This window comes from Stenotrophomonas sp. Steno-C15 (assembly GCF_056393265.1).
In genome coordinates this window covers 57,672-114,034 of sequence record NZ_JBWJPF010000001.1, presented here as the reverse complement: position 1 = coordinate 114,034, position 56,363 = coordinate 57,672, and the positions used below count along the sequence as shown (strand labels likewise).

Sequence of the window (56,363 nt, the reverse complement as noted above, 5' to 3'; positions counted from 1 at the left end):
GTGACACGCTGCACCCGGGGCGATTCCAGGCAGGCCAGGACAACGCCCTGCCCCACCAGCCCTGTTGCACCGGCAACGAGCAGCTTCATGCGGCCAGGGGCGGCGTGACTGTCCACGGGGCTCAGAGTTTCACGAAACGCTGGATGCGGCGCGCCAGCCAACCACTGAACACCAGCGGGGCATCCAGCGCGGACACACAGATGCAGGGCACGCCCGGCGCCGTCACCGGCTGGTGCTCAACGTCCTCGTCAAGATCCGCGACATCGCCAGGCGCGAACAGGCCCAACGCATCGTTGTAGGAACCGCGCAGGATCTGCGTCAGTTCGCTCTGTCCGTGGCTGTGCATCGGCAGGCACTTTCCGGGGGCGATCTTCAGCATGATCAACGATGGCATCTGTTCGGCCCGGATGCAGTGCACGCCAGGCGCGATCCAGCGCCAACGCAGCGCTGCCAGTGACCTGCCGAAATACGGGTGCAGCGATGCCGGCAGGTAGTCCGGATCAGCCTCAGGCCGTTCATGCGGCACCTCCCGCGGCGATGATGGCTCGGCCGCTGCTGAGACCGCCTGCGAGGACAAATGGGCCAGCATGGCCTCGCGCAGGGCGTCCCGGCGGTCTTCGGCAAGCGCAGGCTGGGTGTGTTCCAGCAGCGCCGAACCGATCGCCTCAGCCTCCCGCAGGCGCTGCCGGCACACCGCGCAGCGCTCCAGATGCGTGCCGGCGACGATACTCAGTGGCGCCGGCAGTGCGCCGGCCGCATAACTCATCAACGTCGATTCGTGCAGATGGTGGTGCGGGCTCATTGCGCACCTCCGATCCGCGACTGCAGGCGCAGGAATGCGCGGCGGAGATGCGACTTCACGGTCCCCAGCGGCATGCCCAGAATGGAGGCGATCTCACCGTGGCTCTTGGCCTCGAAGTACGACATCCGGACCATGCGCGCCTGCACGGCCGGCAGTTCGTTGATGCGCTGGCGCAGCCGTGCATGGTCGGCAAACTGCTCGGCGCTGCTGCGCTCGACCAGGTCCGCGGCAGCGGCCTCTTCGACGGCCGCCTGGACCTGCATCCAGCTGCGCTCGCGCCGGACCCGGTCGATATGCAGGTTGCGGGCGATCCGGTAGAGCCATGTACTCAGTGCCGCCTGCGCCGGATCGTAGTCTCCAGCGCGCAGCCACACCTTCAACAGGCATTCCTGCGCAAGCTCTTCAGCCACGGCATCCGGCACGCCGAGTCCGCGCAGATAGACGCACAACCTGGGCATGAAGTGGTCATAGATGCGCATGAAGCAGTCGCGGTCGCGCAACCGCGCCACCGCGTCCATGTCACCGGTCCAGTTCAGTGCGTCAGTGCTGGGCTGCTGGGAACTGGACACGAGGCGGGCGGTGTCGAAGGGAACGGGAGGGCTGGCGGCGTCAGGGTACATCTGCGGTCGCGGCGGGCTGGTGAAGGTCTGTCCTGAGTACGGGCCACGGGCCCGTTTGGATGCAGCACCGACCTGCATCCAGCAACGGCCCTGCCGCGTATGCCAGGACGTCCCCCCGCCGGAGCGCCTTCGATGCGCATCACTCTCCTGCTGCTGTGCCTGCCCTGCCCCGCCCTCGCGGCCACCCTGCTGCACAACGAGGGCATCGCCACCCTGCCGGATGGCCGGGTGGCCTACCGCGAGATGCATTGGCAGCGGGGCGCCACGGAAGGCGCCGAGCGCTGGGTCCAGTACCTGTGCCCGGACGGCCAGCCCTTTGCAAGAAAACACATGGCGGCCACGGATCGACCGCTGGCGCGCGGCTACCGGCTGCTCGACCAGCGCTCGGGTCAGCAGGCTGACGTGGAGATGTCCAGCGATACAGTCCGCATCTCGTGGAAGGAGAGTGCCTCGTCCACATCGCGGCAGGCACGCCTGCCAGCGCCTGCCGGTGCAGTCGTCGATGCCGGCTTCGATGCGGCCGTGCGCCAGCACTGGACACCGCTGCTGCAGGGAGCCGAGGTGACCCTGCCCTTTCTCGTCCCCGGGCGTCAGCGCTTCTATCCGGTCAAGGTCAGCTGGCGTGGTGCGAACCGCTGGCGCGGGCTGGCTGCACAGTCATTCGAGGTCCAGCTGGACACCTGGTATGGCGGCGTGGCCCCACGCCTGTCACTGGTCTACGCCGAGGCCGATCGTCGCCTGCTGGAGTTCCGCGGCACCAGCAACCTGCGCGATGCACGTGGCACTTACCCCGCCGTGGTGGTGCGCTTCGACAGCCCGCCTGCGCCCCAGCCGGACAGCCAGTGGCAGCAGGCGTGGGCGCGGCCTCTGGTCGCCGGGTGCGCCGTTACGGCGAAGTGAAGACAAACAGGAAGACGAAGAATCTGCAACGAGGCGCATCCATTTCCCGCCCTGCTGCGTAGAGAAACACACGCCTCCCTCGAGATCCGCCCCATGGCTTCCGCAGCGCCCCTCCGCAGCCGACGCGAACGCCTTCTGAGCACCCTCCGGCGCTGGTTCGACGCCGGCACTGCAATGGACACCGACAGTGGGCGTGCGGATCGGATCGACTGGCTGCGCGCGGTGCCATTCGCACTGATGCACCTGGCCTGCCTCGGCGTGATCTGGGTGGGGGTGTCCTGGATCGCCGTGGCCGTGGCAGCTGCGCTCTACGCGATCAGGATGTTTGCGATCACCGCGTTCTATCACCGCTACTTCTCGCATCGAACCTTCCAGGCGCCGCGCTGGGTGCAGTTCGTATTCGCGGTGATCGGCGCTTCCAGCGTGCAGCGCGGCCCGCTGTGGTGGGCCGCGCACCATCGGCATCACCACCGTCACGCCGACCAGCCGCAGGACCCCCATTCCCCACACCAGCGCGGATTCTGGCGCAGTCACATGGGCTGGTTCCTGACCCGCGAGGCGTTCACCACCGACCTTGCCCGGGTGCCTGATCTGGCCCGGTTTCCGGAACTGCGCTGGCTGGACCGCTTCGACATCGCGGTGCCGGCACTGCTGGCGGCAGGCCTTTATGCACTGGGCGAACTGCTCGAACGGGCAGCGCCCGGCCTGCACACGTCCGGGCCGCAGCTTCTGGTCTGGGGCTTCTTCGTTTCCACCGTCGTCCTGTTCCATGCCACGGTCACCATCAACTCGCTGGCGCATCGCTTCGGCCGGCGCCGCTTCGATACCCGTGACGACAGCCGCAACAATCTGTGGCTGGCACTGCTGACCTTCGGCGAGGGTTGGCACAACAATCATCACTTCTTTCCCGGCTCGGTCAGGCAGGGCTTCCGCTGGTGGGAGGTGGACATGACCTGGTACGGGCTGCGCGCAATGGCCGCCCTGCGGCTGGTCAGCGGACTCAAACCCATCCCAGCGTGGGTCCTGGACAAGGCGAGATACTGACATGCGCATCGCAGTCATCGGCTCGGGAATCTCTGGTCTGGCCAGTGCATGGTGGCTGGACGGCGAACATGACGTCACGTTGTTCGAGGCCAACGACTATCTCGGCGGACACACCCACACCCACGACATCGAGCTGGGCGGGACGCGGATGGCTGTGGACACCGGGTTCATCGTGTTCAATCCGCTGCACTATCCGCTGCTGAGCGCGCTGTTCGACGAGCTGGGCGTCACCTCGCAGCCCACCACCATGAGTTTCTCCATGCACAGCGAGCGTTCGGGCGTGGAGTACAACGCCACCTCGCTGGACGGCCTGTTCTGCCAGCGACGCAACCTCGTTTCGCCGCGCTTCTGGGGAATGCTCTCCGACCTGCGGCGCTTCTATCGCGATGCGCCGCTGCTGCTGGCCGAGCGGGAAGGCCCAACGCTGGGCGACTATCTGCGCAGCCAGCGCTATGGCAAGGCCTTCGTCGACGAGCATCTGCTGCCGATGGCGTCGGCGTTGTGGTCGTCGCCGACGGCGACCGTCCTGGACTTCCCCGCACGCTACCTGGCCCAGTTCATGGCCAACCACCAGATGCTGCAGATGACCGGCCGCGCGCCGTGGCGCGTGGTGGAAGGTGGTTCGGCGCGCTACGTGGACGCCCTGCGCCGCCGCTGGCGGGTGCACGAGCGCCTGGAGTGTCCCGTCCTCGCCGTCGAGCGGATGCCCTGGGGCGCGCGCGTGCACAGCGCTGCGGGCGTGGAAGGATTCGATGAAGTGATCCTCGCCTGCCACAGCAACCAGGCGCTGGCACTGCTGGCCGATGCCGATCCGATCGAGCGTGACGTACTCGGTGCCATCCGCTACCAGCCCAACGACGTCGTACTGCACACCGATGCATCCCTGCTGCCCCGCAACCGCAAGGCATGGGCTGCATGGAACGCGCATGTGCCGCGCGATCCCGCCGCTCCCTGCACCGTGAGCTACTGCATGAACCTGCTGCAGGGACTGCCCGGCGACATCCCGCTGGTCGTGACGCTCAACCGCACCGAGGCGATCGACCCACGCCGCATACTGCGTCGTATGAGCTATGCACACCCGGTGCACGATCATGCTGCGGTCCGAGCCCAGCAGCGCTGGGCCGACGTACAGGGCCGCCGCCACACCTGGTTCGCCGGAGCCTATTGGGGGTGGGGTTTCCACGAAGATGGCATCCGCAGTGCCCGTCGCGTCGTCGACGCGATGCGGACCTGTTCGCCGCAGCCACGTCTCATGACGCAGGACGAGGCCGCCGCATGAGCGCCAGCGCCCTCTACTTCGGCCACGTGATACACCGCAGGCACCAGCCGCACGCGCACGCCTTCCGCTACCCGGTCGCGCAGCTGCTGCTTGATCTCGACGAGCTGGACACGATCTTTGCCGGACGATGGCTGTGGTCCTTGAACCGCCGCAATCTGGCGGAGTTCCGGCGCAGCGACTACTTCGGCGACCCCTCGATGCCGCTTCCCGAGGCGGTCCGCCGCCATGTCGCAGGCGTGCGGGGTCATCGCCCGGCGGGCCCCATCCGCCTGCTGACCCATCTGCGCTTCGGCGGGCACGTCTTCAACCCGGTCAGTTTCTATTACTGCTACCAGCCTGACGGCAGCACACTGGACTGCATCGTGGCCGACATCACCAATACGCCCTGGAAAGAGCGCCACGCCTACGTCCTGTCAGTGGCAGAAGCGGCCAGCGAGCCGGGCTCACTGCGCTGGCAGTTCCAGAAACGCTTCCATGTGTCGCCTTTCATGGCGATGGACTGCACCTACGACTGGCGGTTCAGCACGCCCGGCGAGGACCTCAGGGTCCACATGCAGGTTCTGCAGGAGGGCGTGCGCCAGTTCGACGCCACGCAGCACATGCAGCGACGACCGCTGGACGGGCGCGGCCTGGCGAAGGTGCTCACCCTGTATCCCTTGATGACCGTGCAGGTCGTTGCGGCGATTCACTGGCATGCGCTGCAGTTGTGGCTCAAGCGCAACCCGGTCCATGACCACCCCTCACTTGCCGGAAAACCGCGATGAACGAGATGACTCCATCGGCAGCCATGCCCCGGGCCGGCGCGCTCGACGCATACCTGCGCCAACGCCTGCTGTCCCAGCTTGCGCCGCTGCGCGAAGGCCAGCTGCGGGTACGGGATGCCCTCGGCGAAACACTGCTGGGTGACGCAGCGGGGGAACTGCATGTCACTGTGACCATCGATGACCCGGCGTTCTACCGCAAAGTCGCCGCACAAGGCAGCGTAGGCGCAGGCGAGAGCTACATCCATGGCGACTGGCAATGCGACGACCTGGTTGCGCTGGTACGCCTGCTGGTGCGCAACCGCGATCTGCTGGACGGCATGGAACGTGGCCCGGCACGCATCGGCGGCTGGCTGCTGCGCGGCTGGAACCGGCTGCGCCGCAACAGCCGCGAAGGCAGCCGGCGCAACATCGCGGCTCACTACGATCTCGGCAACGACTTCTTCGCCCTGTTCCTGTCAACGGACCTGATGTATTCATCGGCACTGTTCGCCAGCGAGCAGGACACGCTCGAGGACGCCTCGCGGCGCAAGCTCGATCGCATCTGCCAGCAGCTGCGCCTGGCACCCGGAGACCGGGTGGTCGAGATCGGCACGGGCTGGGGCGGATTCGCACTGCATGCCGCGCAGCATTACGGCTGCCATGTCACTACCACCACGATCTCCGCCGAGCAGCATGCGCTGGCCACGGCACGGGTGCGCGCCGCGGGTCTGGAGGATCGCATCACCCTGCTGATGAAGGACTATCGCGACCTCGACGGGCAGTACGACAAGCTGGTCTCGATCGAGATGATCGAAGCGATCGGCGCCCAGTATCTGGACACCTACATGGCCACCCTGCAACGGCTGCTCAAGCCGGACGGGCTGGCCCTGCTGCAGGCGATCACCATTGAAGACCACCGCTATGAGCAGGCGCGCCGAAGCGTGGACTACATCAAACGCCACGTGTTCCCCGGCAGCTTCATCCCTTCCATCAACGCGATCATGGCCGCCAAGACCCGTGCCAGCGATCTGCAGCTGCTGGCGCAGCAGGACTTCGGCCATTCCTATGCCCTCACGCTGCGGGCGTGGCGCCAGCGATTCCTCGCACAGCTTCCCGCAGTGCATGCGCAGGGGTTCGACGCGCGGTTCTGCCGTCTGTGGGAGTTCTACCTGGCCTACTGCGAGGGCGGCTTCCTGGAACGTTCGATCGGCGTTTCACACCTGCTGCTGGCACGCCCCGGCCATCGGGGCAGCGCGCACGCCACGGGCGCACACTGACATGCGCCGCACCTGGCTCAATCTGCTCGGCAACCAGGCGGTCTGGCTGTGCGCGGTCGCTGGCGCCGGGCGCGGGCTGCAATGGCCAGCACTGCTGGCCGCCACACTGTTCGTGGCCAGCCAGCTCAGCACCAGTCCCCTGCCCCGGGTCGAGCTCCGCCTGCTGGTCCTGGCCCTGGCCTGTGCGTGGTTGGTCGATGGCGCCGCTGCCGCCGCGGGCGTGGTGCGTTATGCCGCTGCGCCCCTGGGCTGGGTGCCACCGCCCTGGATCCTCGCACTCTGGGCGTCCTTCGCGATGACGATCAATGCATCGATGGCCTTCCTGCAGCGGAACACGGCGCTCCCCGTGTGCTTTGGCCTGCTGCTTGCCCCGCTGGCGTACCTGTCCGCCAGCCGCGGCTTCGACGCCGTGCAGCTTTCGCCCCCGGCCTGGAAAGGCCTGCTGACGCTGGGTATCGGCTGGAGCATCGCCCTGCCACTGCTGTGTATCGCTGCGCGTCGCTGGTCGAGCCCCCCCATCCGCCCACCGTTTGCCGGAGCCCAACCATGAACGCCCTGCTCTGGGTTGCCCTGTATGCCCTGCTCATCATGGCCTGGGGATGGGCATGGCAACGCCGTCACCGCAACATCGGCATCGTCGATGTGCTGTGGGCGAAGGGCGTCGCTGCGTCAGCGCTGATACTGGCCCTGCTCGGTGACGGCGCCGCGCTGCCGCGTGTGGCCCTTGCGGTGCTGGGCGGCCTGTGGGGCGGCCGACTCGCGCTGCACCTGTGGGGCCGCGTGCGGCGCGAGGCCGAGGACGGGCGTTACCGATACCTGCGAGATCACTGGCAGAGCCACCAGGGCAAGATCTTCGGCTTCTTCATCGCCCAGGCGCTGCTGATCGTGCTGTTCTCCCTGCCATTCGTGGCCGTCGCCAGCAACGACTCGCCCGCCGCGGCGGGCTGGGTTGCCGCCGCTGCCGCAGTCTGGCTGTTGAGCGTCGGCGTCGAGACGCTGGCCGACCATCAGCTCGCACGGTTCCGCGCCGACCCGGCCAACAAGGGGCGCACCTGCCGCACCGGCCTCTGGCGGTACTCGCGGCACCCCAACTACTTCTTCGAATGGCTGCACTGGTTCACCTACGTCCTGCTCGCGGTCGGCTCGCCATTGGGCTGGCTTGCCTGGACAGGACCGGTGCTGATGTACCTGTTCCTGCGCTATCTCAGCGGCATTCCCTTCACCGAGAAGCAGGCGTTGCGCAGCCGTGGTGAGGACTACCGCGACTACCAGCGCAGCACGCCGATGTTCTTCCCGTGGTTCCCGCGTTCGTCCAAGGAGCACCTGCCATGACAGTCGCCACATCGCTCGCAACGCCTGCCGATCCGGAAACCGGGCTGATCGCCTGGGCCGAGCGCGGCCTCATTCCGGATGTGGCCCTGCGCTCCGGTATCCGCCGGCTGTGCGCCCAACGCCTCCAGGAAGAGAGTGCCGGGGGCATCGAGGCGCAGTCCGCGCGCTTCAACCAGTGCCTTGAGCAGTTGGCCGGCAGCCCGGTCGCGCTTCATGTCGATGCCGCCAACCGGCAACACTATGAAGTCCCCGCCGCATTCTTCCAGGCCTGCCTGGGCAAGCGCCTGAAATACAGCAGCTGCTACTACCCGAGCGGTCGCGAGACCCTGGACGAAGCCGAAGTCGCCATGCTCGAGCTCTACGGCGAGCGTGCCAGCCTGGCTGACGGGCAGCACATCCTTGAACTGGGGTGTGGCTGGGGCTCGCTGACCCTGTGGATGGCCGAGCGCTTCCCGGGCGCGCGCATCACGGCGGTGTCCAATTCGCACAGCCAGCGCCAGCACATCCTTGAACAGTGCAGGCTGCGCGGGCTGGGCAATGTCGAGGTGATCACCTGCGATGTCAACCGGCTGGAGCTGCCCGCCGGCCGTTTCGACCGCTGCGTTTCGGTGGAGATGTTCGAGCACGTCCGCAACCATGCGCAGCTGATGTCACGCATCGCGCAGTGGCTGAAGCCAGACGGCGCGCTGTTCGTGCACATCTTCGCCCACCGCACCCTGATGTACCCCTTTGAAACCGAAGGCGGCGACAACTGGATGGGGCGGCACTTCTTCACGGGTGGGCTGATGCCCGCTGCCGACACTCTGCTGCACTTCCAGCAGGACCTGCGCCTGCAGCGGCGCTGGCTGCTGGATGGCACGCATTACCAGCGTACGGCTGACCACTGGCTGGCGAACCAGGATGCCGCGCGTGAACGCATCATGCCGATCCTGGAGGCAACCTATGGCAGGCCGGCGGCAAGGCAATGGTGGAACCGCTGGCGCATGTTCTGGATGGCCTGCGCCGAGTTGTTCGGCTACGACAACGGCCAGCAGTGGCTGGTTGCCCATTACCTGTTCCGGCCACGTTGAGGTCACCATGCGCCCCCTTCCGCTGCTCTCGTTCCTGGCGATCGCCCTGTTCGGCACCGGCTGCAGTTCAAGTGACCTGCGCCCTCTGCCGCGACCGCAGGCGGTCGACGTTCCCCGCTTCATGGGCGACTGGTACGTCATCGCCCATATCCCTTCCTGGCCGGAACGCGAAGCGTTTGACGCCATTGAAAGCTACGCGCCGCGGCCGGACGGCCGCATCCAGACCACCTTCACGTATCGCAAGGGCAGTTTCGACGCACCACAGCGATCGATGCACCCGATCGGCAGGGTCGAGAAGGAAGGCAACGGCGCCATCTGGGGCATGCAGTTCGTATGGCCCATTCAGGCCGAGTACGTCATTGCCTGGATCGATAGCGACTACCAGCAGACCATCGTGGCGCGTAGCAAGCGCGACTACGTGTGGTACATGGCGCGCACCCCGCAGGTCTCTGCGGAGGACTATGCGCAGGCGGTAAAACGCATCGCCGCGATGGGATATGACACCCGCGAGCTGCGGCGCGTTCCGCAGTCACTGCGCTGACGTCCCGCACGGACCGGGCCCCGCTGCGCGGGAGCCCGGCCCTTCAGCCCGCTCAGGCTGCCAGGCGTTCGACCTGGCGACGGGTCAGGTCGTTGAAGCGGCCCAGCGACATCAGGTGCTGGTGGATCAGGGCCAGCCAGCCGCTGCGGTGCCATTCGATCACGGTTTCCTCGGGCAGCGCGACGAACTTCTCGACGTCGACCACCTGGAAGCCGTTGAGGTTGAACTCCTGACCGTTCGGAGCGCGTACGGTCGCATTGCGCTCGACCAGCAGCCCCTTTTCGATGAGCGCCTTGGAGAAGGCCTGGGTCTGTTCGTGCTCGCGGGTGTACTGCCCGCAGAACTCCAGCGCCTGCTGCACCATGTCGGTGGCCTTGCCGTCGGCGAACAGCGCCTGGCCTTCCTCGCCTCCCTTGACCACGCGCGGGCTCGCTTCATCGATGCCGAGCAGGAAATCATTGTCCGCGCCCGTGTCGATGAAGATGAAGGGGTGGCGACGCAGATAGGCCGGAATGTAGGCCTCGTCTTCCCACAGCCCGTCCTTGATGAACAGGTTCTCGTTGGTCACGCCGACGGCGGCCATCGGAACGGCGCCCGGGCCGGCGAACAGGATCGGGAAATGATGCAGTGCCAGCGAGAACTCGCCGAGCACCAGCGGAATGGCGTTGTTGCCGGCGGCGAAATCAAGCTTGCCCGGCAGGATGCGCAGGTCGGCGTGCACATCAGCCTGCAGCGGCACCGGACGGGTGTAGAACAGGGGGGTGCCGGCCTGCGCCGCTTCGGTGGTGGTGTCGCTGGTGGTCATCGTAGGAACCGTTTCATCATGCGCGCCTGCCATCCCGGGCGCGCCAGCGGGAACAACCTGAATCCCGCATTATCAACAAGCCGGGTGACGACCACCACCCCGGCACTGACTTATTTCAGCTGCAGCGGATAGCGCTGCCACAGGACGTGGACAAGGAAGCCCGCCAGTTCGGTGTCGCGCGCACTGACCGCGGCGCGGATCTTGTCCAGCAGGACCATGTCACTGCAGGAGCGCACATCGGCGTGGTTGGCCTGGCCCGACCTGCGTGCGCGGTAACGCGCGGCGCGCTGCGCATCGCTCATCGCGTACCCGAATTTGGGCGGACGACCGCGCTTGCGCGGCAGGGTCAGCTCCAGGGTTCCGGGGTCTTTGTCATCACGCATGAGTGGGGGCAGACAGCGGCAAGCAACGACGGGTGCGCAATTTATCGTGAGGCATCACTTTAATCCAGCCTTTTCTACACTTTTGTTGCACTGCAATGCGCCCTGCTGCCGCTCGCCGGCAGCAAGAGGGGCCCGCGAACGGGCCCCTTGCACACTTCAGGCAGCGCGTACCGGCTCGTAACCGTGCAGGTGCGCTTCACTGCTGGCGCGCCCCTGGCTGAGCGAGCGCAACGCAGTGGTGTAGCCCACCAGTTGCGCCAGCGGTGCAAAGCCGCTCACTTCGGCACGGCCCTCCTGGTCCTCGATGCGCGCGACGCGACCGTGGCGACGGTTGAGGTCGCCGACCACGTCGCCCACCGACGCCGAGGGCGAATGCACCGTTACCGCCATCACCGGCTCCAGCACCTGCGTGCCGGCACTGGCCAGCGCGGCCCTGACGGCCTCACTGCCGGCCCGGTGGAACGCCATGTCCGAGGAATCCTTGGCATGGGTCTGGCCGTCCACCAGGGTCACTTCGATGCCCACGACCGGATGCCCATGCGGTCCTTCCGACAGCGCCGCACGCACACCCTTCTCCACCGCTGCGATGAAACCACGGGGGATCACGCCTCCCACGATGCGATCGTTGAACACCACCTGGTCGTCCTCACGCGGCGCCACGTCCAGCACCACATGGGCGAACTGGCCCTGGCCACCGCTCTGCTTGACGACCCTGCCGACCACGCCGGAGACCGCGCGCAACGGCGTTTCCTGGTAGGCAACGCGCGGCGAACCGATGCCGACATCGACCTTCCATTCGCTGCGCAGGCGCTCGACCATCACCTCCAGGTGCAGTTCGCCCATGCCCCATACCAGCGTTTCGCCGCTCTCGCGATCAGTCTCCACGCGGAATGACGGATCCTCCTGGGCGAGGCTGGCCAGCCCCTGCGCCATGCGGATCAGGTCCGCTGCACGCGCAGGTTCCAGGCGCCACGCCAGCACCGGCGCCTGTGCCTGGATGCTCTCCAGGCGCAACGGCTGATCGCGTGCGCTCAGCGTTTCACCGCTGACTGCATCCTTCCAGCCCAGCACCGCGACGATGTCACCGGCCACGGCCTGCTCGATGTCATGGGTCTGGTCTGCCTGCACCCGCACCAGGCGGCTCACGCGCCGACCCTGCGGATGCTGCGAGCTGGCCACAGCGTCGCCTGCCTTCAGCGTTCCCGAATACAGCCTCACGAAGCTCAGCGCACCGTGCTGCTGATGGGTGATCTTGAACAGCAGGCCCGCCAGCGGACCCTCCGGATCCGGCGGCAGCAGCACGTCGCCGGCCTCGCCTTCGGCAGTGACGGCAGGCCGATCCAACGGCGAAGGCAGGTAATCGACCACCGCATCCAGCAGCGCCTCGATGCCTTTGTCCTTGAACGCCGCACCCGCAAGCACCGGCACGCCCGCACCGGCCAGCGTCGCCCGCCGGAGTGCCGCGCGCAGCAGTTCCGCATCGATCACCCGGCCTTCCAGCCACGCATCGGCCAGACCCTCGTCATGGTCGGCCACGGCCTCCACCAGCGCGTCGCGCCGCGGTTGCCACTGGCTGCGTGCAGCGTCATCCCACGGCGTGATGGTCACCACGCCGCCGTCGCGCCACTGCAGCACGCGCTCATCCACCAGATCGACCCAGCCGCTGAAGTCGCTTTCGCTGCCCAGCGGCACACCCAGCGCCCACGGCCGCGCCTGCAGCTTGTCCCGCAGCTGCTCCAGCACGCGCTCGAACGAGGCGCCGACACGATCCATCTTGTTGACGAAGGCGATCAACGGCACCCGGTGCCGGCGCGCCTGGCGCCACACCGTTTCCGACTGCGGCTGCACGCCATCCACGGCAGAGAACACCGCGACGGCACCGTCGAGCACCCGCAGCGAACGCTCGACTTCAATGGCGAAATCGATGTGGCCCGGTGTGTCGATCAGGGTCAGCCGATGCGGCGGCAGATCGCGCGGCGCCCACTGCGCCTGCACGGCTGCTGCGCCGATGGTGATGCCACGCTCGCGCTCGATCGCCGAGAAATCGGTGGTGGCGTTGCCGTCATGGACCTCACCGACGCGGTGGATCTCGCCGCTCTTCCACAGCAGTCGTTCGGTGAGCGTGGTCTTGCCGGCGTCGATGTGGGCAATGATGCCGAGGTTGCGACGACGGGAAAGGATCTGGGTGTTCATGTGATGGGTTCCTGCAAGCCAACTTCGGGGGCCGCGCACCCCCGTTGGCGACAGGGTGCGCGGCTAGCGTTCGGTCTCGGCGATCTGGTGCATGGCACGTTCTCCTTGCGGTGCAGCGGGTGGATGAAAGGGACTGCGGAAACGAAAAGAGCGCCCCGGAGGGCGCTCTGTGGATGGTCCAACGGTGGCCGATTCAGCGGCCCCGTCGAGCTCCAGGCAGACACGCCCGTTCCGCGCTTGCGCGGGTCAGGGTGAAAAACTTCAGGAGCGGCATCCGGTTCATGGGGCGCATTCTAGACCTGCCAATCTGGCGCGCAAGTGCTGATTGCGCGCACCAGTGGAACGATGAGGATTCCTTTCGCCGCCCGGATCAGGTGACCACCACCAGCGGCACGCCCCGCTTCGGATGCTCCAGTACGACCACGTCCTGCTGATAGACGCGTTGCAGCGTCTCCACGGTCAACACCTGCGCGGGTGAGCCGTCGGCGGCCACCCTGCCCTGTTCCAGCAGCACGATGCGGTCGGCATGGCCGGCGGCCAGATTCAGGTCGTGCAGCACCACGATCACGCAGGCCCCGGCCTCGGCACAGGCACGCACGCTGCGCAGCGTACGCTCCTGGTGGCGCAGATCCAGCGCAGCGGTCGGCTCGTCGAGAAGCAGCAGCGGCGTATCCTGCGCCAGCACGCGCGCGAACGTGGTCCGGGCCGACTCGCCACCGGACAACTGCTGCACCTCGCGCAGGCGCAGCGCCTGCAGTTCGGTCGCGTCGATCGCGGCCTCCACCTGCGTGTCATCGCGTACGGGATCGGGCGGGTGTGGCAGGCGCCCCATCGCCACCACCTCCTCCACGCTGAAGGCGAAGCGCACGCCGTGCTCCTGCGGCATCACCGCGCGCTCGCGCGCCAATGGACCGGCCTTGTAGCCGGCCAGCGGCCTGCCAAGCAGGCTCACCTCACCCGCATCGGCATGCAGATCGCCTGCAGCGACTGCCAGCAGCGTCGATTTGCCAGCGCCGTTGGGCCCCACCAAGGCAGTGACCGTCGCCGGCTCGAACGCCAGGTTGATGCCGTGCAGGATCTCGCGCTGCCCGCGTCGCACCACGACGTCGCGCAGATGAAGCAGGGCCGTCATGGGGCTGCCTTGCGGCGCTGCTGCAGCACCAGCCAGAGGAAGAACGGTGCACCCAGTGCAGCCGAGAACAGACCGAGTGGAATCTCCGCCGGCGGGTCGAGCGTGCGCGCGGCCGTATCGGCCACCACGATCAGCAGCGCCCCCAGCAGGCCGGAAAGGGGCAGCAACCAGCGGTGCCCCGGCCCCACCAGCATGCGCGCCACGTGTGGCACCACCAGGCCGACAAAGCTGATCGAACCGGCAAACGCGACGGCCGCACCCACCAGCAGGGCACTGAACGCCACCAGCCGGCGGCGGGTCCGTGCCACGTCCAGGCCCAGATGCTGGGCCTGGCGTTCCCCCAGCGCCAGCATGTCCAGTGGCGTTGCCAGGCGCTGCAGCGCGAACACGCCGATGGCGAACAACGGCACCACGGCGGCGACATCACTCCAGCTGGCGCGGGCCAGCGAACCCATCTGCCAGAACACCAGCGACTGCAGTTCGCTCTCGCTGGCGATGTAGGTCAGGAAACCGATCAGCGCCGAGCAGAACGCCGCCATGGCGATGCCGACCAGCAACAGCGTGGCATTGCCACTGCCCTTGCCCGGCCGGGCAAGCGCGTAGGTCAGGCCGATCGCCAGCGCACCGCCGGCAAACGCGGCCACCGGCACCAACCAGCCGGCCGCACCTGCAGCACCGAGCACGATGGCGGCGACCGCGCCCAGCGCGGCGCCCTGGCTGACGCCGACAATGCCCGGGTCCGCCAACGGATTGCCGAACAGGCCCTGCAGGCTGGCACCGGCCATCGCCAGCGATGCCCCCACCACCGCGCCCAACAGGGCGCGCGGGATGCGCAGCTGCCAGACCACCGCCAGGTCGCGGCTGCTCACCGCCTGCGGATCGAGCAGCCCCATCTTCACCGCCAGCGCCTGCAGCACCTCCAGCGGTGGCAAGCGCAGTGGCCCGACCGCAAACGAGGCCAGAATGGCGGCCAGCAGTGCCAGCATCGCCACCATCAACGTCGTCCGCCCGCGACGACGGCGCCGGTCCGCCGGACTCATGCCTTCGGCAGCGCCGCCAGCGCCCGCGCCAGCGCCAGTGCGCCAGCCCCGGAACCTACGCTGGTGTACTTGAGCTGCACATCCGGCATCACCCAGACCCGGTTGGCCTGCCCGGCCGGTGTCTGCTTCAGCGTCGGGTACGACTTCCACAGGCCCTCGGCACCGCCGAACAGCTGCAGATCGTGCTCGGTCACCAGAATCACCTCCGGTGCCGCGGCGACCACGCCCTCATTGCTCAGCTGCGAGTAGTTCTTCACTCCCGCTTCGGTGCCGATGTTGACGCCGCCGGCCAGCGCGATCAGTTGCGCCGATGCGCTGTCGGCGCCCGCAACGGTCGGTGCGCCACCGGCACCGGTGGCCGACACATGGATCACACGCGGCGCATGGCCCAGGCCCCGGCCGATCGCTGCGGCCTCATCCAGCTGACGCTGCACCTGCGTGGCAAGCGTCTGCCCTGCTTCGGCCAGCCCGAGTGCGGCGGCGACCTTGCGCACCTTGTCCGGCGCCGGCTGCAGATCGTCGATGACCACCGCCGGCTCCCCCACCTCGCGCAGCTTCTTCGCCAGCTCGGTGTGGCGGCGCAGGCTGTTGCCCAGGAACAGCGAACCCCGCAGGCTCAGCACACCCTCCACACCCGTGGTGCGGTTGAACAGGAACTGGTGCGGCGCAGCCCGGCCAGCCTCGGTGGTGGTGTTGGTCGGGGCGGCAAATACCTGCTTGCCCAGCCCCAGCGCCTCGATCACCGCGATGACGTCGTCGCCACCGGCGATGATCCGGCGGGTGTCGGTCACCGCGATATCGGCGCCGTCATCGGAATGCACCTTGGCCGGCAGCACGGCCTTCTGGTCATGCACGGCCGGCATCTCGGCACCGGCCACGCGTTTCCAGCCTGCCGGCAACGCGGTGTCCGCGGCGGCCGCCATTGCCGCCGGCGGCGGTTCGGAAGGCTTCTTGGCATCGGAGGGAGCCGACGAGCCGCCACAGGCAGCCAGTGCCAGCGAAACAGCCAACGGAAGTGCGCACAGGCGCAGACGGGGCACGATGTTCATGGACGTTCTCCTTGCTGGCAGGGCGACGCGCGCGCCGCCCTGCCGTCTGACTTACTGCTTCGGGGTGATGCGGGTGATGCGGTCACCCTTCGGGTCTTCAGCGCCGCGCGACTTGTTCACCGCGAACACGTTGCCCTTGCCATCGGCACGGACGTGGTTCGGCAAAGTGCCGCCGTCGAGGTTGGCGACCACCTTGCCCTCGCGGTCGACCACGGTCACGGTGCCGGCGCCACGGTTGCTGACATAGGCCAGGCCGGATGCATCATCGAAGGCGACGTTCAGCGCACCCGCGCCCACCGGCACATCGTGCAGCACCTTGCCGGCTGCGACGTCGACGATCAGCAGGTTGTCGGTGCCCTGCGACGCCACGTACAACCGGTTGCGCGCCGCGTCGAACGCCACGCCCGACGCGCTGATCGAGTTGCCCAGATCGATCACCTTCTCGACCTCACCGCTGGCCACGTCGATCACCGCCGCCTCCGGCGTGCCGATGCTGACGGTGAACAGCTTGCCGCCCTTCTCGTCCAGCACCAGGCTCATCGGCGTGAACTTGCCGTCATCCACGCCCGATTCAAGCGTCACCGCGGGCAGCTCCTTGAACGTCTTCGCATCGAATACCGACAGGTGATCCTCACCGGTGGCCGAGGCAAACACCTTGCCGCGGGTACCATCGATCACCACGTCGCGCGCATGCGGCACCGCATCGACCGGGAACTGGTGCACCAGCGACAGATCCTTCTGGCGATAGACGGCCACGCTGTTCTGACGGGTATTGGTCACCCACACGTTGCCGTTGGCATCATCCACGCCCACGCCGTACACCGCATAGACCGCGCCGTTGGTACTGCCCGGCACCTGCGCCGGCGTGATCGCCTTGCTGACCTTCAGCGACGCCGGGTCGATCTTCAGCAGCTGCGACTGGGTCACCGGCGGCCGGCCGACCGCGGAGGTCACGAACAGCGCATTGCTGGCGGCGCTGTAGGCGGACTGGTACAGGCCCGGCACCAGCTTGTTGGACTGGGTGGTGAACTGCGCCTGGCCCGACAGCGGCAGCTGCGGCGAGACGCGCAGCTTCAGCACCGTCGCGGCGGCCGGCTGGCTCGCCCGCACCACGACCGGATGGGTGCCCGGCACGGCATCGGCGGGAATGGCCAGCTGGGTCTTGAAGTTGCCATCGGCATCAACCACCACCGGCTGGGCGTTCAACACGCTGTCGCCGCGCAGCAGGCTGACCTTCTGGCCCGGCACGAAGCCGCGACCGACCACATCGGCGGTGCTGCCCGGCACCACATTGTCGCCGCGCGAGACCACCTGGCCCTTGAACGTGGCGTTGGCCGGTTGATCGAATACCGGCTGCGCGGTGGCCGCGACGGCCAGCAGCAGGCCGGTGGCCAGAGTGGTGAAGCGAAGCGAAGGACGAAGGGAGGAACGGAACGACATGACAGGCTCCTTGCACACGTAGGCCGCGCCACGTGGCGCGGGATTCATCGGTTGCCTGGGCCGCTGCACGCGGGCAGCCTCGCCTGGGTAGTGGGGTCGCACGGCACGCCGCGCGAAGGGATTCATTCGCTGGACGGCCCATCCGTTGCACTGGCGCCATCGCCTGCACTGCGATCGGTCACCCCGTACAGCTCATGCAGCGCCGCGTGGAAGGACGCCGGCAGCATCGGGCCATGGCCCAGGCCAGGAAACTCGCGGTACTGCACGCTCAGCCCCGGCACCCGGCGCAGCCGCTCGGACAACTGCATCGCCGCGTCAGGCGTGGCGCCGCCGATGCGGCGCAGGTGCGCGACCACCCGCGGGTTGTTCAGGTCACGCTTGCCGCGGTCGCCGACGCGCTCGGCGCCTCCCAGCATCAACCAGACCCTGGCCGGCTGCCCGTGCACGTTCTGCACGAACTGCTGTTCGGGATCGCCCAGCGCCGCGCCCTGCGCCCACCACAGTGACGGACTGGCGGCGAGATAGGCCTGGAACGCGGCCGGCCGGGTGTACAGCGCGTTGAGCACGAACAGGCCACCGAGCGAGTGCCCCCACAGCGCCTGCTGCCCGGTGTCGACGCGGGCGCGACGCTCCACCTCGGGCTTGATGCGGCGTTCGATCACATCAAGGAACGCCGCAGCGCCCCCGCCGACCGCCTGGGTTGCGCCGCTCTCATCGTCGGCGCGGTCGATCCATGCCGTGTAGTCACGGGTCCGCGCCTTCGAGTCGATGCGCAGATCATTGTCGTAGCCGATCAGCACCAGCACCGGAGGCGCCTTGAGTGCTGCAAGTTCAGCCAGCAGCGGCTGGTCGAGCACCATCGCCACCGCATTGCCGTCCAGCGCGTACAGCACCGGCGAAGGTGCACTGGAGGCGCGGACCGGAATCGCCAGATTCACCCGCCAGCGGCGCTGCGTGTCGGCACTGTCGATCACGAAATGCTCGAAGCGATAGCTGGCGGCCGGCTCATCCAGCACGGTGTGGCCGATCTTCTGCAGCGGATTGCGCTGCTGCGCGTACGCATACGGGGTAGCCAGGAGCAGACCCATCATCAGGACGGCAAGGCCGCGGGCCAGCGGACCACGGTGCGGAGGCAGGACGAAATGCTTCATCGGCGGGCGACGTCAGCGGCCTGGGCCGCTGTTTCACAAGGGACCGCAGTCTACCTTAAACGCGAATGATTATCACAACGATCAAACGTCACACTGTGTATCACGCGCGCGATACCGCGGCGTCATGGGACGCACCATCATTGTTCCCGCCAAGGCGGGAAGGCCGATCCAGGACCGGGCGCTGCCCGGCGGGTGCCGCGTCAAGGGCCCGCAGGCACGGGGCCGTACGGGTTTTCCTGCGGCGTGCCGGGCAGCAGAGCGAACACCAGGATCACCAGGCCGCCCATCGGCACCAATGCCAGAAGATAGAGCCAGCCGGACTGGTTGCAGTCATGCAGACGGCGCACGGTGACGGCGATCAGCGGCACGATCGTCGCCAGCCACATCAGGCCCAGCAGCACCATCGTGCCGATCAGGATGGCGCTCAGTGCATCCGGACTGGAGCGCATGAGGATCGCCAGCACGCCGGCCAGCAGCGACACCGCCGTGGCCACCAGAAACAGGAACAGCTGGAACATCCAGTATTCGCGGCGATTGGCCCGACCCTCGAACTGGGCGTAGCGCTTCAACGCCAGAGTCATGTCCTGCATGAACGTCATCCTTGAGAAGTGAACCGGGGATTCTCTCGAATCAGCGTGGACCCGACAATCGGATTGGTTGCATAACGGCGATCAACGCCGCTTCGCCGCCCGCGCCGCCTCGCGCTCGGCGCGCAACCGGTCGAGCTTTTCCTTCAGCTTGATCTCCAGTCCGCGCGGCACCGGGTTGTAGTACACGCGCTCGCCCATCGCATCGGGGAAGCCGGTCTGATCCAGGGCGATCCCGCCTTCCGCATCGTGGTCATACTGGTACTCGGCACCGTAGCCCAGTTCCTTCATCAGCTTGGTCGGCGCGTTGCGCAGGTGCAGCGGCACCTCTTCGGTACCGCTCTGGCGCACGTCGGCCTTGGCCTGGTTGAACGCCGCGTAGCCTGCATTCGACTTGGCGGTGCTGGCCAGGTACAGCACCAGCTGGGCGAACGCGAGCTCGCCTTCGGGGCTGCCCAGCCGTTCGTAGATGTCCCACGCTTCCAGCGCCATGCTCTGTGCTCGCGGATCGGCCAGGCCGATGTCCTCGATCGCCATGCGGGTCAGCCGGCGCGCCAGGTACGACGGATCACAGCCGCCGTCGAGCATGCGGGTCAGCCAGTACAGCGCCGCATCGGGATTGGAACTGCGCACCGACTTGTGCAACGCCGAGATCTGGTCGTAGAACTGCTCGCCACCCTTGTCGAAACGGCGGGTACGGTCGGCCAGCACCTGGGTGAGCGTCTGCGGGGTGATGTGCCCGCCCTCGCCCCCCGCCAGTTCGGCAGCGATTTCCAGCAGGGTCAATGCGCGGCGCACGTCGCCATCGGCAGCGGTGGCGATCTCCAGCAGCAGCTCGGGCGCAACCTCGATGGACTCCTGGCCCAGGCCGCGCTCGCGATCGCCCAGCGCCCGCTGCAGTGCCTCGACGATGTCGGTGGGCGAGACCGCCTCCAGCACGTGCACACGGCAGCGTGACAGCAACGCCGAGTTCAACTCGAAGGACGGGTTCTCGGTCGTGGCACCCACGAACAGGATGGTGCCGCGCTCGATATGCGGCAGGAACGCGTCCTGCTGCGCCTTGTTGAAGCGATGCACCTCATCGACGAACAGCACGGTACGCCGGCCTTCGGCGAAACGCTGCGCCGCTTCTGCCAGGACCTGGCGCACCTCCGGCAGGCCGGACAGCACGGCGGAGATGGCGCGGAACTCGGCATCGGAATACTCGGCCAGCAGCAGCGACAACGTGGTCTTGCCACAGCCCGGCGGGCCCCACAGGATCATCGAATGCACCCGACCGGACTCGACCGCCCGGCGCAGTGCGCTGTCCGGAGCGAGCAGGCGCTTCTGCCCGACCATTTCATCGAGCGTCTGCGGACGCATGCGCTCGGCGAGCGGGCGCAGATGATCCCGATCGACACTCAGCAGATCGGGGCCGGGGAAGGAAGTGGAGCGTTGTCTTGGCACCCGCTTATTGTACCGCGCCCCCCGCCGGTCGCGCCGGGCCATGCCCGGCGGATCGGCGAAATGCGCACATCGGTAGCGCCGGGCCATGCCCGGCGTCACCCATCAGTTGCCGATGACGTCGGTGCCGGCCGGCGGGCTGAAGCGGAAGGTCGAGGCCGCGAAGGTCGGGTTGCGCTTCCAGCCGCTGAAATTGATCACGGTGCGCTGGCCGACCGCGTCGGTGATCTCCATCCTCGCCAGCCCCTGGGCGTTGAAGCCTAGTGCGGCGTACTGGAAGCTGGCCTCGGTATCGCGCTTCGGCGACAGCGACAGCCACTGCAGGCCATCCCGTTGTGCCGCCTCCTCGCTGAGGTCGTACTGCTGCTCCAGCAGCGCTGGGTTGATCAGCGCGGTCAATGGGCTGTTCTGCTCTTCCTTGCCCTGCTCGCGCACGGTGGCCTGCTCCAGGTCCGGCTCGTACATCCAGACCTTCTTGCCGTCGGCCACGATCAGCTGTTCATGCGGCCGCACGTACTCCCACCGGAACAGGCGCGGGGCCGACAGGGCCACGCGGCCGCTGGTCGACTCCTTGACCTTGCCGCGGCTGTCGAACACCTGCTGGCTGAACTGGCCATCCAGGCCCTTCAGGCCGCTGGTGAAGTTCTTCAGGTCATCGCGGGCACCCGCCCACGCGCTGCCCGCGGCGGCGCAGGCCATGGCGAGAGTGCTGGCGGCAAGAATACGGCGGAGGCGGACGTTCATGCGGGAATCCTGTGGGCGCGGGCGCAAGGAAAGGTGGATGTCAGTGTGCCCGGGCAAAGATGAATGGGCGATCAGGGCGACATTATGCCGCCCCGCACGTCCACCGGCGATTCAGTTGGCAGGCGCAGGCAGCCTTCCATACAGAACCTGTCCGCGGAAGCCGCGGCGCACTTCGCGATACAGCGCGCGGAACGCGGTGTAGTCCTGGGGCTGGCACAGTGCCTCCGGTCCACGCACGGCATTCTGCTGCAGGCGATGGTGGACGATCACCTCCTGGCCCTGCCGGCTCCAGTCCACCCGGTACTCGCCCGCGGCATTGGCAAAACGCTGGCTGGCCGGAACGGCGATGATCGGCGCGTTGGCCGGGAACTGCAGGCGATAGGTTTCTTCACGCAGGCTCGCGTTGCAGTAGAACGGCGTCTCGTTGGCCGGTGCAGACGCGGTAGCGTACAGCCCGCGCACCGACTCGCCGCCTGGCGGATCCGGCACCGCCATGCCCCCGGCCACGCTGAAGTCCACGTAGTCTTCCGCCTGGAAGGCCATGCGGTAGCCGAACGGCCGGGTCAGATCGACCGGGACGCCCTGCAGCTGCAGCTGGCCGCGGCCATCAAAACCGGACGCCGCCATGATCGACTCCTCGGCGCGCGCCCGATTCTGCGCATTGAGCTGGGCGAACTGTGCGCGCATGCCGATCTCCGCATTCTCGCCCAGCTGCGGAATCGTCTCGCCACGCAGATTGCCGTTGGCATCGAACGTGAAGCGCACCTCCATCGAGGTTGCGTTGCGCTGCGGACCATTGGCCGGCGTGCGTGCCAGGCTCGCGTCGGCCGTGCGCATCACCGGCGCGCCCAGGTCGCCCTCGGGCAACTGGCCGAAGCGCGCCCAGGCGGTGGTCGAATCCAGGTACAGATCGAACTCGGGAATGTAGGTGATGGCGTGGTTGAAGCGCCCCAGCACCGGAATCTTCGGCAGCGTCGGCCCGCCACCGGCGCCGATCAGCACCGGCGAACTGGCAATTCCCTTGGCGGCCAGCAGGGCTTCCAGCAGGGTCACATGGTCCTTGCAGTCCCCATAGTGGTTGTCGAGGATGCTCTGCGCGCTGTTGGGCTCCAGCCCGCCATTGCCCAGGTACACCGCGACGTAGCGGATGTTCTGAGCGACCCAGCGGTACAGCGCATCGGCCTGCGAGCGACGGTCGCCGATGCCTGCGGTGACCTGGTCGGCCAGCGCCTGGATCTCCGCCGTGACCTGCGCGGCGGGACCGGCCTTGAGCTGGTACGCCCGGCCCATCTGCGCCCAGTCACGATAGGTGCTGGCCATGATGTTCGGGCCGAACTCCCAGCCGGCGGCCGACCAGTTCTGCGCCTGCATCGCCTCGCGGCGCTGGTAGCGCCAGCGCCACTGCGCCTGGCCGTTCCTCACCACCGGGCGATCGCTGCCCTGCACGCCGCGACTGTCGACGAACATCGGCAGGTTGGCCGGTGCGCTCAGCGTCACCTCGGCATCCTCGTATTCGGTGAACACATTGAAGGTCTCCCACAGGCCGAAGTAGCCCGGGAAGTACGGCGTGGCCTGGGTGCGGCGCACCTGGTAATACAGGCGCGTGCCCGGCGCCAGGTTCGGGAACACGATCACCCGCACCTTGCGGTCGGCGTACATCGCTGCCGAGGCGCTGGAATAGCTTTCCTGGGTGTAGATGCGATCTGCCGGAACGTCACGGCGCTGGCCATCGGCGGTGATGGTGTAGGCGTCGAGCACCTCCAGCGTCTCCATCTTCTCGCTGTAGCTCAGCCGCACCTGGCTGAACTGCTCGACCGAGGCCTTGGTCTTGAGCAGGACCTCGTAGGTCTCGGTCTGCACATTGCCTGCGTCGGGCCGCACCTGGTAGTCGGCGCGATAGCGGACGATGCTGAAGTTGTTGCTGGCTTCGGTATCGCCGCTGGTGGAAGGCGGCGCCGTAGCGGGCGCGGGGGTGGCGGTCTCCGCCAGGGCCGGGCTGGCGGCCATCAGGCCAGCCAGCGCCAGCGCCAGCGCGCGTGGTACGGGATGAAGCATTCGTCGGATCCTTGGACGTCGTGGGGGTACGTCGGGCCTTACTTCGGCGGCGGCGGTGCCAGCACCGTCCGGTCGCCATTGTGCTCGGGCGCACTGACAACGCCGGCCGCTTCCATGGCCTCGATCAGTCGCGCCGCACGGTTGTAGCCGATCTTCAGCCGGCGCTGCACGCCAGAAATCGACGCGCGGCGGGTCTCCGTGACCACCCTCAGCGCCTCGTCATACAGCGGATCCGACTCGTCGCCGCCGGCACTGGTTTCCGGCAGGCCGGTGGCACCCACCACCACGCCGTCCCCCAGGGTCTGAACCTCGTCCAGCACGCCCTCGATGTAATCGGCCGGACCCATCGCCTTGAGATGCTCGACCACGCGATGCACTTCATCGTCGGAGACGAACGCGCCGTGCACACGCTCGGGCATGGCGGTGCCCGGAGGCAGGTACAGCATGTCGCCGTGACCCAGCAGCGTCTCCGCGCCGGACTGGTCGAGAATGGTGCGCGAGTCGATCTTCGAGCTCACCTGGAACGCGATGCGGGTGGGAATGTTGGCCTTGATCAGGCCGGTGATCACATCCACCGACGGACGCTGGGTGGCCAGGATCAGGTGGATGCCGGCTGCACGTGCCTTCTGTGCCAGACGTGCGATCAGTTCTTCGACCTTCTTGCCGACGATCATCATCATGTCGGCGAATTCGTCGATGAAGATGACGATGAACGGCAGCGTCTCCAGCGGGCGCGGCGCCTCGCCCAGCTCCGGGTTCGGCTTGAACAACGGGTCCATCAGCGGCTGGCCGGCGTCCTCGGCGTCCTTCACCTTCTTGTTGAAGCCGGCCAGGTTGCGCACGCCCACCGCGCTCATCAGCTTGTAGCGGCGCTCCATCTCCGCCACGCACCAGCGCAGGCCGTTGGCGGCCTCCTTCATGTCGGTGACCACAGGCGCGAGCAGATGCGGGATGCCCTGGTAGACGCTCAGTTCGAGCATCTTCGGGTCGATCATCAGCATCCGCAGATCTTTCGGCGAGCCCTTGTACAGCAGGCTCAGTACCATCGCATTGACGGCCACGGACTTGCCCGAGCCGGTGGTACCGGCCACCAGCAGGTGTGGCATGCGCGCCAGATCGGCCACGGTGGGGCGGCCGGCGATGTCCTTGCCCAGCGCCAGGGTCAGCACGCTGGAGGCCTTGTCGTACTCCTTCGAGCGCAGCAGCTCGGACAGGAAGATCATCTCGCGGGTGACGTTGGGAATCTCCAGGCCGATCACCGACTTGCCGGGAATCACATCGACCACGCGCACCGACTTGACCGACAGGCCGCGGGCGATGTCCTTGTCCAGCGAGCTGATCTGGCTGACCTTGATGCCCGGCGCCGGCTCGATCTCGAAGCGGGTGATGACCGGGCCCGGATAGGCGCCGACCACCTGCGCATCGATGCGGAAATCCTTCAGTTTGAACTCGATCTGCCGCGACAGGGTCTCCAGCGTCTCCTCGTCGTAGCCCTTGGGCTGCGGCTTGGGATCATCCAGCAGGGCCAGCGGCGGCAGGTCCGAACCATCGCCGTTGACGCCGCGGAACATCGGTATCTGGTTGTCACGCTTGGCCCGGTCGCTCTTCTCGATCACCGGTTCCGGGCGCGGTTCAATCTTCACCGGCTCGCGCTTGGCGCGCACCTCGGCGTCCGCCTTGCGGACTTCCTGGCGCTCCTCGCGCAGGGCACGGGTCTGCTTCCACTCGGTCGCCTGTTCCTTCTTGCGCTCCAGCAGCGGCGCCAGCGACATCACCCCACGGCCGATCTTCTCCATCACCGTGAACCACGACAGGCCGGTGGCCAGGGTGATCGAGGCCAGCAGCAGCACCAGCACGAACAGGTTCGCGCCCAGCGCTCCGAACCCGACGGTCAGCGAGTTGCCCACCAGCTTGCCAAGGATGCCGCCCGCACTGGACACATCACCATTGAACAGGCGCACATGCAGGAAGCCGGTGCCGGCGATCAGGAAGCCGACCAGACCGACCAGGCGCAGGGCCGGATCGAGGTCGTTCTCGCCCTTGCTTTCCCGCTTGAGGCCGAACATGGCGATCCAGGCCAGTGCGCCGAGCACCACCGGCAGCAGGAACGCGATGTAGCCGAACAACTGCAGCAGCACGTCGGCGATCCAGGCACCGGCGCGGCCGCCCATGTTGTGCACCGGCGCGACCACGCTGCCGGTATGCGACCAGCCGGGGTCCGACGCCGAGTAGGTGAACAGACTTGCCGCCAGGTACAGCAGGGCCGGCGCGATCGCGATCAGGCCCAGGTCGCGCCAGAGGCGCTGGCGGCGGGGGTTGTCGGTCGTCGCCGCCGCCGCGGCCGTGCGACGTGACGCCTTGCTGTCGTCGGACTTGGAGCGTTCGGGGACCTGCTTCGCCACCTTAGACCATACCTTTGGAATGCGCTGTTAGTGATTGATAATAAATGAGACGGCGTCAGTTTTCAGTTATGCGACGCTGCGAGGCGCCCTCCGGGGCCGGAAACCGTCGATGGGCGACGGCGTTCTGTTCATCGGCTTGAATCGCCCTGCCCCAGCCGCCACTCTATGACCTGCCATGGATGCTGCGCAAACATCGCCAGCGCCTTGTCCCACTTACCTTTTCGCGAGTTTACATGAGCACCAGCCTGCCCTCCCGCCACCAACGGCTTGTCATCCTCGGTTCCGGCCCGGCCGGCTGGACCGCTGCGGTCTACGCCGCCCGCGCCAACCTGAAGCCGGTCGTCATCACCGGCCTGCAGCAGGGCGGTCAGCTGATGACCACGACCGAGGTCGACAACTGGCCGGGTGACGCCCATGGCCTGATGGGCCCGGACCTGATGGCGCGCATGCAGGCTCACGCCGAGCGCTTCGAGACCGAGGTCATCTTCGACCACATCCACACCGCCGACCTGTCCCAGCGCCCGTTCCGGCTGATCGGCGACAGTCACGAATACACCTGTGACGCCCTGATCATCGCCACCGGCGCCACCGCCAAGTACCTGGGCATCCCGACCGAAGAGGCCTTCAAGGGCCGCGGCGTGTCCGCCTGCGCCACCTGCGACGGGTTCTTCTACCGTGACCAGGACGTGGTCGTGGTCGGCGGTGGCAACACTGCGGTGGAAGAGGCCCTGTACCTGTCCAACATCGCCCGCAAGGTCTACCTGGTCCACCGCCGCGACACCCTCAAGGCGGAGAAGATCATGCAGGACAAGCTGTTCGCCAAGGTCGCGGCCGGCAAGATCGAAACCGTCTGGCACCACCAGGTCGAGGAAGTGCTGGGCAACGATGCCGGCGTGACCGGTGTGCGCGTGAAGTCCACCCTGGACGGCAGCACCCGCGACATCGACGCGCACGGCTTCTTCGTGGCCATCGGTCATCACCCGAACACCACCTTGTTCGATGGCCAGCTGGCGATGAACAACGGCTACCTGGAAATCCGCTCGGGCCTGGGCGGCAACGCCACCCAGACCTCGGTGGAAGGCGTGTTCGCCGCGGGCGACGTGGCCGACCAGCACTATCGGCAGGCCATCACCTCCGCCGGCTTCGGCTGCATGGCCGCACTGGATGCCGAGCGCTATCTGGATGCACAGGGCAAGGCCGGCTGAAGATTGCTCCACGCCATGACTGATCCTGGGGGCCGGCGCGGAAGCGCCGGCCTTTCTATTTTCTTCTGACCTATCCTTGGCCCATGCCCTCCCCCCGTTTCCTCGACTCGCTGCAGTCCGTTACCGCCACCGACTGGGACGCGCTGCATGATGGCCGCAATCCCTTCGTCAGCTACGCCTTCCTGGCCGGACTCGAAGCCCACGGTTGCCTGCGCGGGGATTGGGGTTGGCAGACATGGCATTTCACCCTGTGGGAGGGCGACGTCCTGGTCGCGGCGATTCCCGGCTACCTGAAGACCAACTCCCACGGCGAATTCGTGTTCGACCACGCCTGGGCCAATGCCTATGCCCGGCATGGCCGCGACTACTACCCGAAATGGCTCGGCGCCGTGCCGTACTCGCCGGTGACCGGGCCGCGGCTGCTGGCCCGGGACGATCCAGCCCGCGCGGGCGTGCTGTCGGCCCTGCGCGGGGCGCTGCCCACGCTGGGCGTGTCCTCGGCGCATATCAACTTCCACACCGCAGCGGATGAAGCGCTGTTCGGCGATGACTGGCTGTTGCGCGAGGATATCCAGTTCCAGTGGCAGAACCAGGGCGACTGGACGACGTTCGATCAGTTCCTTGGCGCCATGGACCACAAGCACCGCAAGAGCATCCGCCAGGAGCGCGCCAGGGTCACCCGCCAGGGCATCGGCTTCCGCGTCGTGCACGGCGATGAGGCCAGCCGTGCCGACCTGCAGGCGATGTACCGTTTCTACCTGCAGACCTTCGTCGAGTACGGCAATGCACCGGCGCTCACCGAGCCCTTCCTGCGCCACCTGGCCAGCAGCCTCGGGCGCGGCCTGGTGATGTTCCTGGCCGAACAGGACGGCGAACCGATTGCCGGCGCCCTGTGCCTGCGTGGGGGCGACACGCTGTATGGCCGCTACTGGGGTGGCGCTACCCTGCCTGGCCTGCACTTCGAGGCCTGCTACTACCAGGGCATCGAGTACTGCCTGCGCGAAGGCCTGACCCGCTTCGAGCCCGGCGCACAGGGCGAACACAAGCTGGCGCGCGGCTTCCTGCCGACGCGGGTGCGCAGCCGGCACTGGGTGGCCGATGCGGATTTCGCAGAAGCTCTGCAGGACTGGTGCCGGCAGGAGCGCAGGGACGTGCGGCGCTATGAGCAGACGTTGCAGCAACACAGCCCGTTCCGCACGCAGGACTAGCGCCGCCGCAGAATGGATGCGCCGGCATCGCTACACTCCCGGCATGACCCGTCAATTGCCCTGGCGCCTGGACGATGCGCCGGACGCCCCCTTCCCGCCCGCTGAAACCGCGCTGCGCAGTCCCGACGGCCTGCTGGCCGTAGGCGGCGACCTGCATCCTGCACGCCTGTTGAATGCCTATGCCGGCGGCATCTTCCCGTGGTTCAGCGACGGCGAGCCGATCCTGTGGTGGTCACCGGACCCACGCATGGTGTTCCGCACCTCCGGCGTACACCTGTCCAGCCGCTTCCGCCGCCAGTTGCGCGGCAGCCACTGGGAGGTGACTGCCGACACCGCCTTCAGCCAGGTGATGCGCGCCTGTGCTGCCGCGCCGCGCCCCGGACAGGACGGCACCTGGATCAGCCCGGCAATGGTCGAGGCCTACAGCCGGCTGCACGACCTCGGGTTCGCCCATTCCGTCGAGGTCTGGGACCGGCAGACCCTGGTCGGTGGCATTTATGGCGTGGCCATCGGCACGATGTTCTTCGGCGAAAGCATGTTCAGCGGCGCCAGCGGCGGCTCCAAGATCGCGCTGGCCGCGCTGGCGGCCACCCTGCATGGCTGGGGCTGGGAACTGATCGATGCACAGGTGGAGAATCCGCATCTGCTGCGGATGGGTGCGGTGCACCTGCCACGCGCCGCGTTTCTGGACCACGTGCGGCAGGCCGTGCGCTGCCCGGGGCGTGAAGGCCCGTGGACTCGGCACATGGGCCGCTTGCCGGCCCGCGTCCTGGCGGGGGGTTAACATAAACTTTGCAAGCCGGCCGCGTCCCGCGTAAAATACTGCGCCTTAGGCCCAGCGTGGCCGTTTTCTGAACCGCACAGGACTACATGTCGAAAGACGATTCCATCGAGTTCGAGGGCACCGTCAGCGAGACGCTGCCGAACACCACTTTCCGCGTTCGTCTGGAAAATGGGCACGAGATCATCGCCCACATCTCCGGCCGCATGCGCAAGAACTACATCCGCATCCTCACCGGTGACCGGGTCAAGGTTGAAATGACCCCGTACGACCTGACCAAGGGTCGCATCACCTACCGCATGAAGTAAGCGGTCGGCGCGTCGCGCCACTTCGACAAGGCCAGCCTGGGTTGCTGGCCTTTTGTCATGCCCGCTCTCCGGCCCTGCCGGAGGTCATCGTGACCGATCTCACCATGGCGTCAGTCAGCCCTGCTTGCGGCAGATTCGCAGTTGCGACCGCGGCAGCATTCTGGGATCCGATCCACTCCGGATCGCCACCCCTGCCCCGCCATGAAGCTGACTTCCCTGCTCGTCCCCTTGTCCTTGTCTGCCATCGCCCTGCTGGCCTCGCCCGCCCATGCGGCCGACACCCCGGCGGCGCAGTGCGTGCCGCTGTCCGGCGAACAGCAGATCGTTCGCGCCGGCGCCGACAGGAATATCCTGCTCCGCTCCGGCGAAGCGCACTATGTCGTGCACTTCCGCAACAGCTGCCCTTCCGCCGTGCTGGCCACCCGCCTCGGCTTCACGACCGACGGCAAGGAGGCTGACACGCTGTGCAGCGAGGGCCGAAGCAAGCTGGACACCGGTCGCGGCTCCTGCGAGGTGGCGCGCATCGAGCCGATCGATGCCGAGCGGTTCACGCGTGAAGCGCGCCGTCGCAGCCGCTGACACCTGACAGCACAAGGGCGGCCGAAGCCGCCCTTGCCCTTTCCAGTCCTTCACGCCACAGCCCGTGGCGTCAGCTCACTCCACCGTGGCCGGCAGCAGCCGCTCCGGCTCGGCCTGGGTCTCGACCACCAGTTCGTCGTCGCGGACATCGATGCTGACCTTGCCGCCGTTGACCAGCTTGCCGAACAACAGCTCGTCGGCCAGCGGACGCTTGATCTTGTCCTGGATCACGCGGGCCATCGGACGGGCACCCATCAGCGGGTCGAAGCCATGGTGGGCCAGCCAGTCGCGCGCGGTCGGCGTGGCCGACAGGCTGACGTGCTTCTCCTGCAGCAACATCTCCAGCTCGATCAGGAACTTGTCCACCACACGCAGGATGTGCTCGAAGCCCAGCGCCTGGAACTGCACCACCGCATCGAGGCGGTTGCGGAATTCCGGGGTGAAGCTGCGGCGGATGGTCTCCATCGCGTCGGTGGCGTGGTCCTGCTTGGTGAAGCCGATCGAACGCCGCGAGGCCTGGGCCGCGCCGGCATTGGTGGTCATCACCAGCACCACGTTCTTGAAGTTCGCTTCACGTCCGTTGGTGTCGGTCAGCACGCCCCGGTCCATGACCTGCAGCAGGATGTTGAAGATGTCCGGGTGCGCCTTCTCGATTTCGTCCAGCAGCAGCACGCAATGCGGCGTCTTGACGATCTTCTCGGTCAGCAGGCCGCCCTGGTCGAAGCCGACGTATCCCGGGGGCGCACCGATCAGGCGGCTGATCGAATGCGGCTCCATGTACTCGGACATATCGAAGCGGACCAGCTCGATGCCCAGCTGCAGGGCCAGCTGCTTGGTCACCTCGGTCTTGCCGACACCGGTCGGGCCGGCAAACAGGAAGTTGCCGATCGGCTTCTCCGGATTGCCCAGGCCCGAGCGCGCCAGCTTGATCGCCGACGACAGGGTCTCGATGGCCGGGTCCTGGCCGAAGATCACCATCTTCAGGTTGCGCTCCAGGTGCTGCAGCACATCCTTGTCGGTGGCGCTGACCTGCTTGGTCGGGATGCGCGCCATCTTGGCAATGATGGCCTCCACTTCCTCCACGTCGATCAGTTCCTTGCGCTGGTCCTCCGGCAACAGCCGCTGGCGCGCACCTGCCTCGTCGATCACGTCGATGGCCTTGTCCGGCAGCAGGCGGTCACCGATATGCTTGACCGACAGGTCCACCGCGGCCTGCAGCGCCTCGTCGGAGTACGTCACGCCGTGGTGGGCTTCGTACTTGCCCTTCAGGCCCTGCAGGATCTCGTAGGTCTCACCCACGGTCGGCTCGACGATGTCGATCTTCTGGAAGCGGCGCGCCAGGGCGCGATCCTTCTCGAAGATGCCGCGGTACTCCTGGAACGTGGTCGAGCCGATGCAGCGCAGCTCGCCCGACGCCAACGCCGGCTTGATCAGGTTGGACGCATCCATGGTGCCGCCCGACGCCGAACCGGCACCGATGATGGTGTGGATCTCGTCGATGAACAGTACGGCGTTGGGCACCTTCTTCAGGGCCGTCAGCACGCTCTTCAGGCGCTTCTCGAAGTCGCCACGGTACTTGGTGCCAGCCACCAGTGCGCCCAGGTCGAGCGAATAGATGACGGCATCCGCCAGCACCTCCGGCACCGAGCCCTCGACGATGCGCCGGGCCAGGCCTTCGGCGATCGCGGTCTTGCCGACGCCGGCCTCGCCCACGTAGAGCGGGTTGTTCTTGCGACGGCGGCACAGGACCTGGATGGTCCGCTCGATCTCGTCGGCACGCCCGACCAGCGGGTCGATGCGTCCGGCCCGGGCCTGCTCGTTGAGGTTGCTGGCGAACTCGGTCAGGGCATCCCCCTTCGGCTCGCCCTCCCCGCCCTCGGCCCGGCTCTCGCCTTCGGAAGAGGGCTGTTCGCCCTCCTCGCCCAGCTTGGCGATGCCATGGGACAGGTAATTGACCACGTCCAGGCGGGTCACGTCCTGCTGGTTGAGGTAGTAGACGGCATGGGAGTCCTTCTCGCCGAAGATGGCGACCAGCACATTGGCGCCGGTGACCTCCTTCTTGCCCGAGGACTGCACGTGGTACACGGCCCGCTGCAGTACGCGCTGGAAGCCCAGCGTCGGCTGGGTGTCGCGGCCATCGTCTTCCGCCAGGCGGGACACGGAGGCCTCGATGGCCTGCTCCAGCTCCTGGCGCAGGCGGTCGGCATCGGCACCACAGGCCTTCAGTACGGCCTGGGCGGACGGGTTGTCGAGCAGTGCCAGCAGCAGGTGTTCGACCGTCATGAACTCATGCCGGGCCTCACGGGCGCGCTTGTAGCACTGGCCGATGGTGTGTTCGAGGTCTTTGCTGAACATGGATTACTCCGGCGGCAGATGGGGACAATATGCGGCCTGACTACGCGATTTCCATCACCCTAGCGGATTGCTGCGTTCAGATGGCGTTAGCAGTGCGGATTGCTTGATCTTCATTCACTCCCGGAAGCCCACTCACCATGAGCGAACCCTACCTGAGCCGCTGGCGATTGCGACGTGATGGTCCCGCCATCCGTACCCCGCACGCCCGGCTCTGGCCGGTACTGACCGCCGACGACCTGCCGGCAATGCTGAAGATCAGCAGTGAAACCGAAGAACAGAACAGCCATCGCCTGCTGCGCTGGTGGGACGGCGACGGTGCCGCGCGCCTGCTGGCGCACGAGGGGCCGGCCATCCTGATCGAGCGCGCCGGCGGCCAATCGCTGCGGGAGCGCTCGATCGGCGGCGATGACAGCACCTGTACCACGATCCTGTGCCAGGTCCTGCAGCGGCTGCACCGGCCACGGAGCGCACCGCCAGCGGAGCTGGTCTGCCTGCCTACATGGTTCGCCGACCTGCTGCAGCCAAGGGGCTCGCTGCCGCCACTGCTGGAACAGTGCAGATCGCTGGCGGTCGCGCTGCTGGAGGACGAACAGGAGGTCCGGCCGCTGCACGGTGACCTGCACCACGACAACGTGCTCGACTTCGGCACGCGCGGCTGGCTGGCGATCGACCCGAAACGGCTGATCGGTGATCGCGCGTTCGACTACACCACGCTGTTCAGCAATCCCGACCTGTGCGGTCCCGGCATCCACGTCGCGACCCGGCCGGAGCGCTTTGCGGCCCGGGTGACCGAGGTCAGCGCCCTGGCGGAGCTGGATCGCACGCGCCTGCTGCGCTGGATCGCTGCCAGCGCCGGGCTGTCGGCCGTATGGTTCCGCAATGATGGCGACCCGGCCGATATCGACGAGACAGTCGCGGCGATGGCACTGGAGGCGCTGGCGGAGGGGTGATCCCGCTGTAGCCGAGCATGGGCTCGGCTCTACAAGAGGCCGGTCAGGCCTTTTCCATCGTGCACAGCAGCGGATGCTGGTTCATCCGTGAATACTCGTTGACCTGGCCGACCTTGGTCTCGGCCACTTCGCGGGTGAACACGCCGCAGACGCCGCGACCGCGGGTATGGACATGCAGCATCACCTGCGTCGCCTTGTCCAGGTCCATGTTGAAGAACTGCTGCAGCACGTCCACCACGAAATCCATCGGGGTGTAGTCGTCGTTGAGCAGCATGACCTGGTAGAACGGCGGCGGCGCCACTTCCGGGCGCGCGGGCTCCACGGCGATGCCGTGCTCGTGGTGGGAATCGGGGGAAGACTCGCGGGGCATCCGGTCATTATAGAGGTTGCCGCGCGCCCGCGTCGGCCCTCCCGGAATGGACGGCACGGACGGCCGCCGTCACAATTGTCCTTCCCACCCCGGTTTCACAGGATTTTCATGAAAAGGACCCTTCTGCCTGCCCTGTTGATCGCCCTGGCCTGTGCCGGTCCGGCGAGCGCAGCCGATGCCGACGCTGCCGTCGGTCGCCAGCTGGACAAGCTGGGCTACAACTACGAGGTCGACGAGGATGGCGACTACCGCCTGGTGTTCGACGTCGAGGGCGACCGCACCCAGATGGTGTACGTGCGCTCGGCGGTGGAAGACTTCGGCAGCCACAACATCCGTGAGATCTGGTCGCCAGGGTACACGTCCAAGACCAAGCAGTTCCCGGTCGCGGTCGCCAACCGCCTGCTGGAGGACTCGCAGGACGCCAAGATGGGCGGCTGGGTGAAACAGGAGGCGACCGCGATGTTCGTGGTGAAGATCGACGCCGATGCAACCGCCGACCAGCTCAGCGACGCCATCGATGCCGCGATCCGCACCGCCGACGCGATGGAACTGGAACTGACCAAGAAGGACGATCTCTGAGGTGAACGCCACGCCGGACCCGCGCTGGGCACCGCACGCCACCGTCGCCACCATCGTGGTCGACGGCGGCCGCGTGCTGCTGGTCGAGGAGACCATCGATGGCCGCGCCGTGCTCAACCAGCCTGCCGGGCACCTCGAGCCCGGCGAGAGCCTGGCCGAGGCGGCGCTGCGCGAGACCCGCGAGGAGACCGGCTGGACGGTTCAGCTGACCGACTTCATCGGCTGTTACCAATGGACGGCGGGCGACGGTACGACGTTCCTTCGCTTCTGCTACGCGGCGCGCCCGGTCTCGCATGATCCGGCGCAGCCGCTCGACACCGGCATCGACCGCGCGCTGTGGATGACCCCGGCCGAGCTGCAGGCCGCCGGGCAGCGCCAGCGCAGCCCGCTGGTATGGCAGGTCGTGGCGGACTATCTGGGTGGCCAGCGCCACCCGCTTTCGCTGGTCCGGGAGGTCGCATGAGCACCCCGCGCGTGATGGTGGGCGTTTCCGGTGGCGTCGATTCGTCGGTCGCCGCCTGGCGGCTGGTGCAGCAGGGCGAGGCCGTGGCCGGCCTGTTCATGCAGAACTGGGCCGACGACGGCAGCGGCGACTGCCGCGCCGAGGATGATCGCCGCGATGCGGTGGCGGTCTGCGGCCTGCTGGGCATTCCCTTCCATTTCCGCGACTTCTCCAGCGAGTACTGGCAAGGCGTGTTCGAGCATTTCCTGGCCGAGTACGCCGCCGGCCGCACCCCCAATCCGGACGTGCTGTGCAACCGCGAGGTGAAGTTCAAGCACTTCCTGGACGCGGCGCGTGAACTGGGCGCCGAGCGCATCGCCACCGGCCATTACGCGCGGGTGACCCAGCGCGGCCACCAGTGGCTGCTGCTGCGCGGCGCCGACCGCTCCAAGGACCAGAGCTATTTCCTGCACCAGCTGGGGCAGGCGCAGCTGGCCGCCACCCTGTTCCCGATCGGCGACCTGGAAAAGAGCGACCTGCGCCGGATCGCCCGTGACGTCAGCCTGCCGACCCATGCCAAGAAGGACTCCACCGGCATCTGCTTCATCGGCGAGCGCGACTTCCGCGAGTTCCTGGGCCGCTATCTGCCGGCCCGGCCGGGACAGATCCTCGACCCGGCCGACGGCAGCGTGATTGCCGAGCATCCGGGCGTGTTCTATTTCACGCTCGGCCAGCGCGAGGGCCTGAACATCGGCGGCGTGCGTGGCCGCCCGGCCGCGCCGTGGTACGTGGTCGGCAAGGACGTGGCCAGCAACGTGCTGTATGTCGATCAGGACCGCGACAGCCCGTGGATGCTCTCCGAACGCCTGCGTTCGGAAACCGCGCACTGGATCGCCGGCGCACCACCGGCCCGGCGTTTCGAATGCACTGCCCAGACCCGCTACCGCCAGCCCGACGAGCCGTGTACGGTCGATGTGCTGGACGATGGCAGCGTGCTGGTCACCTTTGCCCGCCCGCAGCGGGCCGTCACGCCCGGCCAGTCGCTGGTGCTGTATGACGGCGAGATCTGCCTGGGCGGTGCGGTGATCGCCGCCACCGATGCGCCGCTGGAACAGCGCCTGCGCACCACCCCTTCTCCTTTTGAGGTAATCGCTGCATGAGTTTCACTGTCGACGACCGCGTCCTGGCCCTGGCCGGCATTGCCCAGGCCCTGCAGCAGGTGCGCCGCATCGCCGATACCGGCCATTCCGACGCCGCCGCTGTACGTACCGCGGTGGACAGCGTGTTCCGCGTCGACGCGTCATCTCCGCAGGAGGTGTTCGGCGACCGCCACGCGCTGAAGTCGGGCCTGCGCCTGCTGCACAACTACTTCCGCAACCAGGGCCAGGATCCGATCCTGCCCAAGCTGGCATTGTCGGTGCTGCAGCTGGAGCGCCGCTTCGTGCAGGACGGCGCAACCGTCAACAAGGTTGCCGCGGGCATCGAGCAGGCGCAGCGCAAGGCCGCCGAACTGGGCGACAGCGGTCACCCGGATGTGCTGGCCAGCCTCGGCAGCGTCTATGCGGACACCATCAGCCATCTCAAGCCGCGGGTGATGGTGCAGGGCAACCCGCATTACCTGGGCCAGGCCGGTGTGGTCTCCGAGATCCGTGCCCTGCTGCTGGCCGCCGTCCGCGCCGCGGTGCTGTGGCGGCAGGTGGGCGGCAGCTACTGGGACTTCCTGTTTGGTCGCAAGGCGATGGTCGAGGCCGTGGACCGCCTGCTGGCCTGACCGTTGCATCCGCCGGGCATGGCCCGGCGCTACCGCATGGCCTGACCGTCGCGCAGCGCTGCAGGGGTACCGCCGGGCCATGCCCGGCGAGCGTCCGGCGCCGGAAATCCGGCGCATTCAGAAAGCGCATCGACGTTAAAGAGAAGGGGCACACGGCCGATACATCCTCCGTGCACCTCCCGAGAACGTCCATGTACTCACGCATTTTCATCCGTCTGGCCGCCCCGCTGGCCCTGACCCTGCTGCTCCCCTTCGCCATCGGCTTCGAATGGCCGGCCGCCCTGCGCTGGGCGATCCTGACCACGATGACGCTGAGCTGGCTGGGCTTTGCGTGGTGGACCGCCCGCGCCCAGGCGCACCGCTCACCGGAACAGGCCCGCGTCCTGCGTGAGCAGGACCAGCTGCTGACCGAACTGCGCAGCTTCGTCGGCAACGAAATCGACGGTTCGCGCGGCGAAGTGGAACGCGCCCGCGACCTGATCCGCCAGGCGGTATCGAGCCTGGGCGGCAGCTTCGATGCAATGAACCGCAAGTCGCGCCAGCAGAGCCAGGCGCTGTCGCGCATCGTCGACCGTGCCGGCGATGAAGGCAGTGCGGGCCTCGACGTTGCGCGGTTCGCCCAGCATGCCAGTCATCGCATGGAACAGCTGGTGGAAGCGCTGGAACAGGTCAGCGGCCAGAGCTCTACCACCGTGCAGCACATCGACCAGATGGCGCAGCACCTGGACGGCATCTTCGCGCTGCTGGAAGACGTCAAGTCGATTGCCGACCAGACCAACCTGCTGGCACTGAATGCCGCCATCGAAGCGGCCCGTGCCGGCGAGGCCGGCCGCGGCTTCGCGGTGGTCGCCGACGAAGTGCGCAACCTGTCCGAGCGCTCGACCACCTTCAACGAACAGATCCGAAAGCTGGCCCACAGCTCCAAGGACGCCATCGCCAAGGTCCGCGAGACGGTCTCGCACATGGCTTCGCGCGACATGGACCGCTCCCGCGAAGCACGCCAGGAAGCAGCAGCCATGCTGGACAACGTGGCACAGATCAATGCTTCTCTGGGCGAAGGCATGCGCGAGGTGTCCGAGTGTGCGCGTGCCATCGACGGCAGCGTCGCCGAGGCCGTGCGCGCGCTGCAGTTCGAAGATATCGCCACGCAGGCGCTGGGTGGCGTGCATACCCACCTCGACCGCCTGACCGCGATCAACCGCGAAGCGGTGGCCCTGCAGGAACTCCTGCACCGCAATGGCGGCGTCTTCGACGAAGAGATCGCCAGCGCGCTGCAGCGCACCGGCAACCGTCTGCGCGAACTGCGCAACGAATGGGAGCGCCCGCCGCACAAGCCGGTCGCCCAGCAGAACATGGGCGCCGGTACCATCGAACTGTTCTGAGACGCGTGTCCGCTGCCCTCTCCGGCAGTCTGCAAGGCCCCGGCTCGACCGGGGCCTTTGCCTGTGATCCACCGCCGAATGCATCCTGTACGCGCCCCATGGCCCTGATCAGCGCCCCGCCCTCCTCCCTCACCGACATCGAACGCCCACGCAACGCCAGCGTGCGAGAACAGCTGCAGCAGCTGGAAAAGGTCGCGCATGAGGAGATCCGCGAGCTGCAGCAGCTCGCCGATGCGCGCCCGCCCTCGCCCGGTACCGCCGGCGAACTGCTGGGCATGGCCTGGGACCTGGGGTTGGATGGAGATGCCCTGAAGTAGTGCCGGGGCGTGCGTGGATGGGGCGAGCTCAATGTGCGACGGCCAGAAGGCACGCGTGCTCGGGCCGATGCTTCTGGCCCTGCGTCTTTCCTCCTCTAGCGGAGCTGGAGCGGCCCCGTACAGGCGCTGCGGATGCAGCTGACGATTGCGTACGATGACAGTTCCCCACCACGCATGGATGGTTCCGGGGATGCATGAGTTTCGGATTTCTTGCATGGAATGCGATCAACGCACCCTTCATCGTGCCGGACCGATTTCGGTTCAGATCAGCCCAGCCCGATGACCAGCGCCGCCCTCTGCCTTTCGCTTGCCTTGCAGCTTCCGGTTGCCCCCGACCCGTTGACCCTGGATCCCGATTCCCTCGCGACGCTTCAGCAGGCGCTGCAGACATTCGGAGCGTTCCAGCACCCTTATTCTGCTCCAATCGACGCATACGACCCTGACGCGGGGGTGATCGACGCAACGGTCGAGGTCTCCGCGGGCTGCCTGCAGGAGGGTCCCAAGGTCATCGTCCTGGACGATGATGGCGACGAGACACCCGAGCGCTATCTGGTACTGGACGAGCCATGGCAGAGCCTTCCAGCGGGCACATTGCTGCTCGTCTGCGGAGACAGGGCGGTCGTCATTTCAGCTCAGGACTGGAGCCGGGAGCTTGCAAGAGCCGAGATCATGCTGACGTTTCTCGACCTGCTGCCTGGAGATTCGGAAGCCAGGGACCAGCTGGAGAGTTGCTCGGCAGTCTCGGATTCCGATACATCCGATCCCTTCGTGAAGAGCATTCTGGATCAGCTCTGCGCCAGCACTCCAGGTACACCTGTCACTGACACCGCCCTGGCCCTCTGGAAGGGCAGGCTCCCGGATGCATTACTTGCACTGTGGCAGCGCGACGGCCTGGCGCGCTATCACGATGATCGACTGACTATGGTCGATCCTGCCCAATACGAAACCGTCCTGGCTGCCCCTCTGGCAGGCAGTCCGCCGCGGGACAAGGACAACCTTCATGTATATGCGATCTCGCCATTCGGCCAGATGCTGATCTGTGGCGAGAAGACTGGCGTCGACCTCACGCTTGAACCACACGAAGGCTACCTATGCGCGCCTGCAGCGCTGACTCTCCCAGCAAGCAACGCCGTCCGCAACAGGAGCCTGCACGACTTCCTGCTGACATTGGATGATCCTGAGCTGGATGTCCTGACCGAGGACGAGGAGCCAATGTTCTGGCGAGTCCGTGAGATGTTGGGGCCGCTGGGCGACGGAGAGATCTACACCTCGACGGAGCCCGTGCCAGAGCACGGCTGGCGGATAGACCGCCTGGTGAAACGCAAGGTGCTGGATGTGCTCGCAGAGCTTGCGCAGCGTCGCTGACTGCTGACACTTGGAGGGATGTACCTGCGTGCATGCCGACCAAGGTCGGCACCTACCAGAGCACGTGCCGGACAGCGCAGGTCGTCAACGCACCAGCAGCGCTTCGTTGCCGGCGTCCGTGCGCGACGGTGACTGATGCTGCTGGCGCAGCCACTGCGCCAGGTCGCGCGGGCTCAGCGGCCGCGAGTACAGGTAGCCCTGGATCTCGTCGCAGCCCTGGCGGCGCAGCATGTCTTCTTCCTGGTGCGTTTCCACACCTTCGGCCACGACCTTCATGCCCAGCGCGTGGCCCAGGTGCACGATGGCCTGGGTCACCTCGGCCGTACCCGAGTCGTGCAGCATGCCCTGCACGAAGCTGCGGTCGATCTTCAGGCGGCCCACCGGGAACCGGTTGAGGTAGTTGAGGTTGGAGAATCCTGTTCCGAAATCGTCCACCGCCAGCGGCACACCATGCCGTTCCAGCACGTCGAAGCAATGACGCAGGATGTCGGTGTCACGGATCAGCGCCGACTCGGTCAGCTCAAGTTCCAAGCGCTGTGGCGGCCAGCCATGGGCATGGCAGATCTCGATCACCCGCTCGGCGAAGCCGCGATCACGCAGCTGCACGGCCGAGACGTTCACCGCGATGCGGTCGAAGTGCAGACCGGCTCTGTCCCAGGCAGTGGCCTGGCGGCAGGCTTCGTTCAGTACCCAGTCGCCGATGCGCACGATTTCACCGCACTTCTCGGCGATGGGAATGAACTCGGCCGGACTGCAGTAGCCGATGCCGGGTCGATGCCAGCGCAGCAGTGCTTCGATGGCCGGCGGCTCGCCAAGGTGGGCGTGCAGCAGCGGCTGATAGGCCAGGCTGAACTCCTCGCGCTCGATCGCGCCATGGAGTGCATGCTCCAGCTCAAGCCGGCGCTGGATGCGGGCCAGTGCATCCTGGCTGTAGTACTGGTAGGTGTTGCGACCGGCTTCCTTGGCCGCATACATCGCGGCATCGGCGGCGCGCAGCAGTGAATCGAAATCGGTCTGGGTATCGCCCAGCATGGCGATGCCCACGCTGGCCCCCACCTTCAGCGTGGTATCGCCGCGGCGCAGCGGCTCGGCCAGCGAGCCGATCAGCTTGCGCGCCACGTGGCCAGCGTCTTCCGGTTCGGCCAGGTCGCGCAGCACCACGATGAATTCGTCACCGCTGAAGCGGCCGAACAGATCGTTGTTGCGCAGGTTCTGGTGCAGTCGGGTGGCCGCCGCCTTCAGCAGCGCATCACCGGTGGCATGGCCGAAGCTGTCGTTGATGGTCTTGAAGCCATCCAGGTCGATGAACAGCATCGCCAGCGAGGTGCCGCGATCACGCGCTTCCTCGATTGCTTCAGCCGTCTGCTCGCCCAGCAGCACCCGGTTCGGCAGGCCGGTCAGCAGGTCGTAATGGGCCAGCAGCTCGATTCGCTCATTGGCCTCGCGCTCTCGCGTGATGTCACGGAACAGCACCACGAAACGTGGCGGCAGGCCATCGCGCCGATCCAGCTCGATCAGCACCTGCACCCATACGCGCAGGCCCGATTGACGATAGAAGCAGAGATCCAGCTGCTCGGGCAGTCCGCCACCGGCAATCCGGCCCAGCGCCGCCTCGAACGCACTGCGCGAGTCCTCGGTGTACAGCGCCAACGCCTGGTCCAGGGTGATCGGCTCCTTGCGCAGTCCGTGGATGCGATAGCACTCTTCGGTCCATTGCATGTGCCGGGTCTGCACCTCGATCTCGCACCCGCCGATGCGGCCCAGGGCCGAAACGCGGTTGAGCAGCTCGGTACGCCAGCGGATCAGCGCATCGGTCTGGTGCTGTTCGGTGATGTTCTGCACCTGGCCCAGCAGCCGCTTGGGCTGGCCCTCGCCGTCCAGCAGCGGCTGCATCCACAGCCGCAGATGCAGCGATGGTTCGCCGCTGCCGCGGGCCAGCTCCAGTTCGAGGCTGGCGGAGCGGCCATCGCGCCACAAGCGGCGCCAGGCTGCCCGCAGCGCTCCACGTGAACGCGGATGCAGCTGCTTGAGCCAGCGTCGCTGGCCGGGCACGTTGCCGGGCTCAAGTGCGAGCAGCGAACGCAGTTCGGGCGACCACCAGAAGGAGCCCGTGCCTGGATCGAACGACCAGCTGCCCATGCTGGCGATGCGCTGCGCCTCGCTCAGGTGCACCTGCTGTTCGTGCAGCAACGCCTCCAGCTGCTTCTGCTGTTCGATGTCGGTGTGGGTGCCGACCATCCGCAGCGGCTGGCCGTCGGCAGTGCGCGCGACCACGCGGCCACGATCAAGCACCCAGCGCCACTGCCCGTCGGGCTGGCGGAAGCGGAACTGTGCGCTGTACTGGTCGCTGGTTCCACGCAGGTGCTGATCCAGCGCGGCGCGCACGTGGCCGATGTCCTCGCCGTGCACGCGCGCCAGCATTCCGCTGGCGGTCTCTTCGCCCAGGCCAGGGGTGCGGGTGACGCGATCGCTGGGAATATCCCAGTCCCACAGGCTGTGGCCAGCGCTGTCCAGCGCCAGTTCCCAGCGTCCGCCACCCGCCAGCGGCACCGGTTCCGGCACGCTCAGGGTGAAGGCCAGCAGATTGCCGGCGCCGTCATGCACGGCGCGCAGGTGGCCGTCGTAATGCCCGCGCGGCCCTCCCGGCAGGCTGCACGCAACAATGCCACCGTCGGCGGCCAGCAGACGCAGGTCCTCCAGCATCGGCGCGTAGGCCGCGACCGTCGCCGGCAGGCCATGCTCGCGCGCGGCCGGATTGGCTGCCAGCGGACGGCCAGTGCGGTCGACGATGACCAGCGCCGACGCGAGCGGATGCTGCAGCAGGCTGGCGATGATCCCTTGGTCCACGCGATCTTGCTCCGGATGAAACGCCCGACAGCGGGGCACGCAGTGGTTAACGGCGCCTGCGGCGGATAATTGAGTGGCTACGGGGCACCTGCGCGGTAAGATGGCCGGCGCCCCTACCTGCTGCCCTGTCCATGCCCGCAGAACCGACCGGCACCGCCCCTGTTCCCGACCCGCGGATGGCCCAATCGCTGGGCCGCGATCGTCGGCGGATCGTGCTGAGTTACCTGGCGATGGCCCTGGCCTGGATGATCGCCACCGACAGCGCCGTGCAGCTGCTGGTACCCGATCCGTACCAGGCATCACTGTGGCAGAGCCTGAAAGGGTCGTTCTTCGCCCTGGCCAGCGCCGGGCTGCTGTACCTGCTGCTGCGGCCGCTGGCCGAGCACGTGCTGCTCACCCATGCCCGCCTGCAGGCCTCCGAGCTGCGCCTGCGGCAGATGTTCGAGGGCAATCCCGGGCCGATCCTGGTCTACGATCTGGACAGCCTGGCCATTCTCGATGCCAATCCTGCGGCCTGCAGCGCCTTCGGCTGGGAGCGCGAGGAACTGCTTGAGCGCACCATCGACGTGCTCTGGCCGCCCGGCCAGGACCAGGCGCTGCAGATCAAGCTCGAAGCCATCCGGGAGGCGCCCGAGCAGCTGTGCATCCTGCGGGCGCAGCTGCAGCTGCGCGATGGCAGCCTGCGGCAGATGGAGCTGCGCTCGAACGCAATCGGTTACGACGGCCACAACGCACGCCTGCTGATTGCCATCGATCGCACCGCCGAGGACCTTGCACAGCTGCGCCGGGACCAGGCACTGGCACGGGTGGAGGAAGCGCATGAGCTGGCGAAGATCGGCGCCTGGGAACTGGACCCCTCCAGCGGGCTGGGCCGGTACTCCAGCCAGGTCTACCGCCTGCTCGGCCGGCGCCCGCCGGAAGCGCGCCGCTGGCATCGCTTCGACGAACTGCTGGTGGCGGCCGATCCGGCCACTGCCGCGCAGGCGGACCAGCTGCTGGCCGAACTGTGTTCCGGCGAACCGGTGCAGGTGGACGTGCTGCTGCCGCTGCTGTCGATGGATGGCCGCGCGTTGATGGTGCACCTGCGCGCGGCCAGCGGCGTTGACGAGGCCGGCCGCGACCGCGTGCTCGGCACGCTGCAGGATGTGACCGAGCGCGAGCAGTCGCGGCGGCTGCTGCGCGAACGTGAGGAACAGTTCCGCGAACTGGTGCGTGTACTGCCGGACGGCGTGGTCATCCTCTTCGAGGAGCACGTGCTGTACGCCAACGCCTGGGCCGCGAGTCTGTTCGGCTATGGCGGCCATGCCCTGCTCGGCGAGCCGCTGGCGGCTCTGGTCGCCGACAGCGATCTGGCGCGGGTACGCGTGCAGCTCCGGGCCGGCCAGCCCCAGCACGGCCCCGGCCACAGCAGCGTGGTGGCGATGCAGCGTGCCGATGGCCGCAGCTTCCACGCCGGCCTGGCCGTGGGCGAAGTCCGCTACGGCGGTCGCGACTGCAAGCTGCTGATCGTGCGTGACCTGAGCGATTCCGAGCGCACCCGCAGTGCGCTGGAGACCAGCAACCGCGAACTGCAGGCCATGGCCGGCCGGTTGTTCTCACTGCAGGAGGACGAGCGCCGCGCGATCTCGCGCGACCTGCACGATGACATCGGGCAGGCCATCACCGCCATCAAGCTCTCCGCCTATGCCGCGCAGGACGAAGACGATCCGAAGCGCCGCAGCGAGGATCTGGCACAGATCGTCAGCCTGGCCGACACCACGGTGGCCAAGCTGCGTGACATCTCCACCCTGCTGCGGCCTCCACAGCTGGATGCGCTGGGCCTGGAGGCGGCACTGAGCTGGCAGGCACGGGTACTGTTCCGCTCCTCACCGGTGGAACTGCTGGCCGAAATCGAGCCCCTGCCGCATCGGCCCGACAACAGCATCGAGCAGGCCTGCTTCCGCATCGCCCAGGAAAGCCTGACCAACGTACTGCGCCACGCCCGCGCCAGCCAGGTGCAGCTGCAGCTGCGCGATGTCGGCCAGCGCGGGCTGCACCTGCAGATCCGCGACGACGGCGAGGGTTTCGACCCTGACGGCCCGCGCGGCCTGGGCCTGATCGTCATGCGCGAACGTGCGCAGAGCGTGGGCGGCCACGTGCGCATCGAGTCGGCGCACGGCGCCGGCACCCTGGTCGATGTCCATCTTCCCTACCAGGCAGCCTGCGCGGCTGCCGTCGAAACACCGGATTACTGAGCCTATGTGGAATCCCAATCTGCCACTGGTCAGCATCGACGATGCCCCTGACCGCCTTGGCGCCGGCAATCCCGAGCTGCAGGCGATGGTGGCCGAAGCCGCTTCGGGTGGCACGCCGCTGATGCTGATGCATGTGGACATCGACCACTTCGCGTCGGTCAACGAGAACATGAGCGCGGAAGTGGGTGACCAGGCGCTGGTACTGGTGGCGCAACGCCTGCAGTCCTACCTGCGCGGGCGCGGCAAGCTGTGGCGCCATGGCAGCGACGAGTTCCTGATCGCCGTGCCGCGCGACGCCGACCTGCCGCTGCCGGAGGACTTCGCCGAAGAGATCCGCCAGCAGATGGAACTGCCGCTGTCGGTGCTGCCCTACACCCTGTTCATGACCGGCAAGCTGGGCGTCAGCCTGTGCCCGGAGCATGCCAGCAGCACCTCGCGCCTGCTCGATCATGCTGAAGATGCGCTGTACCAGGCCGCCCGCGAGGGTGGCAACGCGGTGCGCATCCATGCCGTGGACACACCGCCCAGCGCGCACAGCGAGAGCATCATCGCGCGCCAGATCGTCGATGCCATCCCCAATGCCGAGCTGAAGCTGCGCTACCAGCCCCTGGTCAGCGCACGCGATGGCCATGTGGTGGGCATGGAAGCCCTGCTGCGCTGGCAGTCGCCGACGCTGGGGATGCTGGTACCGGAGCGTTTCATGCGAACGGCCGAGCGGCTCGGCATCATCGTGCAGATCGGCACCTGGGTGCTGGAGGGTGCGCTCAAGCAGGCCCGGCTGTGGCGCGACCAGGGTTTCGACGACTTCACCATTGCGGTGAATGTCTCCACCCTGCAGCTGCTGCGACCGAATTTCTTCGCCGAAGTGATGTCGCTGCTGCAGGCAGCGGGCGTGCCGGCGCAGATGCTGACGCTGGAGATCAACGAAAGCGCACTGACCAACAACGTCAATTTCGTGCACGAGACCCTGGCCAACCTGCGCAACGAAGGCATCAGCCTGAGCCTGGACAACTTCGGCACCGGCGACTCCAGTCTGAGCGCGCTGGTGCGCTATCCGGTGGACAAGCTGAAGATCGACCGCAGCTTCATCAAGAGCGCGCCCGCCGGCAACCGCGAGGCCGCCATCGCCCGTGCGATCATCGCCATGGGCCACCAGCTGGGCATGACGGTGATCGCCAACGGTGTGGAATCGCAGGCACAGCTGGGCTTCCTGCGCCGCAACGACTGCGATGTGTTCCAGGGCTATCTGTTCGGCGAACCGATGTCGGCCGATGCCGCGGGCATGACCCTGCGCCGGCGCTACCTGCGACCGGAAGCATTCGCCGAGACCCGCCCGGACCGCACCCTGCTGCTGCTGGACGATGAAGAGAACGTGCTGCGCTCGCTGGTGCGGCTGTTCCGTCGCGACGGCTACCGCATCCTCGCCGCCGGCAACGTGCGCGACGCCTTCGATCTGCTGGCGATCAACGATGTGCAGGTGATCCTGTCCGACCAGCGCATGAGCGACATGAGCGGCACCGAGTTCCTGGGCCGGGTGAAAATGCTGTACCCCGACACCATCCGCCTCGTGCTGTCCGGCTACACCGATCTGAACACGGTGACCGACGCGATCAACCGCGGCGCGATCTACCGCTTCCTGACCAAGCCATGGAACGACGACGAGTTGCGCAAGCACATCCACCAGGCCTTCCGTACCTACGAGGAACAGCGCCGCAGCAACGCCGGCCCGGTGGCGATGGACGCAGGTGACGGTGGCGAGGATCGCCCGCCGTTGCGATGATGGAGGCCGCCGGGCATGGCCCGGCGCTACCGTGCACCTGTGCCGTGCGGCGGCTCAGCGCGGCTGCTTCACCGGCAACACCACGCGGAAGCGCGAGCCGACGCCGGGGGTGCTGTCCAGATCGATGCGACCGTGGTGCTTGTTGATGATGCTGTAGGAGATCGACAGGCCCAGGCCGGTTCCGCTGCCCACCGGCTTGGTGGTGAAGAACGGGTCGAAGATGCGCTGGCGCAGTTCGGGCGAGATGCCGCCACCGGTATCCTCGAACTCGACCCAGACATGGTCGCCATCCACGCCGGTACGCACGGTGATGGTGCCACGCTCGGCGATGGCATGGCCGGCGTTGAGCAGCAGGTTCATGTAGACCTGGTTGAGTTCGGACGGCAGGCACTCGACCAGCGGCAGCTGGCCGAACTCACGCACCAGGGTGACCTTGTACTTGAGCTCGTTCCAGATGATGTTGATGGTGGACTCGAGGCCGGCGTGCAGGTCAACCAGCTTCCACGACTCATCGCGGCCGGAGTACGAGAAGTCCTTGAGGTCGCGCACGATGCGTGTCACCCGCTCGATGCCTTCGCGTGACTCTGCCATCAGCTGTGGCAGATCGCGGCTGATGAAGTCGATGTCCAGCCGGTCACGGATGTCGTCGATCTCCGGGATGAGCGCCTTCGGGTCGGGCGCACGCAGGGCGCGCTCGTAGGCCTCGATCACGGTGAACAGGCTGCGCAGGTACTCCTGCAGGCTGCCGAGATTGGAGTGCACGTAGCCGATCGGGTTGTTGATCTCGTGCGCGACGCCGGCGGCAAGCTGGCCGATGGACGCCATCTTCTCCGACTGCAGCAGCTTTTCCTGCGTGCCGTTCAATCGAAGGTAGGCCTGGCGCAGTTCGGCATGGCGCTGCTGCAGCTCGCGCTCGTAGTCTTCCTGGCCCTCGATGTGGCGGAACAGTGCCAGGTAGTGGCCCTGCCCGGGCGGACCGTGATGGTACAGATGCGCGATCACCACGCCCTCGCCCAGCGGCAGGCTGCCGTTCCAGTGACCGTTCTGGCGGGCGTGCTCCAGCGCGTCCGGCGGCAGCAGCTGACGCAGGCGCTGTGGCGCCGGCAGCAGGCCTTCGTCGCTGGCCAGCAGGTTCTGCGCGGCCGGATTGGCCAAGGCGACCTGACCGTCTTCGGTGAACAGCAGCAGGCCCTCGCGCAGGCGTTCAAGCAACGCCTGCAGCACCGGCTGTGGTGGAAGGGGGGCGGTAACCAGGACGTTGGCAGCGGACACGGCAGCTCAGGGGCATTCGAACAGGCGCCCAATATACGCGGTCGTGCCGCAGGCGACAGCCTGCGAGCCGGGAGGTCCGCGCGAAATTGCGTCAGGCCACCGCCAGAGGACGGCCAGCGGTGACTGCGTGGGCCTGCCCCTTGGCATCGTAGGCCGAGGCCTCTTCGCTGCGGCCCAGCTGGCGCAGCGCCCAGTTCACTTCGCGGCGCCTGCGCGACAGCAGCACGCCGTTGGCGCGATTGCGCTCGGCCAGCTCCTGCAGTTGTTCGCCCTCGCCCACCGGCGGTGCGCCTTCCAGCGCACGCAGCGCCTCCAGCTTGGCGCCGGTGGCGCGGATCAATGCGTGCACGTCATGCTCGACCAGGGCCTGGCGTTCGACGTCCAGGGCCAGCGCCAGGCGCTGCAACGGCTCGCTCATCGCCGCGGTCATCCGTGCAGCTGCTGGTCCAGCTCAAGCATGCGCGAAGCGATCGCGTCCGGATTGATCGTATAGGTGCCGTTCTGCAGCGATTCGCGCACGGCGGCCACGCGCTGGGCGTCGATCGCCGGCGCCGTGGTCAGTTCGCGTTCGATGGCCTGCAGATTGGTGGCCTCGCCGGTCAGGCGCAGGCTGTCGGCCGCGTCCACCGGACGCGCCGGCGAGTCGCTGCTGACGCCGGGCTTGCTGGCCGGGTTCGTCACGCTGCGCAGTGCCTGGGGGACCTGCAGGTTGCCGTCGATTTTCTGGCTCATGGGGTGTCCTGGAGTTGCCGTTCACAAGGGATTACGGCCGCAGGGCCGTGATCTTTAGGGAAATCTTGCGGGAATTCAACGCGCCACGATTACGTCACCACGGGCATCCACCGTGCCCTGCACGATGCGCCGCGAGGACAGGTTCTCCACCGAGATGCGTTCGTTCTCGCCGGCATCGCCCATCGCCCGGCCCGCGATGCGCACCTCGACCGAGCCGCGCCGCGACACCAGCGCCACATTGTCTCCGCGCTTGATGAGACGCTGGGTGACCAGGTCGTTGCTCGACAGCAGCGTTCCAGCCTGCAGCGGACGCCGGGCGATGCGGCCGATCGCTGCATTGGGATCGGCCAGCACGGCCCCGGCAATGCGTGCAGCATCGCGCTGGGCGGTACTGATATCGGCAGCCGTCAGCGTTTCTCCAGCAGCGATGCCGCGTGCAAGCACCAGCACCGTCTGGTTGCGCCGCACCTTCACCGGTACGAACAGGCGCCAGCCGCCCGCATCGGGGCAGCTGACCTCGACCGTGGTGTTCGCTGTCGGCTGCACCTGCAGCGCTCCCCCGCACCGGGGAAGACGCAGCGCGTCAGCCACCTGGGCCTCGCCTTCGCTGCCGGCGGGCAGGCTCGACAACGCCGCCGCACGGATGCTGGCCACCGGCTGCCAGTCGGCGGCCACTGCCCAGGGCGAGGCAACGGCCAGTGCGACTGCCAGGATGGAGGAGATCGGGCGCATGGCGCCTCCTGTCGATGGGACCTGGCCCGGACGCGTGCAAGCGGCGTGCCAGTGCGACGCGCGGCACCACACTCGGCGCCGCTGGATCGGACCCTCAAGTTCCCGCCGCTGCACGCCGATACAGCAGCCATGTCCCATGACCTGCTCAACCGGATCGACCAGCGGACCCGCCTGGCCGGCCACAACCGACTGGCGCTGCTGCTGTTCCGCCTCGGCGGACGTCAGCTTTTTGGCGTCAATGTATTCAAGGTGCAGGAAGTGCTGCGGCGCCCGGAGCTGTTCCAGGTGCCCGGCCTGCCCGGGCAGTTCGCCGGCGTGGCCGATGTGCGCGGACGCTCGGTGCCGGTCCTGGACCTGGGCCTGGCGATCGGCCATCCCGAGCGCGAGCCGGATGCCGATACCTCGCCCGGCTACCTTGTCGTCACTGAATTCAACCGCTCGATCCAGGGCTTCCTGGTCAGCGGCGTGGAGCGCATCGTCAACATCGCGGTGGAGGACATCCATCCGCCACCGGAACTGGGCGCTGAATCGAGCTATCTGACGGCGGTCACCCGCTTCCAGGGCGAGCTGATCCAGGTGATCGACGTGGAAAGCGTGCTGGCCGACATCGCGCAGATCCGGGGCGAGGCCGTGCTCGATCCACAGATGGCCATGCCCGCCGACGGCCCGCAGCTGCAGGTGCTGGTGGTGGACGACTCGCGGGTGGCACGCCAGCAGATCCGCAGCGTACTGGACCAGCTGGGGGTCGGCGCCACCCTGCTCTCCGATGGCCGGCAGGCGCTGGACCACCTGCTGCAGATCCACGCCTCGGGCGAGAATCCCGCCGACCGCTACGCCATGGTCATCTCCGATATCGAGATGCCGGCGATGGACGGCTACACGCTGACGACGGAAATCCGGCGCCATCCGGGGCTGGCGGGGCTGTACGTGCTGCTGCATACCTCGCTGTCGGGCGTATTCAACAACGCGATGGTCGAGCGCGTGGGCGCCAATGCCTTCGTCGCCAAGTATTCCCCGCACGAGCTGGCCGATTTCGTGCTGGACCGCCTGCGCAAGGTGGCGATGGCGGCCTGAGGCCGCCGGGGTTCCCCGCCGGGCATGGCCCGGCGCTACCGGATGTTGGCCGCCCCTTGGGTAGCGCCGGGCCGTGCCCGGCGAGCGTAGCGGCGCCCCGCCCCGCCCACGACCTTTTGGCACACCGCTTGCAGCTTCCCGGGCAACGTTCCCGTGGGAGTGCATCGTGCGCAACCTGATTACCGACTACCTGGGCGTACATGCCCAGGCCATGCCGTTGCGCGAACAGCGGATGAAGCTGATCGCCAGCAATCTCGGCAATGCCGATACCCCCGGCTACAAGGCCCAGGACCTGGACTTCGACGCCGCCCTGCGCAGCGCACAGGGACAGGATGGCAACGGCCTGATGGCCACCACCCACGAGCAGCACTATGCGATCAACAACGGCCTGAATCCGTTCCAGATCGCGCGCGAGGGTGTCCAGCCCAGCCTTGACGGCAATACCGTCGATCCGGATGCAGAGCGCGCCGCCTACGGTCGCGCCGCGCTGGAGTACCGCGCATCGCTCAGCTTCGTCGAGAGCAAGGTCCGTTCCATGCTGACCGCGATCACGGGGCAATAAGCCATGAGCAACCTGCCGATCTTCGACATCGCCGGCTCCGCGCTGCAGGCGCAGTCGGTGCGCATGAGCACCATCGCCTCCAACCTGTCCAACGCCGACACCGTTGCCGGCTCGGCCGAGGCCGTCTACAAGCCGCTGGAGCCGATCTTCCAGGCGGTCACGAGCAAGGACGACCCGAACATCACCTCGGTGCAGGTGAAGGAAATCACCCGCAGCGAGGCGGCGCCGATCAAGCGCTACGAGCCCGGCCACCCACTCGCCGACGCCGACGGTTACATCTACCAACCCGACGTCGATCCAGTCGCGCAGATGGTCAATCTGATCTCGACCTCGCGCAACTACCAGGCCGGCGTGGAGATGTTGACCACCGCCAAGGAACTGGCCCTGGCCACCCTGACCATGGGCCGCTGAGGCCCGCAGTACCGGATACCGCCATGACCACTGCCATCAACAACCAGACCAGCCAGGACGTCTACTCCGCACTGGGCCTGAATGCTCCCAACAGCAACGCCACCAAGAAGAAGAACACTCTGGACCAGGCTGACTTCCTGCGCCTGATGACCGAGCAGCTGCAGCATCAGGACCCGCTCAAGCCCATGGACAACACGCAGATGGTCGCGCAGATGGCGCAGATGTCGACCGTGCAGGGCATCACCGATCTGAACACCACGGTGCAGGGCTTCCAGCAGTCGATGGCCAGCGACCAGGTGCTGCGTGGCGCCGCGCTGGTGGGACACCAGGTGCTGGTGCCGTCCGAGAAGCTGGTGCTGGAGAACGAAGGCAGCGTCGAGGGCACGGTGGCCGCGCCCGGCGCCGGCATCATCACCGTGGACATCACCGATGCCAACGGCGCCAAGGTCACCTCGATCAGCGTCGAGGCCAAGGCCGCGGGCGAAACCGCATTCCAGTGGGATGGCAAGGATGCCGCCGGCAACCGCATGGAGCCGGGCAAGTACAGCGTGGTCGCCAACCATGTCGATACCGCTGGCAAGAGCACCAAGCTGTCCACCTATGTGCAGGCACCGGTGGAAAGCGTGACCGTCGGTTCCGATGGCCTGTACCTGAACCTCAAGGGCCTGGGCACGGCCCCGATCGACTACGTGCTCCGCGTCAGCTGAGCCGCCTACCCGCATCTACCAGGAGCATCCCATGGGCTTCAATGTCTCGCTGTCCGGCATCAATGCCGCCAACTCCGACCTGAGCGTCACCGCCAACAACGTCGCCAACGTCAACACCACCGGCTTCAAGCAGTCGCGCGCCGAGTTCGCCGACCTGTTCGCCGCCACCAGCTACGGCCTGTCGAAGAACGCGGTCGGCTCGGGCGTGCGCGTCTCCAACGTGGCCCAGCAGTTCATCCAGGGCAACAACGAGCAGACCGGCCGCAGCCTGGACATGGCGATTTCCGGTGAGGGCTTCTTCACCATGAACATGAACGGCCAGCGGGTGTACTCGCGTGCCGGCAACTTCCAGACCGATGCCGCAGGCTACGTGACCAACCCGCAGGGCGCGCGCCTGCAGGTGTTCGCGCCCAACGCCGACGGCACCAACTTCGACGCCGGTCGCATGATCGACCTGCAGCTGCTGACCACCGACAGCCCGCCCCGGCAGACCAGCGATGTAAAGGTTGGTTTCACCCTGCCGGCCAACGCCAAGGAACCGACGGTGCAGCCGTTCGATGCCACCAATTCCAACAGCTACAACCACTCCAGCGGCGGCATTACCGTGTATGACTCGCTGGGCGTGAGCCACATCCAGGTGTCTTACTTCGTCAAGGAAGCCGGCGTCAACCAGTGGACCGTGCACAACTTCGTCGACGGCGAACCCGCAGGTACCCCGACGCCGGTCACCTTCGACAACAGCGGCAAGCTGACCGCGCCGGCCAACGGCAGGATCAGCCTCGGCACGTTCACCCCGACCACCGGCGCGGGCGAGTTGAACATGACCCTGGACGTGAGCGGCTCGACCCAGTACGGCGAGAAGTTCGCCCTGCGCAACACCCAGCAGGACGGTTACGCCGCGGGCAAGCTCAACGAAATCACGGTGTCGGACACCGGCGTGGTCTACGCACGCTACTCCAATGGCGACGACAAGCCGCTCGGCCAGGTTGCGCTGACCACCTTCAACAACCCGCAGGGCCTGGAGCAGAAGGGCAACAACGTGTGGGCGGAGACGTTCGATTCGGGTACGGCCCGTACCGGAATGCCCGATACCTCCAACCTCGGCAAGATCCAGGCCGGCTCGCTGGAGGCGTCCACTGTCGACCTGACCGAGCAGCTGGTCAACATGATCACCGCGCAGCGCAACTTCCAGGCCAACGCACAGATGATCACCACCCAGGACCAGATCACCCAGACCGTCATCAACATCCGTTGATGAGCCGCTGACCCTGTCACGGAACTCCCCGCATGGATAAAGCCCTCTACGTGGCGATGACCGGTGCCCGCGCCTCCCTGCAGGCGCAGGGAACGCTCAGCCACAACCTCGCCAACTCCGATACCCCCGGCTTCAAGGAAGCGCTGGCCAACACCGAAGCCTTCCCGATCCAGGGCCGGGGCTTTGCCTCGCGGGTCGATGCGCTGCACGTCGACGCCGGCTTCAACCGCCGGCCCGGTGCGCAGCACATCACCGGCAAGCCGCTGGACCTGGCGCTGCAGACCGGCACCTGGCTGGCCGTGCAGTCCAGCGACGGCAGCGAAGCGTACACGCGCGGCGCGGCACTGTCGGTGACACCGAACGGTCAGCTGGTGACCTCCGGTGGGCGCCCGGTACTGGATGACAACAACAACCCGATCGCCATTCCGCCTTACCAGGCGATGGAGATCGGCAACGACGGCACGATCTCCATCATCCCGCAGGGTGAAGGCCCGCAGACCATGGCCATGATCGGCCGGATCAAGGTGGTGCAGGCACCGGACGAACGGCTCGAGCGCGGTCTTGATGGCCTGTTCCGCAACACCGATCCGCTGCAGCCGTTCGCTCAGGCCCTCGGGCCCACCGTGCACAGCGGCCAGCTGGAGGGCAGCAACGTCGATGCCGCCGGTGCACTGGTGCAGATGATCCAGCTGCAACGCCAGTACGAAATGCAGGTGCAGGTGATCAAGCACGGTGATGACAACGCACGCAGCGCCAACAGCCTGCTGCGACTGGGCAGCTGACGGAATTCCGCCGGCGCCGCGTAACGGCACTGGCACACCGCTTGCACGCCGTACCCCATGGGCCGCAGCACGCGGCCGGTTTCAGCAGACAGGACTCCGAAGATGAACCAGGCATTGTGGATCGCGAAAACCGGACTGGATGCGCAGCAGATGCGCATGTCGGTGGTTTCCAACAACCTCGCCAACACCAACACCACCGGCTTCAAGCAGGACCGCGCCAGCTTCGAGGATCTGTTGTACCAGCAGGTCCGCCAGCCGGGCGGCGCATCGTCGGCGCAGACCCAGCTGCCGACCGGCCTGCAGCTGGGCACGGGCGTGCGCGTGGTGGCCACCGCCAAGAACTTCGAGCAGGGCAGCCAGCAGCAGACCGGCCGCGCGCTGGACGTGATGGTCAATGGCCGGGGCTTCTTCGAGGTGCAGCTGCCCGATGGCAGCTCCGCCTACACCCGCGACGGCTCGTTCAAGATCAACCAGGACAGCGAACTGGTCACCAACAGCGGTTACCCGGTGCAGCCCGGCATCCAGATTCCCGAAGGCGCGCAGTCGGTAACCATCGGCAGCGACGGCACCATCAGCGTGAAGATGGCCGACGACGCCGCATCGGTGGAAATCGGTGCGCTGACCCTGACCGACTTCGTCAATCCCGCAGGTCTGCAGGCGCGCGGCGAGAACCTGTTCCTGGAAACCACCGCCTCGGGGCCGGCGCAGAACGGCAATCCGGGCCTGAACGGGCTCGGCAACGTGGTCCAGGGTGCGCTCGAGGGCAGCAACGTGAACGTGGTGGAGGAGCTGGTGTCGATGATCGAAACCCAGCGCGCCTACGAGATGAACGCCAAGGCGATCTCGACCACCGACTCCATGCTGGCCTACCTCAACAACAAGATCTGACCGGCCCAACCGGGATAACGCCATGTCGCCCATTTCCACCCTCGCCCGCACTGTCCTCGCCAGCACTATGGCCGCCCTGCTCGGCGGCTGCGTGATTGCCGGCGACGTGCGCCCCTACCCCGCGATGGCGCCGCTGCAGCCGATCATGCCGCCCCAGGCGGAGCCGACGGCCGGTGCGATCTATGCGGCAGGTCCAACCCTGCAGCTGTACTCGGACCGCCGCGCGCGTGATGTCGGCGACCTGCTGACCATCACGCTGCTGGAAAACACCACCGCGCAGACCAGCGCCAACACCGCCACCAACAAGGAATCGAATCTGAGCCTGGGGACGCCCTCGATCTTCGGTGCGCCGGTCACCCTGGGCGGCAAGGACATCCTCAGCGCCAGCGCCAAGGGCGCGCGCGACTTCACCGGCAAGGGCAACAGCGCACAGAGCAACCGCCTGCAGGGCAGCGTCACGGTCACCGTGATCCAGCGCCTGCCCAATGGCAACCTGGTCGTGCAGGGACAGAAGAATCTGCGCCTGAACCAGGGCGACGAGCTGGTGCAGGTGCAGGGCATCGTGCGCCCGGGTGACATCAGCCCGGACAACACCCTTCCCTCCAGCCGCGTGGCCGAGGCCCGCATCGTCTACGGCGGCCGCGGTCCGGTCGCGCAATCCAACGCGATGGGCTGGCTGAGCCGCTTCTTCAACTCCGGCCTGACGCCGTTCTGAGCATGGCCATGACGCTTACCTTCTTCTCTTCCTGGCACCGTCTGTCATCGCTGTGCTGCCTGGTGCTGCTGGCAGTGGCTGCGCCCGCCAATGCCGAGCGCATCAAGGATCTGGCCCAGGTCGGCGGCGTGCGCGGCAACGCGCTGGTCGGCTACGGCCTGGTGGTCGGCCTGGATGGCAGTGGCGACCGCACCAGCCAGGCCCCCTTCACCGTGCAGAGCCTGAAGAACCTGCTGGGCGAGCTGGGCGTGAATGTGCCGGCCAACGTCAATCCGCAGCTGAAGAACGTCGCCGCCGTGGCGATCCACGCCGAACTGCCACCGTTCGCCAAGCCAGGGCAGCCCATCGATGTCACCGTGTCCTCGATCGGCAACGCGGTGTCGCTGCGTGGCGGCTCGCTGCTGATGGCGCCGCTGCGCGGTGCTGATGGCCAGGTCTACGCCATCGCACAGGGCAACCTGATCGTGGGCGGCTTCGGTGCCCAGGGCAAGGATGGCTCGCGGGTGTCGGTGAACGTGCCCAGCGTCGGCCGCATTCCCAACGGTGCCACGGTCGAACGCGCGTTGCCGGATGTGTTCGGCGCCAACGGCGAAATCACCCTGAACCTGCACAACAACGACTTCACCACCGTCTCGCGGATGGTCGCCGCGCTCAACAACGCCTTCGGCGAAGGCGCGGCGCGTGCCGTCGACGGCGTGACTGTGGCGGTGGCCGCGCCAACCGACCCG

56 protein-coding genes (2 of these 56 cut by a window edge) are annotated in these 56,363 nt (G+C 67.2%); 33 read left to right on the top strand and 23 right to left on the bottom strand.

Annotated elements, in window-relative coordinates:
* The 3 genes in view from AC06FB_RS00540 to AC06FB_RS00530 are tightly spaced (at most 32 nt apart) and all read right to left on the bottom strand, a layout consistent with a single transcriptional unit that may run on beyond the window.
* Positions 1-89, bottom strand: the 5' portion of a protein-coding gene (locus AC06FB_RS00540) for an NAD-dependent epimerase/dehydratase family protein (protein WP_478053240.1). Its footprint begins 580 nt before the window's first position; only the first 89 of its 669 coding nucleotides appear in the window; its start codon is at positions 87-89; its stop codon lies off the left edge, out of view.
* Between the two features lie 32 nt (positions 90-121).
* The gene (locus AC06FB_RS00535; RefSeq protein ID WP_478053239.1) at positions 122-802 is read right to left on the bottom strand and encodes a ChrR family anti-sigma-E factor; all 681 of its coding nucleotides are present in this window, start codon (positions 800-802) and stop codon (positions 122-124) included.
* Complete coding sequence (locus AC06FB_RS00530) at positions 799-1,422, bottom strand: sigma-70 family RNA polymerase sigma factor (protein ID WP_065182216.1); 624 nt, start codon at positions 1,420-1,422, stop codon at positions 799-801. Before AC06FB_RS00530 ends, AC06FB_RS00535 begins: the two co-directional genes overlap by 4 nt.
* Before the next feature lie 132 nt (positions 1,423-1,554).
* Here AC06FB_RS00530 and AC06FB_RS00525 point away from each other — a divergent pair, with 132 nt between their 5' ends.
* From AC06FB_RS00525 to AC06FB_RS00485, 9 genes are all read left to right on the top strand, one after another.
* The gene (locus AC06FB_RS00525) at positions 1,555-2,322 is read left to right on the top strand and encodes a hypothetical protein (protein WP_065182215.1); all 768 of its coding nucleotides are present in this window, start codon (positions 1,555-1,557) and stop codon (positions 2,320-2,322) included.
* A gap of 93 nt (positions 2,323-2,415) precedes the next feature.
* Complete coding sequence (locus AC06FB_RS00520; RefSeq protein WP_478053238.1) at positions 2,416-3,366, top strand: acyl-CoA desaturase; 951 nt, start codon at positions 2,416-2,418, stop codon at positions 3,364-3,366.
* 1 nt (position 3,367) lies between these two features.
* Positions 3,368-4,645, top strand: a complete 1,278-nt coding sequence (locus AC06FB_RS00515) for an NAD(P)/FAD-dependent oxidoreductase (protein WP_277381766.1) — start codon at positions 3,368-3,370, stop codon at positions 4,643-4,645.
* The gene (locus AC06FB_RS00510; RefSeq protein WP_478053237.1) at positions 4,642-5,409 is read left to right on the top strand and encodes a DUF1365 domain-containing protein; all 768 of its coding nucleotides are present in this window, start codon (positions 4,642-4,644) and stop codon (positions 5,407-5,409) included. Before AC06FB_RS00515 ends, AC06FB_RS00510 begins: the two co-directional genes overlap by 4 nt.
* Positions 5,406-6,665 carry an SAM-dependent methyltransferase gene (locus AC06FB_RS00505; RefSeq protein ID WP_180875144.1) on the top strand — a complete coding sequence of 420 codons (1,260 nt, stop codon included), beginning with the start codon at positions 5,406-5,408 and terminating at the stop codon, positions 6,663-6,665. Before AC06FB_RS00510 ends, AC06FB_RS00505 begins: the two co-directional genes overlap by 4 nt.
* 1 nt (position 6,666) lies before the next feature.
* Positions 6,667-7,215: a DUF2878 domain-containing protein gene (locus tag AC06FB_RS00500; protein WP_478053236.1), complete on the top strand. Its 549-nt coding sequence runs from the start codon at positions 6,667-6,669 to the stop codon at positions 7,213-7,215.
* Positions 7,212-7,997: a DUF1295 domain-containing protein gene (locus tag AC06FB_RS00495; RefSeq protein WP_478053235.1), complete on the top strand. Its 786-nt coding sequence runs from the start codon at positions 7,212-7,214 to the stop codon at positions 7,995-7,997. Before AC06FB_RS00500 ends, AC06FB_RS00495 begins: the two co-directional genes overlap by 4 nt.
* Positions 7,994-9,067, top strand: coding sequence for an SAM-dependent methyltransferase (locus AC06FB_RS00490; protein WP_065175693.1), 1,074 nt, complete (start codon positions 7,994-7,996; stop codon positions 9,065-9,067). Before AC06FB_RS00495 ends, AC06FB_RS00490 begins: the two co-directional genes overlap by 4 nt.
* A 7-nt stretch (positions 9,068-9,074) precedes the next feature.
* On the top strand, positions 9,075-9,608 hold the full coding sequence (locus AC06FB_RS00485) for a lipocalin family protein (RefSeq protein ID WP_065175694.1): 534 nt from the start codon (positions 9,075-9,077) through the stop codon (positions 9,606-9,608).
* Positions 9,609-9,660: 52 nt separating this feature from the next.
* On the opposite strand, the gene AC06FB_RS00480 is transcribed toward AC06FB_RS00485, so the two are convergent.
* The 13 genes from AC06FB_RS00480 to AC06FB_RS00420 form a co-directional block, all read right to left on the bottom strand.
* Complete coding sequence (locus AC06FB_RS00480) at positions 9,661-10,413, bottom strand: SapC family protein (protein ID WP_111186989.1); 753 nt, start codon at positions 10,411-10,413, stop codon at positions 9,661-9,663.
* 110 nt (positions 10,414-10,523) lie between these two features.
* Positions 10,524-10,796 (bottom strand): hypothetical protein, encoded by a 273-nt coding sequence (locus tag AC06FB_RS00475; RefSeq protein ID WP_019659661.1) that lies wholly within the window; start codon positions 10,794-10,796, stop codon positions 10,524-10,526.
* Between the two features lie 156 nt (positions 10,797-10,952).
* A complete protein-coding gene (gene fusA, locus AC06FB_RS00470) occupies positions 10,953-12,989 on the bottom strand; it encodes an elongation factor G (RefSeq protein WP_277381763.1) in 2,037 nt (678 codons plus the stop codon).
* Between the two features lie 370 nt (positions 12,990-13,359).
* Positions 13,360-14,121, bottom strand: coding sequence for a heme ABC transporter ATP-binding protein (locus tag AC06FB_RS00465; protein WP_368865332.1), 762 nt, complete (start codon positions 14,119-14,121; stop codon positions 13,360-13,362).
* A complete protein-coding gene (locus AC06FB_RS00460) occupies positions 14,118-15,161 on the bottom strand; it encodes a FecCD family ABC transporter permease (protein ID WP_478053234.1) in 1,044 nt (347 codons plus the stop codon). The genes AC06FB_RS00465 and AC06FB_RS00460 overlap by 4 nt, the downstream gene beginning before the upstream one ends.
* On the bottom strand, positions 15,158-16,210 hold the full coding sequence (locus AC06FB_RS00455; RefSeq protein WP_262218073.1) for a heme/hemin ABC transporter substrate-binding protein: 1,053 nt from the start codon (positions 16,208-16,210) through the stop codon (positions 15,158-15,160). Before AC06FB_RS00455 ends, AC06FB_RS00460 begins: the two co-directional genes overlap by 4 nt.
* Positions 16,211-16,261: 51 nt before the next feature.
* Positions 16,262-17,650, bottom strand: coding sequence for a YncE family protein (locus AC06FB_RS00450; RefSeq protein ID WP_128988579.1), 1,389 nt, complete (start codon positions 17,648-17,650; stop codon positions 16,262-16,264).
* A gap of 122 nt (positions 17,651-17,772) precedes the next feature.
* The gene (locus tag AC06FB_RS00445; protein ID WP_065182201.1) at positions 17,773-18,801 is read right to left on the bottom strand and encodes an alpha/beta hydrolase; all 1,029 of its coding nucleotides are present in this window, start codon (positions 18,799-18,801) and stop codon (positions 17,773-17,775) included.
* 200 nt (positions 18,802-19,001) lie between these two features.
* Positions 19,002-19,391, bottom strand: coding sequence for a DUF805 domain-containing protein (locus AC06FB_RS00440; protein WP_065182200.1), 390 nt, complete (start codon positions 19,389-19,391; stop codon positions 19,002-19,004).
* Positions 19,392-19,472: 81 nt separating this feature from the next.
* Positions 19,473-20,750, bottom strand: coding sequence for a replication-associated recombination protein A (locus tag AC06FB_RS00435; protein WP_227255445.1), 1,278 nt, complete (start codon positions 20,748-20,750; stop codon positions 19,473-19,475).
* 186 nt (positions 20,751-20,936) lie between these two features.
* Positions 20,937-21,575, bottom strand: coding sequence for an outer membrane lipoprotein periplasmic chaperone LolA (gene lolA, locus AC06FB_RS00430; protein ID WP_065182198.1), 639 nt, complete (start codon positions 21,573-21,575; stop codon positions 20,937-20,939).
* 111 nt (positions 21,576-21,686) lie between these two features.
* On the bottom strand, positions 21,687-23,630 hold the full coding sequence (locus tag AC06FB_RS00425; protein WP_065182197.1) for a DUF3857 domain-containing protein: 1,944 nt from the start codon (positions 23,628-23,630) through the stop codon (positions 21,687-21,689).
* 38 nt (positions 23,631-23,668) lie between these two features.
* On the bottom strand, positions 23,669-26,032 hold the full coding sequence (locus tag AC06FB_RS00420; RefSeq protein ID WP_053517949.1) for a DNA translocase FtsK: 2,364 nt from the start codon (positions 26,030-26,032) through the stop codon (positions 23,669-23,671).
* Positions 26,033-26,265: 233 nt separating this feature from the next.
* Between AC06FB_RS00420 and trxB the strand changes: the two genes are divergently transcribed.
* From trxB to AC06FB_RS00395, 5 genes are all read left to right on the top strand, one after another.
* Positions 26,266-27,237, top strand: coding sequence for a thioredoxin-disulfide reductase (gene trxB, locus AC06FB_RS00415; protein ID WP_053517948.1), 972 nt, complete (start codon positions 26,266-26,268; stop codon positions 27,235-27,237).
* Between the two features lie 83 nt (positions 27,238-27,320).
* Positions 27,321-28,445 (top strand): GNAT family N-acetyltransferase, encoded by a 1,125-nt coding sequence (locus tag AC06FB_RS00410; protein WP_478053233.1) that lies wholly within the window; start codon positions 27,321-27,323, stop codon positions 28,443-28,445.
* A gap of 43 nt (positions 28,446-28,488) precedes the next feature.
* Positions 28,489-29,229, top strand: a complete 741-nt coding sequence (gene aat, locus AC06FB_RS00405; protein ID WP_197572555.1) for a leucyl/phenylalanyl-tRNA--protein transferase — start codon at positions 28,489-28,491, stop codon at positions 29,227-29,229.
* An 86-nt stretch (positions 29,230-29,315) separates the two neighbouring features.
* Positions 29,316-29,534 carry a translation initiation factor IF-1 gene (gene infA / locus AC06FB_RS00400; protein WP_005409596.1) on the top strand — a complete coding sequence of 73 codons (219 nt, stop codon included), beginning with the start codon at positions 29,316-29,318 and terminating at the stop codon, positions 29,532-29,534.
* A gap of 201 nt (positions 29,535-29,735) precedes the next feature.
* On the top strand, positions 29,736-30,113 hold the full coding sequence (locus tag AC06FB_RS00395; RefSeq protein ID WP_277381755.1) for a hypothetical protein: 378 nt from the start codon (positions 29,736-29,738) through the stop codon (positions 30,111-30,113).
* A 75-nt stretch (positions 30,114-30,188) separates the two neighbouring features.
* On the opposite strand, the gene clpA is transcribed toward AC06FB_RS00395, so the two are convergent.
* Positions 30,189-32,468, bottom strand: coding sequence for an ATP-dependent Clp protease ATP-binding subunit ClpA (clpA, locus tag AC06FB_RS00390; RefSeq protein ID WP_065182194.1), 2,280 nt, complete (start codon positions 32,466-32,468; stop codon positions 30,189-30,191).
* A 137-nt stretch (positions 32,469-32,605) separates the two neighbouring features.
* On the opposite strand from clpA, the gene AC06FB_RS00385 reads away from it, so the two are divergent.
* The gene (locus AC06FB_RS00385; RefSeq protein WP_164152913.1) at positions 32,606-33,418 is read left to right on the top strand and encodes an APH(6) family putative aminoglycoside O-phosphotransferase; all 813 of its coding nucleotides are present in this window, start codon (positions 32,606-32,608) and stop codon (positions 33,416-33,418) included.
* Positions 33,419-33,461: 43 nt separating this feature from the next.
* Here the strand turns inward: AC06FB_RS00385 and clpS are convergent, their stop codons facing one another.
* Entirely contained in the window at positions 33,462-33,788 is a 327-nt protein-coding gene (gene clpS, locus AC06FB_RS00380) for an ATP-dependent Clp protease adapter ClpS (protein ID WP_053517940.1), read from the bottom strand.
* Between the two features lie 108 nt (positions 33,789-33,896).
* Here clpS and AC06FB_RS00375 point away from each other — a divergent pair, with 108 nt between their 5' ends.
* The 7 genes from AC06FB_RS00375 (at position 33,897) to AC06FB_RS00345 (ending at position 39,644) form a co-directional block, all read left to right on the top strand.
* A complete protein-coding gene (locus AC06FB_RS00375) occupies positions 33,897-34,367 on the top strand; it encodes a hypothetical protein (protein WP_111186999.1) in 471 nt (156 codons plus the stop codon).
* A 1-nt stretch (position 34,368) separates the two neighbouring features.
* Positions 34,369-34,830, top strand: a complete 462-nt coding sequence (locus AC06FB_RS00370) for an NUDIX hydrolase (RefSeq protein WP_065182192.1) — start codon at positions 34,369-34,371, stop codon at positions 34,828-34,830.
* A complete protein-coding gene (gene mnmA, locus AC06FB_RS00365; protein WP_065175703.1) occupies positions 34,827-35,969 on the top strand; it encodes a tRNA 2-thiouridine(34) synthase MnmA in 1,143 nt (380 codons plus the stop codon). The genes AC06FB_RS00370 and mnmA overlap by 4 nt, the downstream gene beginning before the upstream one ends.
* Complete coding sequence (gene hflD, locus AC06FB_RS00360; protein ID WP_065175704.1) at positions 35,966-36,580, top strand: high frequency lysogenization protein HflD; 615 nt, start codon at positions 35,966-35,968, stop codon at positions 36,578-36,580. Before mnmA ends, hflD begins: the two co-directional genes overlap by 4 nt.
* A gap of 191 nt (positions 36,581-36,771) precedes the next feature.
* On the top strand, positions 36,772-37,962 hold the full coding sequence (locus tag AC06FB_RS00355; protein ID WP_478053232.1) for a methyl-accepting chemotaxis protein: 1,191 nt from the start codon (positions 36,772-36,774) through the stop codon (positions 37,960-37,962).
* A gap of 98 nt (positions 37,963-38,060) precedes the next feature.
* Positions 38,061-38,279, top strand: a complete 219-nt coding sequence (locus AC06FB_RS00350) for a hypothetical protein (protein WP_111187001.1) — start codon at positions 38,061-38,063, stop codon at positions 38,277-38,279.
* A 279-nt stretch (positions 38,280-38,558) separates the two neighbouring features.
* Positions 38,559-39,644: a GAD-like domain-containing protein gene (locus AC06FB_RS00345; protein WP_478053231.1), complete on the top strand. Its 1,086-nt coding sequence runs from the start codon at positions 38,559-38,561 to the stop codon at positions 39,642-39,644.
* A gap of 84 nt (positions 39,645-39,728) precedes the next feature.
* On the opposite strand, the gene AC06FB_RS00340 is transcribed toward AC06FB_RS00345, so the two are convergent.
* The gene (locus tag AC06FB_RS00340; protein ID WP_053517927.1) at positions 39,729-42,491 is read right to left on the bottom strand and encodes a bifunctional diguanylate cyclase/phosphodiesterase; all 2,763 of its coding nucleotides are present in this window, start codon (positions 42,489-42,491) and stop codon (positions 39,729-39,731) included.
* Between the two features lie 131 nt (positions 42,492-42,622).
* Here AC06FB_RS00340 and AC06FB_RS00335 point away from each other — a divergent pair, with 131 nt between their 5' ends.
* Together AC06FB_RS00335 and AC06FB_RS00330 are read left to right on the top strand one after the other, a co-directional pair.
* Positions 42,623-44,725 (top strand): sensor histidine kinase, encoded by a 2,103-nt coding sequence (locus AC06FB_RS00335; protein WP_346475202.1) that lies wholly within the window; start codon positions 42,623-42,625, stop codon positions 44,723-44,725.
* A gap of 4 nt (positions 44,726-44,729) precedes the next feature.
* Positions 44,730-46,505 (top strand): EAL domain-containing protein, encoded by a 1,776-nt coding sequence (locus tag AC06FB_RS00330; protein WP_053517925.1) that lies wholly within the window; start codon positions 44,730-44,732, stop codon positions 46,503-46,505.
* 54 nt (positions 46,506-46,559) lie between these two features.
* On the opposite strand, the gene AC06FB_RS00325 is transcribed toward AC06FB_RS00330, so the two are convergent.
* From AC06FB_RS00325 to flgA, 4 genes are all read right to left on the bottom strand, one after another.
* Positions 46,560-47,777 carry an ATP-binding protein gene (locus AC06FB_RS00325; RefSeq protein ID WP_065182185.1) on the bottom strand — a complete coding sequence of 406 codons (1,218 nt, stop codon included), beginning with the start codon at positions 47,775-47,777 and terminating at the stop codon, positions 46,560-46,562.
* 91 nt (positions 47,778-47,868) lie between these two features.
* A complete protein-coding gene (locus tag AC06FB_RS00320) occupies positions 47,869-48,207 on the bottom strand; it encodes a flagella protein (protein ID WP_053517922.1) in 339 nt (112 codons plus the stop codon).
* Positions 48,204-48,509 carry a flagellar biosynthesis anti-sigma factor FlgM gene (flgM, locus tag AC06FB_RS00315; RefSeq protein ID WP_368866194.1) on the bottom strand — a complete coding sequence of 102 codons (306 nt, stop codon included), beginning with the start codon at positions 48,507-48,509 and terminating at the stop codon, positions 48,204-48,206. Before flgM ends, AC06FB_RS00320 begins: the two co-directional genes overlap by 4 nt.
* 75 nt (positions 48,510-48,584) lie before the next feature.
* Positions 48,585-49,241: a flagellar basal body P-ring formation chaperone FlgA gene (gene flgA, locus AC06FB_RS00310; RefSeq protein WP_111187003.1), complete on the bottom strand. Its 657-nt coding sequence runs from the start codon at positions 49,239-49,241 to the stop codon at positions 48,585-48,587.
* Positions 49,242-49,370: 129 nt separating this feature from the next.
* Between flgA and AC06FB_RS00305 the strand changes: the two genes are divergently transcribed.
* The 9 genes from AC06FB_RS00305 to AC06FB_RS00265 all read left to right on the top strand — a co-directional run.
* On the top strand, positions 49,371-50,315 hold the full coding sequence (locus AC06FB_RS00305; RefSeq protein WP_053517918.1) for a chemotaxis protein: 945 nt from the start codon (positions 49,371-49,373) through the stop codon (positions 50,313-50,315).
* Between the two features lie 166 nt (positions 50,316-50,481).
* Complete coding sequence (gene flgB, locus AC06FB_RS00300) at positions 50,482-50,877, top strand: flagellar basal body rod protein FlgB (RefSeq protein WP_053517917.1); 396 nt, start codon at positions 50,482-50,484, stop codon at positions 50,875-50,877.
* 3 nt (positions 50,878-50,880) lie between these two features.
* A complete protein-coding gene (gene flgC / locus AC06FB_RS00295; RefSeq protein WP_053517916.1) occupies positions 50,881-51,288 on the top strand; it encodes a flagellar basal body rod protein FlgC in 408 nt (135 codons plus the stop codon).
* Positions 51,289-51,311: 23 nt separating this feature from the next.
* On the top strand, positions 51,312-51,995 hold the full coding sequence (locus AC06FB_RS00290; RefSeq protein ID WP_111187005.1) for a flagellar hook assembly protein FlgD: 684 nt from the start codon (positions 51,312-51,314) through the stop codon (positions 51,993-51,995).
* 31 nt (positions 51,996-52,026) lie between these two features.
* Positions 52,027-53,250, top strand: coding sequence for a flagellar hook protein FlgE (gene flgE / locus AC06FB_RS00285; RefSeq protein ID WP_053517912.1), 1,224 nt, complete (start codon positions 52,027-52,029; stop codon positions 53,248-53,250).
* Positions 53,251-53,282: 32 nt separating this feature from the next.
* On the top strand, positions 53,283-54,032 hold the full coding sequence (locus AC06FB_RS00280; RefSeq protein WP_277381747.1) for a flagellar basal body rod protein FlgF: 750 nt from the start codon (positions 53,283-53,285) through the stop codon (positions 54,030-54,032).
* A gap of 102 nt (positions 54,033-54,134) precedes the next feature.
* The gene (gene flgG / locus AC06FB_RS00275) at positions 54,135-54,920 is read left to right on the top strand and encodes a flagellar basal-body rod protein FlgG (RefSeq protein WP_053517910.1); all 786 of its coding nucleotides are present in this window, start codon (positions 54,135-54,137) and stop codon (positions 54,918-54,920) included.
* Positions 54,921-54,942: 22 nt separating this feature from the next.
* Positions 54,943-55,635: a flagellar basal body L-ring protein FlgH gene (flgH, locus tag AC06FB_RS00270; RefSeq protein WP_074898853.1), complete on the top strand. Its 693-nt coding sequence runs from the start codon at positions 54,943-54,945 to the stop codon at positions 55,633-55,635.
* An 8-nt stretch (positions 55,636-55,643) separates the two neighbouring features.
* Positions 55,644-56,363: the 5' portion of a flagellar basal body P-ring protein FlgI gene (locus AC06FB_RS00265; protein ID WP_414487527.1), read on the top strand. Its footprint extends 408 nt past the window's final position; the window shows 720 of its 1,128 coding nt (coding positions 1-720); its start codon is at positions 55,644-55,646; its stop codon lies off the right edge, out of view.

Coding starts and splice junctions, on each gene's coding strand:
- infA (WP_005409596.1), top strand. CDS start 29,316: ATGTCGAAAGACGATTCCATCGAGTTCGAGGGCACCGTCAGCGAGACG.
- AC06FB_RS00290 (WP_111187005.1), top strand. CDS start 51,312: ATGACCACTGCCATCAACAACCAGACCAGCCAGGACGTCTACTCCGCA.
- mnmA (WP_065175703.1), top strand. CDS start 34,827: ATGAGCACCCCGCGCGTGATGGTGGGCGTTTCCGGTGGCGTCGATTCG.
- AC06FB_RS00505 (WP_180875144.1), top strand. CDS start 5,406: ATGAACGAGATGACTCCATCGGCAGCCATGCCCCGGGCCGGCGCGCTC.
- AC06FB_RS00375 (WP_111186999.1), top strand. CDS start 33,897: ATGAAAAGGACCCTTCTGCCTGCCCTGTTGATCGCCCTGGCCTGTGCC.
- AC06FB_RS00520 (WP_478053238.1), top strand. CDS start 2,416: ATGGCTTCCGCAGCGCCCCTCCGCAGCCGACGCGAACGCCTTCTGAGC.
- flgE (WP_053517912.1), top strand. CDS start 52,027: ATGGGCTTCAATGTCTCGCTGTCCGGCATCAATGCCGCCAACTCCGAC.
- AC06FB_RS00480 (WP_111186989.1), bottom strand. CDS start 10,413: ATGACCACCAGCGACACCACCACCGAAGCGGCGCAGGCCGGCACCCCC.
- AC06FB_RS00385 (WP_164152913.1), top strand. CDS start 32,606: ATGAGCGAACCCTACCTGAGCCGCTGGCGATTGCGACGTGATGGTCCC.
- AC06FB_RS00490 (WP_065175693.1), top strand. CDS start 7,994: ATGACAGTCGCCACATCGCTCGCAACGCCTGCCGATCCGGAAACCGGG.
- AC06FB_RS00330 (WP_053517925.1), top strand. CDS start 44,730: ATGTGGAATCCCAATCTGCCACTGGTCAGCATCGACGATGCCCCTGAC.
- AC06FB_RS00320 (WP_053517922.1), bottom strand. CDS start 48,207: ATGACCGCGGCGATGAGCGAGCCGTTGCAGCGCCTGGCGCTGGCCCTG.
- AC06FB_RS00460 (WP_478053234.1), bottom strand. CDS start 15,161: ATGAGTCCGGCGGACCGGCGCCGTCGTCGCGGGCGGACGACGTTGATG.
- AC06FB_RS00530 (WP_065182216.1), bottom strand. CDS start 1,422: ATGTACCCTGACGCCGCCAGCCCTCCCGTTCCCTTCGACACCGCCCGC.
- aat (WP_197572555.1), top strand. CDS start 28,489: ATGACCCGTCAATTGCCCTGGCGCCTGGACGATGCGCCGGACGCCCCC.
- clpS (WP_053517940.1), bottom strand. CDS start 33,788: ATGCCCCGCGAGTCTTCCCCCGATTCCCACCACGAGCACGGCATCGCC.
- AC06FB_RS00450 (WP_128988579.1), bottom strand. CDS start 17,650: ATGTCGTTCCGTTCCTCCCTTCGTCCTTCGCTTCGCTTCACCACTCTG.
- AC06FB_RS00395 (WP_277381755.1), top strand. CDS start 29,736: ATGAAGCTGACTTCCCTGCTCGTCCCCTTGTCCTTGTCTGCCATCGCC.
- AC06FB_RS00435 (WP_227255445.1), bottom strand. CDS start 20,750: ATGCGTCCGCAGACGCTCGATGAAATGGTCGGGCAGAAGCGCCTGCTC.
- lolA (WP_065182198.1), bottom strand. CDS start 21,575: ATGAACGTCCGCCTCCGCCGTATTCTTGCCGCCAGCACTCTCGCCATG.
- AC06FB_RS00345 (WP_478053231.1), top strand. CDS start 38,559: ATGACCAGCGCCGCCCTCTGCCTTTCGCTTGCCTTGCAGCTTCCGGTT.
- AC06FB_RS00475 (WP_019659661.1), bottom strand. CDS start 10,796: ATGCGTGATGACAAAGACCCCGGAACCCTGGAGCTGACCCTGCCGCGC.
- AC06FB_RS00440 (WP_065182200.1), bottom strand. CDS start 19,391: ATGCAGGACATGACTCTGGCGTTGAAGCGCTACGCCCAGTTCGAGGGT.
- trxB (WP_053517948.1), top strand. CDS start 26,266: ATGAGCACCAGCCTGCCCTCCCGCCACCAACGGCTTGTCATCCTCGGT.
- AC06FB_RS00535 (WP_478053239.1), bottom strand. CDS start 802: ATGAGCCCGCACCACCATCTGCACGAATCGACGTTGATGAGTTATGCG.
- AC06FB_RS00465 (WP_368865332.1), bottom strand. CDS start 14,121: ATGACGGCCCTGCTTCATCTGCGCGACGTCGTGGTGCGACGCGGGCAG.
- flgG (WP_053517910.1), top strand. CDS start 54,135: ATGAACCAGGCATTGTGGATCGCGAAAACCGGACTGGATGCGCAGCAG.
- flgH (WP_074898853.1), top strand. CDS start 54,943: ATGTCGCCCATTTCCACCCTCGCCCGCACTGTCCTCGCCAGCACTATG.
- AC06FB_RS00335 (WP_346475202.1), top strand. CDS start 42,623: ATGCCCGCAGAACCGACCGGCACCGCCCCTGTTCCCGACCCGCGGATG.
- AC06FB_RS00510 (WP_478053237.1), top strand. CDS start 4,642: ATGAGCGCCAGCGCCCTCTACTTCGGCCACGTGATACACCGCAGGCAC.
- flgA (WP_111187003.1), bottom strand. CDS start 49,241: ATGCGCCCGATCTCCTCCATCCTGGCAGTCGCACTGGCCGTTGCCTCG.
- AC06FB_RS00425 (WP_065182197.1), bottom strand. CDS start 23,630: ATGCTTCATCCCGTACCACGCGCGCTGGCGCTGGCGCTGGCTGGCCTG.
- AC06FB_RS00410 (WP_478053233.1), top strand. CDS start 27,321: ATGCCCTCCCCCCGTTTCCTCGACTCGCTGCAGTCCGTTACCGCCACC.
- flgC (WP_053517916.1), top strand. CDS start 50,881: ATGAGCAACCTGCCGATCTTCGACATCGCCGGCTCCGCGCTGCAGGCG.
- AC06FB_RS00525 (WP_065182215.1), top strand. CDS start 1,555: ATGCGCATCACTCTCCTGCTGCTGTGCCTGCCCTGCCCCGCCCTCGCG.
- AC06FB_RS00455 (WP_262218073.1), bottom strand. CDS start 16,210: ATGAACATCGTGCCCCGTCTGCGCCTGTGCGCACTTCCGTTGGCTGTT.
- AC06FB_RS00280 (WP_277381747.1), top strand. CDS start 53,283: ATGGATAAAGCCCTCTACGTGGCGATGACCGGTGCCCGCGCCTCCCTG.
- AC06FB_RS00495 (WP_478053235.1), top strand. CDS start 7,212: ATGAACGCCCTGCTCTGGGTTGCCCTGTATGCCCTGCTCATCATGGCC.
- AC06FB_RS00485 (WP_065175694.1), top strand. CDS start 9,075: ATGCGCCCCCTTCCGCTGCTCTCGTTCCTGGCGATCGCCCTGTTCGGC.
- hflD (WP_065175704.1), top strand. CDS start 35,966: ATGAGTTTCACTGTCGACGACCGCGTCCTGGCCCTGGCCGGCATTGCC.
- fusA (WP_277381763.1), bottom strand. CDS start 12,989: ATGAACACCCAGATCCTTTCCCGTCGTCGCAACCTCGGCATCATTGCC.
- AC06FB_RS00445 (WP_065182201.1), bottom strand. CDS start 18,801: ATGAAGCATTTCGTCCTGCCTCCGCACCGTGGTCCGCTGGCCCGCGGC.
- AC06FB_RS00305 (WP_053517918.1), top strand. CDS start 49,371: ATGTCCCATGACCTGCTCAACCGGATCGACCAGCGGACCCGCCTGGCC.
- flgM (WP_368866194.1), bottom strand. CDS start 48,509: ATGAGCCAGAAAATCGACGGCAACCTGCAGGTCCCCCAGGCACTGCGC.
- AC06FB_RS00500 (WP_478053236.1), top strand. CDS start 6,667: ATGCGCCGCACCTGGCTCAATCTGCTCGGCAACCAGGCGGTCTGGCTG.
- AC06FB_RS00350 (WP_111187001.1), top strand. CDS start 38,061: ATGGCCCTGATCAGCGCCCCGCCCTCCTCCCTCACCGACATCGAACGC.
- clpA (WP_065182194.1), bottom strand. CDS start 32,468: ATGTTCAGCAAAGACCTCGAACACACCATCGGCCAGTGCTACAAGCGC.
- AC06FB_RS00355 (WP_478053232.1), top strand. CDS start 36,772: ATGTACTCACGCATTTTCATCCGTCTGGCCGCCCCGCTGGCCCTGACC.
- AC06FB_RS00515 (WP_277381766.1), top strand. CDS start 3,368: ATGCGCATCGCAGTCATCGGCTCGGGAATCTCTGGTCTGGCCAGTGCA.